We start from the raw sequence: 42,411 nt of genomic DNA, 5'->3' as shown, positions 1-42,411 counted from the left end.
TGTTGTTTTTGAAGGCAGAAAGCAAAACGAAACTGGAGGAATTGGCGATGAGCGAACCGACGATTCGTAAGGCGGTCAATGTGCTTGAGTTTCTAAATCAGGATAAAGAAGCCCGTAAATTGTATGAGATGCGGGAAATGGCATTGAAGGATGAGCTCAACATGATTGAAGGGGCAAGGGAAGAAGGCAAAGTTGAGGTGGCTAGAAAAATGCTTGCCAAAGGAATGGATGTTTCCTTAATCGTTGAATTGACGGGACTTTCTGTAGAAGAAATCGAAAAACTGAAACAGCAGCTTCACTAACGGAAGCTCATAACGAATCACAATTGGCCCTACGTCCAACCAACGGATGTAGGGCCTTTTTGCGTTCTCAAAAAGCCAAAAGGAGTTGTTGTACATGCCTTTCCCGAACGTACCAACCAAGACGTTAGGCGGTCAGGTTTTCTGGAACACCCTGGACAGAAGAAACGGATGGAAGCTGCAGCAAAACATGTTCACCCAACACTTCCGCATCCTCGATCCGGACAACGTGAGGCAGGCTTGGGGACAGGATGAAGGCGAGATGTGGCGTACGTTTCGCATGTTTGCTGGTTCAAGAAATGAGTGAAGTAAGGTAGGTGTTTGATTGTGGGGGCTCGGAAGAGGCAGGCTCTTTCTTTTTTGATTGGCAACTGACTGCAAAACTCTTTAGAAACTCGCTGAAAATCGAGACTAATCATACTCATCTTGATTACCACCCATTCCCAACAAGGAACCTCTCCATTCCCCTCTCACTACAAACTATAAAGAATGCAGTCAGACCCCCGTTCATTCCTCTCAGTAGCCCTTCACCCTGAAAAAACCGAACAAACGTTTCTAACAAGGTTTGAATACTATATTATTAATAGGAATATGACGGAAAGGAGGCTTTGTGCAGGAGTGTCTGAAAAGCGTTCCGGTGGTATAATGGTAGTACAGACAATGAACGGGCAAGGGAGAGTGATGGTGTGACCAAGCGGATGAATCCCATCGTCGATTTTGTGTTCAAGCGAATTTTCGGTACCGAGGAAAACAAAGACCTGCTGTTGTCTTTTCTCAACGCGACGCTAAAACCAGAGGAAGGAAAACAGCTACAGGAGATCACGCTGGTTGACCCGCACATCAACGCGGATCAGGTGGGTGACAAGGCATCCATCCTTGATGTCAGGGGGAAAACGAAGACAGGCGAACAGATCAACATTGAAGTTCAACTACACAACAAGTACGACATGGAGAAACGCTCTCTGTACTACTGGGCGAAGATGTACGAGGGACAGCTGGCAGAAGGTGAACCGTACCGGAATCTAAGAAAGACGGTTACAATCAGCATTGTAGATTTCTCGTACCTACCCTCAAAGAGCTACCACAGCGTTTTTCGTCTGAGGGAAGACAAAGAGAAATTTGTTTTGACGGACAATCTGGAAATCCATTTTCTTGAGTTGCCGAAGCTGGGAGCAGAGCATCAGGAAACCAGCGATTTGCTGGTGAAATGGTTGCTGTTCCTGAAAGCCGAGAGCGAAACGAAACTGGAGGAATTGGCGATGAGTGAACCGACCATTCGCAAGGCAGTCAACGTCCTTGAATTTTTGAGTCAGGATGCCGAAGCTCGCAGATTGTATGAAATGCGGGAGAAAGCATTGAAGGACGAATTGAACATGGTTGAAGGAGCAAAGGAAGAAGGAAGAACTGAAGGGAAGGCTGTCATTGTTCGTAACATGCTTGCAAAAGGTTTGAACGTGGCCGAAATCTCGGAGTTGACCGGACTGACCATAGCTGAAGTAGAAAAACTGAAACAGCAACTGCACTAGCTCCAACTCCATGTTCCGCAAGTAGCGTCAGTACCGAAAGTGCCGACAGAAGGTGACACAACTGCCACCACTGACGCTACACGAGGCTCAAAACGGTGTCGAGGTGGAAAATTGCAAAAGTAGCCAGCCCTACGTCCACCCAACGGATGTTGGGCCTTTTTGCGTTCAAAAAAATCAAAAGGAGTTGTTGTACATGCTTTTTCCGAACCTTCCCACCAAAACAATAGGAGCGAGCTTTTTCTGGGACACCCTGGACTCCAGAAAAGGCACTACCGCATCCTCGACCCATAGAATGTCCGTCAGGCCTGGAGCAACGATGAGGTAGAGATGTGGCATGCTTTTCGGAAGTTCACGTCTGGAAGTAGAGAGTAACCGCCCTGCTCCGATCAAAAGGATGCAGGGCATTTTTCTGTTTCAGGAGGGAGAATGAATGCAACTGATGGAGGAGTTTGAGCTGTCCCTCATAGAAAACGGGATCGCGCCGAAAACGATAGTATCCTACGTGGGTGACGTGAAGGGGTTTTGATTATCCTATAAAGCGAACATACGTTTCTAACAAGATTTGGATACTCTATTATTAATAGGAATATGTTTGAGTGGAGGCTTTGGCCGGAGTGTCTGAAAAGCGTTCCGGTGGTATAATGGTAGTACAGACAATGAACGGGCAAGGGAGAGTGATGGTGTGACCAAGCGGATGAATCCCATCGTCGATTTTGTGTTCAAGCGAATTTTCGGTACCGAGGAAAACAAAGACCTGCTGTTGTCGTTTCTCAACGCGACGCTAAAACCGGAGGAAGGAAAACAGCTAAAGGAAATCACGCTGGTTGACCCGCAACGCGAATCAGGTGGGCGACAAGGCATCCATCTTTGATGTCAGGGGGAAAACGAAGACAGGCGAACAGATCAACATTGAAGTTCAACTACACAACAAGTACGACATGGAGAAACGCTCTCTGTACTACTGGGCGAAGATGTACGAGGGACAGCTGGCAGAAGGTGAACCGTACCGGAATCTAAGAAAGACGGTTACAATCAGCATTGTAGATTTCTCGTACCTACCCTCAAAGAGCTACCACAGCGTTTTTCGTCTGAGGGAAGACAAAGAGAAATTTGTTTTGACGGACAATCTGGAAATCCATTTTCTTGAGTTGCCGAAGCTGGGAGCAGAGCATCAGGAAACCAGTGACCTGCTGGTGAAATGGCTGCTGTTCCTGAAAGCCGAGAGTGAAACGAAACTGGAGGAATTGGCTATGAGTGAACCAACGATTCGTAAGGCAGTCAACGTCCTTGAGTTTTTGAGTCAGGATGCTGAAGCTCGCAGATTGTATGAAATGCGGGAGAAAGCATTGAAGGATGAAGCTAACATGATTCAGGGAGCAAAGCAAGAGAAGGCAATGGAAGTGGCCAAAAATTTGCTGGCGATGGACATGACTGTAGATGTAGTTGCAAAAGCAACAGGTTTGTCGGAAGAGGAAATCGAAAAACTAAAACAGCAACTGCACTAATCATCCCCTCCATGCTCCGCAAGTAGCGTCAGTACCGAAAGTACCGACAGAAGGTGACGGCATCTGGCACCACTGACGCTACACGAGGCGCAAAACGGTGTTGAGGTAAGAATGGCAGAATCAACGAGCCCTACGTCCAACGAACGGATGTAGGGCCTTTTTGCGTTCCAAAAAAGTCACAAGGAGCTGTTGTACATGCTTTTTCCAAATCTACCAACGAAGACATTAGGAGGGAGCTTCTTCTGGGATACCCTGCAATCCAGAAACGGCTGGAAGCTTCAAAAGAACATCATTACCGAGCACTACCGCATTCTTGATCCAGAGAACGTCCGTCAGACATGGGGCAACGATGAGGTGGAAATGTGGCATGCCTTTCAGAAGTTCACTTCTGGAAGTAGAGAGTAACCGCCCTGGGCCAATCAAAAGGCTGCAGGGTATTTTTCTGTTTTCAGGAGGGAGAAGGAATGAACCCGATTGAGGAGTTTGAGCGGTATCTCGTTGAGAATGGGATTGCTGCCAAAACGATTGAATCCTACGTTGGCGACGTGAAAGGGTTTCGACCGTAAGCTGACCACAGAACAAGTCGTCACGCTGCGGAAAGACAGGATCAAGGTGGCCGCTGGCAGCGAGGGAGAGGTGGAAGTCTTTTCAGAGCAGGAGGTGAACCAGCTGCTGTTCTTTGTCCAGGACAGGGTGAACGTCAAATAGGCCCCATCTACCTACTAGGTGGGGCCTATTTGCGTGGTCTTACGGAAGGAAAGACTAGGGACGAGTTAGCGGAAGAGTTTGAGTATGCCAACTACAAATCCCTCGACATGCACATGCGGCGCAGAAACTTTACGTGGGATCGGGACAAGCAAACGTATGTGCCGATCTATAACCGCTTGGAAGAACGGGATCTGGAAATCTCTTTGACCGCATCGTCGAAAGTAGCCACCGTCCTTTCCCTCTTTCAGAAAGAAGGAGCGGATGCCAGAACCATTGCCAAGCGGTTGGGTTTTACCGATCACCGAGAACTAGCTGCTTACATGAAAGGGAAGGGATACGAATGGTCATCAGAGGCAGGAAACTACGTCAAAATGCGTGGACAAGTGCAAGAGGATTTGGAAAATGAGGACTCTTCACTTAGAGCCTTTGATGAAGAAAATAGGGTAGTGGCACAGGCTCAATTACTAGGGGCTACTCCGTCTGTCCCTGTACGGATCGATCAAGCTGTAGTGGGACAGCTAGAACAGTACGTACCACTCTTGGAGATGCTGGAGCGAAACAAGGGCAAGCTGATTGATCTTCTTGTACCCACGGCGGAGGATGGCAAAGTACCTCGCTACACGATTCCGGGCATCTTTGTCACCAAGTCCGTTCACATGACCAACACGCTCGATCAGGAAGTGGAAACCTTGCTGGGACGAAATTGAGGCTTGGTTGTACAGCATAGGGGAACATCTTCGAGGGCATTCAGGGCGAGTAACAAGCTCTGAATGCCCTCTTTGCCCTGAAAAAACGCGTAGAGGGTGAATAGCAGTACATAGGGGATTGAGCCACTGTTTCTATCGCAAAGAGTGCGGAACATGGTTGTTTTTGGAGAAGAAGGTAACGCTGGCACGAGCAGCCGAATTAGCGGGAAAGTCACTGAGCGACTTTATTGATTATCTAAGTGACTGTGGCATTGCCTGGATGGAATATACAGAAGAAGATAGACGATTAGATGATCAAACGATTTCTAGGCTTTTAGCAGAAGAAGGAGAAAAAGATGCGTAAGGTCATTTCTAATTCAAGCCCGATTATTGCCTTGTCAATAATCGGGCATCTTTCGCTTATGAATGAGCTTTTTGATGAGGTCTACCTTCCCGCTGAAGTCTATCGTGAAATTGTAGAGAGTGAGAGTCTTCGGGAGCATGGAAAGCGTGAGTTGCAGGAAGCGGTGGAGCATGGGCGTTTTCAGATCTATCGGGTGCAGAATGAAGAGTTAGTGAGCAAGCTCTACGGACGGGCGAGCAGATCAACATCGAAGTCCAATTGCACAACAAGTACGACATGGAGAAGCGCTCCCTGTACTATTGGGCAAAGATGTACGAGGGACAACTGGCCGAAGGCGAACCATACCGTAACCTCAAAAAGACGGTCACGATCAGCATTGTGGACTTTTCGTACCTTCCCAAAGAGCTACCACAGTGTTTTTCGTCTCAGGGAAGACGCAGAGAAATTCATCTTGACGGACAATCTGGAAATCCATTTTCTTGAGTTGCCGAAGCTTGGATTCGAACATCAGAAAACCAGTGATCTGCTGGTGAAATGGTTGTTGTTTCTGAAGGCCGAGAGTGAAACGAAACTGGAGGAATTGGCGATGAGCGAACCAACGATTCGTAAGGCGATCAATGTATTGGAGTTTTTGAGTCAGGATAAGGAAGCCCGTAAACTGTATGAAATGCGTGAGATGGCGTTGAAGGATGAGCTAAATATGATTGAAGGAGCTAAAGCAGAAGGCCGAACAGAAGGCGAGCGACAAAAGGCAACTGAGGTTGCCAAAAACCTGCTAACGATGGACATGACTGTTGAAGTGGTGGCAAAAGCAACGGGATTATCAACGGAAGAAATCGAAAAACTGAAACAGCAACTTCACTAAACATTAACAGCAGCTTCACAATCAGCCCTGTGTCCAAACAATGGATGCAGGGTCTTTTTGCGTTGCCAAAAATCAAAGGAGTGGTTGTACATGCTTTTACCGAACTTACCCACCAAAACATTAGGAGGGAGCTTCTTCTGGGACACGCTGGACAGGAAAAATGGCTGGCAGCTACAGAAAAACCTCATCACCGAGCACTACCGCATTCTTGATCCAGAGAATGTCCGTAAGCGTCAAATCCCCCCCACCTGTTTCTGGAAACCAGAGTCTGTCACAATGAATCCATCATCATTCAGAAAAGGATGGATTCATTATGGAAGAAACCCTACAGCAAATATGGGCAAAACGAATCGTGTCTTATCAGGAAAGTGGGCAAACGATGAAAACCTGGTGTGCCAAGCAGGGGCTGCCCATCCAGCAGTTAAAATATTGGCTGTACAAAGCTCAAAAACCACAGATCTCGGCACCATCCGCTTCCACGTTTCGCCGTGTGACCGTTACCGCCCCGATATCGGAGCCTAACCCGTTATGGATACAGATTGGTTCTGCCTGTATTTCGGTACGTCCCGGCTTCGAGCCTCAACTACTTCGTGATGTGGTCGCCGCGCTGAGCCCCGAATGCTAAATCTGACGGGAACTTCGCAGGTGTATCTCGCTTGTGGCACGACGGATTTGCGTAAATCGATTGACGGTTTGGCCGCGATCGTCCAGGAACAGTTTTCGCTTGATCCGTTTTCCGCCGCATATTTGTGTTTTGTAACAGGAGGCGGGACAAGCTCAAGATCCTTCAGTGGGATCATGCGGGCTTTTGGCTTTATTATCGGCGTCTCGAACGTGGCACGTTTCAATGGCCCTCCACGGGCCATTCTCCCCTTTGTCTCACGCAACGAGAGTTGCGTTGGTTACTTGATGGTCTGTCCTTATCACAACAGCACGCCCATCCTGGCGTTTCACCTAAAGTGGTCATTTGAGCAAAGTCATCTCTTTGAAGGAATTTCCCCTGGGTTTGTTTGTCGAATGAATCCCCTATGAAAACAAGAACGGAATCCCTCACCTTGGAACAACTCCAGCAGCAAAATGCCAAGCTGGAACAACAGAATGCCGAACTGTCGGCCAAACTCAAGTGGTATGAGGAACAGTGGAGACTTTCGCAGCAGAAGCGTTTCGGCGCTTCTAGTGAGAAAACACATCCCGAACAACTGGAGTTGAACCTGTTTAACGAAGCGGAAGTACTGGCTACACCAATCGGGCAAGAACCCGAGATAGAACAGGTTACTTACGAACGGCGCAAGACTAATGGCAAGCGCAAGGCGGAACTGTCGAATCTACCCGTTGAGACAGTAACGTATCAGCTTCAAGAAGATGAGCAAATCTGCCCATGCTGTGGCGGATCCTTGCACGAGATGACTACGGAGACGCGTAGTGAAATTGCCATGGTACCCGCACAGGTGAAAGTCGTTCAGCATGTGCGGCAGGTATATGCCTGCCGTCACTGCGAACGACATGAGCTGCAAACTCCAATCATCACTGATCCGATGCCAAAGCCCGTGTATCCGGGTAGTTTGGCCTCTCCTTCAGCTTCAGCGATGGCGTATACGATGTGCCAAAAATACGTGGATAGCATGCCACTCTACAGGCAAGAGCAACAGTTTGCCCGTATGGGCTATACGTTGTCGCGGCAAACGATGGCAAATTGGATGATCTATGGTGCAGAGAAATGGCTAACGCTGATTGTGGAGGGAATGAAGGATTATCTGCTCAAACAAGAGGTGCTGCATGCGGATGAGACGACGTTGCAAGTGTTGAAGGAGCCTGGGAAATCGGCAGAAACCACTTCGTATCTGTGGTTGTATCGGACGGGACGTGGAGCACAGCCCGCTGTGATCTACGAGTATCAACGAATGCGTGGTGGCGAGCATCCGCTTACGTTCAAGCGAAGTGTACTTTTTGACTTCCGTAACCCTCGCTGAAGAATATAAAGAATGCAGTCAGCCACCAATTTTCGGTAGCTGGCTTGTCTTGTTTAAGGGAAGATCCGCAAAAATTGATTCTATCAAAGTTTGAAGATTATAATATTAATGAGAATATGACGGAAAGGAGGCTTTGGCTGGAGTGTCTGAAAAGCATTCCGGTGGTATAATAAATATAAAAATATACAATGAACGGGCAAGGGAGAGTGATGGAGTGACAAGACGCATGGATTTGAAAGTGGACTACGCGTTCAAGCTGCTGTTCGGCACGCAGGAAAACGAACCAATCCTGCGAGCGATGCTCAACGCGCTTCTGAAGCTTCCAAAGGACGACCGGATCGCTTCCCTGACCATCCTCAACTCGGAGCTGCTACGGGAGCATGAGACGGACAAAGCGTCCGTCCTCGACATCTACGCCCGGACGGAAAAGGATGAGTACATCAACATCGAGATTCAGGTGGCCGACAAGTACGACATGAAAAAGCGGACGTTGTACTACTGGTCACGGATCTACTCCTCACAGTTGAAAAAGGGTAGTATCTCCTACGGAGAGATGAAGAAGACCATTACCATTAACATCCTGGACTTTGACCTGCTACAGGAAACGGATCGGTACCACTCCACGTTCCGTCTGTACGAGGACGAGGAGAAGTTTTTGCTTACCGACGTGCTGGAAGTCCATTTCGTGGAGATGCCGAAGCTTCTGCGGCTGTGGGAGGAGCAAACCGTCAATCTCGAAGACAACGAAAAAGAGAGATGGCTGCTGATGCTGGAAGCAGACGAACGTGAAGACATTCGCAGAGAATTGGAGGCGATTGCGATGAAAGATCCGTTGATGAAGAAAGCGTTTGATCAGTGGGAAGACCTGAGCCGCGACGACCAGAAGTGGGTAGAGTACGAGAGCAGGAAAAAGGCGATTCACGATGAGCTGTCTGCCGCGAGGGAAGCTGAGATTCGGCAGCAACGTGCCAGAGAGGAAGGTTTAGCGGAAGGCCGAACGGAAGGCGAACGGCAAAAAGCACTGGAAATAGCCAGAGAGATGCTTGCTGAAGGCGACAGTCCCGAACGGGTTGCCAAACTAACTAAACTTCCCTTAGAAGAAATTGAAAAACTGAAACAGCAACTTCACTAAACATTAACAGCAGCTTCACAATCAGCCCTGTGTCCAATCAATGGATGCAGGGTCTTTTTGCATTACCAAAAAACCAAGAGGAGCTGTTGTACATGCTTTTCCCGAACGTACCGACCAAGAGTATGCTGTGACCACCACCAATCCATGAATACTTTTCCATAAAGGGAGAAATAATACAAAAAACTATTATGAAAAACAGAGGAATGGACTATGGCAAATTTAAGCGGCTGGAACAAACAACTTATCTCAGGAGAATGGAGAGAAGGCAGTAGTAAGGATACCTATGAGGACAAAAACCCTTATAATGACGAAACATTGGTAAAAATTCGCTTGGCAAATCTCGACGACATAAACGAATCCTACGATTCAGCAAAAAGGGTCCAAAAAGAGTGGGCGAAAGTAAACCCTTATGAGCGCTCCCGAATCATTGAAAGAGCGGCGGAACTACTCTCACATAGACGTCAAGAGATGATTGAAATTATCACAACGGAAACAGGAAGTACCGTAGTGAAAGCAAATGTGGAAATTGAATTTGCACTTGCCATTATTAAAGAGGCATCAACATTCCCCATTCGTATGTCAGGACAGATCCTACCCTCTATTATTCCTGGAAAAGAGAACCGAATATATCGAATCCCGGCTGGTGTGGTAGGGGTTATTAGCCCGTTTAACTTTCCGTTTTATCTCTCAATGCGTACTGTCGCCCCCGCTCTTGCGACAGGGAACGGAGTAGTACTGAAACCCGATTCCCAAACGATGATTGCAGGAGGTCTCTTTATTGGAAAATTGTTTGAAGAGGCGGGAATTCCCAAGGGTCTTTTAAATGTCGTTGTCTTCAATCCGGGTGAAATTGGGGATGCGTTTGTGGAACACCCGATTCCACGCATTATCTCATTTACTGGTTCTACTGAAGTCGGAAGACATATTGGTGAGCTATGCGGAAAGAATTTAAAGCGGGTCGCTCTTGAATTGGGTGGCAACAACGCCATAATTGTGCTTGCGGATGCAGATATTGAAAAGGCGGCTGGAGCAGCGGCATTTGGGAAATTTATGCACTCAGGACAGATTTGTATGGCAATCAATCGTGTGATCGTAGATGAAAAGGTAATCGAACCCTTCCTGGAGGCGTTTGTTCAAAAAGCGAAAAGGATTCCTTACGGGGACCAGTCAAACCCTGAAACGATTATAGGTCCTCTAATTAACCGAAAGCAGGTAGACCGTATTCTCGCACTGATTGAAAAGAGTAAAGGCGAAGGAGCCAAGGTGGTACTGGGAGGAAGTGTGAACGGAAACGTAATGTGTCCGTTTATTCTTCGAGACGTCACCAATGATATGACAATAGCACAGGAAGAGATATTTGGACCGGTGGCTTCTGTTATATCCGCGAAAGATGAGGAAGATGCCATCCGTATAGCTAATGACAGCCCTTATGGCTTAAGCGGTGCTGTATATGGGGGAAGTCTTGAACATGCCATTGAAGTAGCCAAACGTGTTGAAACAGGCATGATTCACGTCAACGACCAAAGCGTTAATGATGAACCCATTATCGCCTTTGGTGGTGAAAAATCCTCAGGTCTTGGAAGGTACGGGGGAGAGTGGGCACTTGACGAATTCACCACAGTAAAATGGATTTCAGTACAAATTCAAGACAGGGAATATCCCTTTTAATGGTTTGGTGCCTACCACCACCCGAAAAATGTCGAAAGGGTCTACCTCGAAAAGAGGTAGGCTCTTTCATATTTTGTCTGATTTCTCCATGCAACCTGTCACAGAAAAAAGAGCCAAACAGGGCTCCTAAGGCTCGTTTCGCGTTTAGGGAGACATATTTGTACCCCCTAAAATCTTTGGTTTTTCTAAAAAGACAATTACCGGATTCTTTGTAGTGTCAGATCAAACAAGGAATAGATCGAAAAGAAGGTCGGAGAAAGGCTTCTCGAACTACTAATTAGGTAGACGTAAACATCTACGTGTTTGTCTACATTGTTTTCTTCTTATTTGTCAGATACTTATACTGGACAAGTATTCGAAGCAGAAGTAAGTGAATGCAATAGAATGATGACTGATGACTTATGAATCCGCTATTTTCAAACCTCTCTGATAATATTCTTCATGGATAGATGTGGGTACCAAACTTCCGCCGGTAGCCCAAACAACATGGGTTGCCTTCTGTAGCTTGTGCATTAAATCGTGGTGGGTCAAATACTGTTGACCCTCAGGTTTGCTTACCAAGCGGACCGGTCCGGGCATTCCTGCCAGCGCCGATGGTTCAAGTTTTATGGCGTGGCTATCTGTAAGTCTGCTCAACAGTTTATATAACTCCTCATCTTGAACCGTGTAGATACCACTCAGAAGGGATTCGATCATCCTTCCAACGAAGCGGGATGGACGACCAACTGCCAGCCCGTCTGCCTCTGTCTTGTTGTCAATCCCGAAATCTTGAACGGAAACCTGGTCGTGGAGGCCGGTCATAAGTCCAATCAACATACAGGGAGAATGAGTGGGTTCCGCGAAAAAACAGTGAACAGAATCGCCGAATACTAGCTTTAGTCCAAACGCAACACCTCCAGGACCTCCGCCAACCCCGCATGGTAGGTATACAAACAAAGGATGTTCTCTATCTACAGCTATATGTAATGCATCCAGTTGTTTTTTCAACCGATATGCGGCAACAGCGTACCCTAAAAACAAATGTCTGGAATTTTCATCATCAATAAAGTAACAATTTGGATCAGACGCTGCCTGCTTTCTGCCCTCTTCAACCGCCTTGCCATAATCGGATGGGTACTCTACGACTTTTACTCCTTTGCTTTTGAGAAGCTCCTTTTTCCACGCTTTGGCATCCGCAGACATGTGGACCGTCACTTGAAATCCGAGTTTGGCACTTATAATTCCTATACTTAACCCAAGGTTTCCGGTGGAGCCAACAGCGATGGTGTGTCGTGAGAACAGTTCCCTGAACTTGCTGGAGTCAAAGATGGAATAATCGTCTTGGGGTGTAAGTAAATGATGACGTAACGCCAAATCCTCGGCATGTTTCAGAACCTCGTAGATTCCACCACGCGCCTTTATTGATCCAGCAATCGGAAGATGACTGTCGCATTTTAACCACATGCTGCCTGGAATCTCGACCTGGTGGCTCGTCTCCAAATATGTCTGCATTTGTTGGATGGGGACTAGTTGGGATTCTATTAATCCGTTTGTCTCTGTCGTTTCAGGAAATACGAGCTGTAAATAGGGGGCGAAGCGCATCAAGCGAGCTTCAGCATCTTTTACATCTTCTGCGCTTATCGAGCGTACTTGTTTTTCAAAGGACTCATATTTCCCATTTACCCAAAACACTTCTTCTGTTGCTATCAGTTGATGGAGTAACGGATATGTTTCTTTCCATTCGGTCAGTGTCCTGCTGGCAATATGCGTGTTTTCATTCATTGTTTGAAAACCCCCAATAATTTAAAATAGATTTAATTGCGTAAATTCTATTTACTTTTTTGCTCTCATTTTAAAGCAGTTTTATTGAATGTCAATTATTTTAAGGGGAGTGTTTAGATTGGATGAGCTCCACATCGGACGAAAAATCCTTCAATATCGAAAGGAGAAGGGGCTAAATATCCGACAATTGGCCGAAATGGCAGATGTCACTCCCTCCCTTTTGAGTCAGATTGAAAGAGGATTGGCTAATCCATCTATACAGACGTTAAAAATGATTGCTCACGTGCTGGATGTTCAGCTTTTTCATTTCTTTTTAGGCCAAACAAGCACGGAGGAGCTCATCGTCAAATCTGATAAACGGAAAAAAATAATTTTTCCCGAGAATGAGCTTCTCTCTTATGAATTGCTTTCCCCCGACTTAAGCGGTGCCATTGAAATGGCGTTGATGAAGCTGATGCCCGGCTCTCATTCCTCGGAAAGGCCCCTGCAGCATAAGGGAGAAGAGACATCATTCATTCTCGAAGGAAAAGTGCTGTTACATATGAATGGCGAGGTCATTCTGTTAAATCAGGGTGACAGTGTCAGAATTCCATCTCTTGCGAAACACAGGTGGGAGAATCCGTTTCATGATAGGGTTGTTGTTGTTTTTGCTGTATCGCCACCGTCTTTTTAACACGATGATTGGGAACCTGGATAGCATCATTTATCCAGCGTTCTTTTTTATCGGAAGGAAAGATGTTATGTCCTAGACGAAAAGGTCCATTTACGGACGTTGACCTTTACTACCCCAGTGAAATAGTATTTGCTTATAAAAATCAGAAAATTCATCATACTTCAGCTCAAAACTTGTTAAGAAAGAAAGGGCTAAAAATGAAAGTGGCTGTCATAGGATCTTCCGCTATTGTAAATGATGTTATGAATTTGGCAGATGAATTTCCATCCTTGCAAGTGTTTCCAGTCCCTTATGCACATGAACGGGAGACGTTGCCACTCATAACAAACCATGCAGATGGTATGGATATGCTGCTGTTTACCGGCCCCTTGCCTCACCACATTGCGCAAAAGCATTTGGGGACCACTAGACCAATGCTATATGTTCCTTATACGGGAACTTCGTTATACCGAGCCTTATTTGCAGTCATCCATCAGACAAAAGACGCTGACAAAGTCGAACAATTACATCTCAGCATTGATAGTTTGGATAAGGCAGAAATCATGGAGTGTCTGGAAGAACTACAAATCTGTACGGAAGGTTTGTTCAGTCGTCCTTTTCAACTGGGCGAAAGTACAGACGAACTGGTACGTTTCCACTACGAATTATGGAAGCAAAATCGTATTCACGCAGCCATTACATGTATTACCTCCGTATTTTTACAATTGCGTGAATTGGGGGTGAATGTTTTACAGATCACCCCTACCAAAAGCTCCATTCGCAATACATTGCAACGGGTGATCTTAGAAGGAAAGGTAGTGCAGCAGTCATCCAGCCAAATTGCCATTGGGATCGTTGGCTTTTATAACGAAGCCAAACCTTATCGAAAAACATTTTCTGAATATGAGATACAGCGCAAAAAGTTGGCCTTACATAACGTTTTACTTGATTACGGAGAAGAAACACAAGCCCTCGTCGACTGGACTGAAAATAACGAAATTCGATTTGTGACAACGCGCGGAGTTATCGAGCAAAATACAAAGAACTTTAAAGAAGCTGATGTGCTGGACAAAATCGCTCAACAAACATGCTTCACTCCTTCAATGGGGATCGGTTTTGGCAAAACGGCGAACGAGGCCGAAATGAACGCTCATCTGGCTTTGGACAAGGCGAAGCAGAACGGTAGCGGAGTCGGTTACATCATGGAACAGGATGGTACCTTACACGGCCCACTGGGTGATGAATTTCATTTTCCTTATTCCCTGCGAAGTGACGACCCGCAAATATTGGAGTGGGCGAAGAGAGCTGGGGTAAGCGTTGGGACGATGAACAGATTGCTATCATTTCTAAAAAGTAACGGAAAATATCAAATCACTTCATGGGAGCTTGCGCATGGCTTTGGTATCTCCCTGCGTAGCGCGAGGAGAATTCTCAGCAAACTTGAGAACAGTCATTTAGTACAAGTGATAGGAGAGGAACAGCCATTGACGAAGGGAAGACCTCGGCAAGTTTATGCCTTACATGTGAAAACACTCCAATCAGGGAAGGGGCAGCTACGATGAGAATAGTCATTGGGCAGATTTTTCACGAAACCAACACCCTGGCCAATATAAAGACAACAGTGGAAGCATTTCAGAAATGGGAATGGGAACAGGGCGAAAGAATTATCGAGCTTCATGACGGAGTGAGAGATTATTTGGGAGGGATGATCGACAAGGCAAAAGAATTGGGTATTGAGCTACTCCCTACATTTAGTGCATTAGCCTATCCATCTGGGATCATCACCAGCGAAGCTTACCACATGATGAAATCAGAAATGCTCACAAGTATTCAACAAGCGGGTAGCTTTGATGCGATTTGCTTAAATCTTCATGGAGCCGGGGTCGCCGAAGGCATTGACGATTTGGAAGGGGATATTTTAAGAGAGATTAGACAGCTTGTCGGAAAAAACATTCCGATTGTGGCGACTCTCGATTTGCACGCCAATTTGACAACTGCGATGGTAACGGAAGTGGATGCCCTTTTTGGTTGTAATTACTACCCTCACACAGATTGTTTTGAGCGAGGAGCCGAAGCTATGAATACGGTGGCAAGAATCGTGAGAGGCGAGATCAATCCTGTGTTGTCGCTGAAAAAACTGCCGCTGATGATTCCGCCTTCTACCACTTATCAATCACCGGCAAAAGATATTCTAAACAGTTGCAGCGATTGGGAAAAGCAGGAGGATGTGATTGATTGCACCTTTTTCCATGGCTTCTCTCATACAGACAGCCCGCACAGCAGTGTTTCGATCTTGACGATCACCAATCAAAATCCGGCATTAGGGCAACGAATCAATGAGGATGTCGCTAACACGGTTTGGAGTAGGAAAGAAGGCTTTTATCCGGAGTTTCCTTCTCCAGAGGAAGGGATACAAATCGCATTATCGATAAAGGAATACCCAGTCGTGATTAATGAAACATCAGACAATCCGGGAGCCGGGACACCTGGTGATGGTACTCATTTGCTGAGTGCGATATTGGAAGCAAACATTCCGAATAGCTGTTTTGGGTTTATCTATGACCCTGCAGTTGCAGATATCGCTCACAAAGCTAGTGTAGGCTCAAAAATAAAAGTGCAGCTAGGAGGAAAAACCGATAATTTGCATGGAAGCCCGCTCGAGCTGGTAGCATATGTGAAAACCTTGACTGATGGACAATTCGTTCACACCTCCCCTATGTGGCGAGGATTAAAGGTTAGTTTGGGTCCTTCTGCTCGGCTGCAGGTAGGTAATGTTGACATTATTGTTTGTTCGGTTAATGCCCAAACACTTGATGAACAGGTGTTCGTATTGCATGGGATTGATGTGACAACGCAGCGTATTGTGGCTCTGAAATCAAGTCAGCATTTCCGTGCTGTCTTCCAACCAATCGCAAAAAAAATTATAACGGTAGACTCACCTGGATTAAGCACCTCGAAGCTGACCAATCTGCAATACAAAAGAGTGAATCGGCCTATTTATCCGTTGGACTCATTTTAGAAATACCAAATAGGGGGTAGGAATATTGGCTAGCGCTGTTAGAAAGATTTGGGGATATCGGTACTTCGTATTGCTGATCGTCTGGTTATTGTATGTTGTGAATTATTTTGATCGGATTGCGGTTTTAACCTTTCTGCCGTTTATCCAACAAGACCTTAATCTCACACCGGCGGAGGTTGGACAACTTGCTTCCACATTCTTCTTTGCGTACGCGCTCGGTCAAGTCAGTGCGGGATTCTTGGCAGATAAATTCGGTCCGAAGAAAATCATGAATATTGCCATTATCGTGTTTACCGCCATTACGGCACTTACCGGGTTCATTAAAACATTTACTCAATTCTTTATTCTGCGAATCGGTTTGGGAATAGGAGAAGCGCATCATTTTGCTCCAGCTGCGAAAACCATCACCAACTGGTTTCCGCGGGCGGAGCGGGGAAAGGCCATGTCGTGGTTTACGACTTCCAATTTTGTTGCTCCCGCCATCGTTCCATTAGTCATTACGAGTATTTCCGTTTATTGGTTTGGCGGTGATTGGCGACCTGTATTTTTCTTGCTCTGCATACCCGGTATTATCGGTGTTTTGCTGTTGTGGTATTTCATCACAGATACGCCAAAAGAAATGCTGAACAAAGGAAGGTTAAGTAAAGAGGAATATCAGTTAATTGAGGAGCACGAAGAGGAAGCAAGCCCTATCGATACGCCTAAGAAGAAAAACTATGGTCTTTTTCTAAAGGATGTAAACTTCTACATCTACATGGTTATTATGTTCTGTAATATTGGCATATACTGGGGCAGCACAACCTGGTTATCTTCCTTCTTGGTTAAGCAACACGGGCTTGATTTGAAACAAATGGGGTTATTTGCATCGGCGCCTTATATTGTAGCCGCGTTTTCTACTCTTTTTGGCGGATGGCTCATGGATAAATTTGGGCACATGAAACCTGTAGCCCTGATCGCTTACTTAGGTTGCATTCCTGTACTGTGGGCACTCGGTTCGGTCCCAAAAGGGAATACGGTGATGCTGCTTACCTTCCTTCTCCTTACAGGATTTTTCATCAGTTTAAATGCCGGTTGTGTTTATGCCTATGTTCAGAAGAGATATCCGCGAGAGGTTGTGGGCGGAGCTACTGGATTATCCAATGGTTTCGGTCAATTCGGAGCGTTTATTTCTCCACTGGTTGCCGGATATTTGGTACATGTTTCGCCTGACGGTGTACAGGATTTCAGTAAGGTGTTTGCTTTCTTTGCATCATTGGCGGGTATAGCCGCAATCGGCTCATTTCTGCTAAAAGAAAAACCAATGGCATACAATGAAGAGAATAAGCTCATGGAACCAAAGCAAACTACGATTCACAAAGCGTAAAATGCAGACAATTAATAATCAGAAAATTACAAATGATAGAAACGCATGAATAGAAAGGGGAGGTCAAAACAAATGATGAATTACCCACTGACACTTCGTCCGATTTTGGAGCGGGCGGAAAAGTTCTTTCCCAAAAAGGAGATTGTATCCCGCACGTCTGCCGGTATATTCCGATATACCTACGCTGATTTCGTTCGAAGGTCACGCTGTTTGTCCAGCGTGCTGGAGTCACTCGGGGTACATCGAGGAGACCGGGTAGCCACGTTTGCCTGGAACCACCACCGACATTTGGAAGCGTATTTTGCCATTCCCTGCATGGGAGCCGTCCTGCATACCGTTAATATCCGCCTGTCTTTGGAGCATATCGCATATATTATCAATCATGCTGAGGACAAGGTGTTACTTGTCGACGAAGATCTGGTGCCATTAATTGAAAACATCCAGCATCAATTACCTTCAATCCAAGCGTATATCGTGATGACAGACCAACCAGAACTCCCTGCCACAACGCTTCAGCCCGTCTATTCCTACGAGCAATTAATCGAGCAGGGAGACTCCGCCTATGCCTATCCGGATGATCTTGATGAAAACGCGCCGATGGGAATGTGCTATACATCGGCTACAACCGGCAACCCCAAAGGAGTAGTGTACTCCCATCGCGGGATATTCCTGCATAGTATGACATTTGGGCTGGCTGACACGGCTGCGCTCTCGGAAACCGACACGGTCATGCCGATCGTTCCGATGTTTCATGCCAACGCCTGGGGCATACCTTTTACCTCTGTCTGGCTCGGAGCGAAGCAGGTGCTTCCCGGACCGGGGCCCACTCCCAAAATATTGCTGGACCTGATCCAGCAGGAAAAGGTGACACTAGCAGCAGGTGTTCCCACGATCTGGTTTGGCATTTTAAAAGTGTTGGAAGAAGAGCAATATGATGTGTCCAGCTTACGCGCGGCGATATGCGGCGGTTCAGCAGCTCCCCGCGGCATTATTGAAACATTTGAGACCAAATTCGGCATTCCTTTTTTGCATGCCTACGGGATGACGGAAAGCAGTCCACTTGCCACCGTATCTTGTCTAAAGAGCTATCAACGAGAGCTCTCGCAAGGTGAGAAGCTCGATATTCGTTCAAAGCAAGGGATCCTGGTGCCAGGCTTGGAAATGAAAATTATTGGCAAGAGCGGAGATGTTAAATGGGACGGTCAGGAAATGGGAGAACTGCTCCTTCGCGGTCCCTGGATTGCCGGTGAGTACTATAATGATGATCGAACAAAAGAAACGTTTATAGACGGTTGGCTCCATACCGGTGATGTGGCTGTTATTGATGAAGAGGGCTTTGTGAAGCTTGTTGATCGTACCAAAGATTTGGTCAAGAGCGGGGGAGAATGGATTTCAACAGTCGATTTGGAAAACGCCCTGATGGCCCATCCGGCTGTGTTTGAAGCAAGCGTAGTCGGTGTTCCGCACCCCAAATGGGACGAACGACCAATCGCATTTGTCGTACTGAAGGAGGGGGCCAAAGGAAAGGTGGAGAAGGAGGAATTGCTCGCCTTTTTGCAAGCCCAGTTTACCAAGTGGTGGGTCCCTGACGATCTGGTCTTTCTTGCCGAGATCCCCAAGACCTCTGTTGGGAAATTCATGAAACGAATGCTGCGAGAACAAGCAAAAGAACATTATTTCAGCTAAAAAGATTGGCACGATCTATCCTGATGCGGGGCTCCCCCTGTATTCAGGATTTTTTGTTTCAGTGAGAACACCTCTCCGTTGGAAGTGATAATTGTGATTTTTCGTAAGCGTCAAATAACTCAGTGGATAGAAAAAGAGCAGAAACTCGTGTAGACTGAGTTCTGCTCTCTGAGTTTTGCTCTATTTGCAGGCTTCTTGAACATCTGGACTCCATGGAAAATAATCTTCAAGAAATTCCGGGTGTTGCCCGAACTGTACCCCTGGCAATTGGCAGCCTCACTTAGTTTGGATTTGGGCAGAACCTTGCCTCTGGTGGCATCAATCCACGCCCAAAAAGCCTCTAAAACGGGTTTTTCCTGCTTCAGACGCTCTGACTTGCGTTGTTCGCTCGAGAGGTTCTCAAGAGTTTTTTCAATCTCGAAGAGTTTGTTACAGAATGTAATGCCTTGGCCAGGAAGGGTGGATTCCGGGCTCTGTATATCTTTCGGCAGGGCATCTACGAATTTCCTTCGAAGATGCGTCCAACAAAGGCACCTTTTGATACCTGTAATCTTTTTGTACCCCGAATATGCATCTGAGTGAAGATACCCTTTGAATTCCTGAGGGTATTTGCCACTTCTGCCAGGTTGATACTCGAAGATTCGAATGGGATGTTTGCCATGCTGGCCGCTGCTGTATACCCACATATAGGAAGCGGTGGTGTTTTTCCGTCCCTTTTCATTCATCACTTGGACGGTGGTTTCATCAGCATGCAAGTAGTTTTCTTGTAGGAGTTTCTGGTGCATGCGTTCCACTAATGGCACCAACCAGTCGCGAGAGGCAGCTAAAATCCAATTGGCCATAGTAGCACGGCTAAGGTTTAGACCAGTGTTCGCTACTCCTTTTCCTGACGGTAAAGAGGAAGGGCGTTGACAAATTTCTGATACATAACCCATGCTACCGTGGAGGGAGAAGCCATGGAATGCTGGATCACGGGATAAGGCATGGGTGATTTCTCTATGTAGGGTTCCCCGTTTTTACGACAGGTGCGGCACTCAAAGGTTTCACGGTAATAATCGATGGCCCTAACTTTGGCAGGAATGAACTCGATTTCGGTACGGACGAACTCTTCACCGACCGATACAAGAGTAGTGTTGCATGCTTCGCAACAGCGGTCTTCTACATCCAGCGTACAAAGACGTTTATCGTGTGGGATATCCTTTAAAAGTTCCATCCGCTGACCTTTAAATTTCTTTCGTTGGTAACCTTCTACCTGCTTGAGGTCAGGCTCTGGTGCCAGCGGATCCGCTTGGGTTTCTGCTTCATCAAAAAGAGACATCTGCCCCAAAGAAAGGGACGATGTCTTCTCGGTACTTCTGCCGAAGAGCTTGCGCGTCAGATATTCAACCGATTCATGGAGGCGAGCGTTACACCACCAAAACGTATGATGATATCTGACAATACCTCTTGATCGACGGAATCGGTATCGGATGTGGAGGCTGGAATGTTTACCGGAACGATAGGGTTGTTTCCACTAAGCGATGGAAGTGCCTCGCAGGCAGCTTTGCGGATCCTTCTTAACCAATAGTAGTAACTTGTTGGTTTGATGTTATTCTCAGCACACCGCACAGCGACTGTCTGACCACTATTGCGGCATTGACGGACGATCTCCGTCCACTGGTTGAAACGATATTAGCTAGTAACCTCCCTAGTATTCAACTCTAATCCTCCCATTTAAAGTTTTTCAACTTTACTTTAAAAACTTCAATTTAGAGAATTGTCCCACACGTTTAGGGAAGTTTCATCAAAGAGCTACCACAGTGTTTTTCGTCTCAGGGAAGACGCAGAGAAATTCATCTTGACGGACAATCTGGAAATCCATTTTCTTGAGTTGCCGAAGCTTGGATTCGAACATCAGGAAACCAGTGATCTGCTGGTGAAATGGTTGTTGTTCCTGAAAGCCGAGAGTGAAACGAAACTGGAGGAATTGGCGATGAGCGAACCAACGATTCGTAAGGCGATCAATGTATTGGAGTTTTTGAGTCAGGATAAGGAAGCCCGTAAACTGTATGAAATGCGTGAGATGGCGTTGAAGGATGAGCTAAATATGATTGAAGGAGCTAAAGCAGAAGGCCGAACAGAAGGCGAGCGACAAAAGGCTTTAGAAATCGCTAGAGAAATGCTTGCTGAGGGTGACAGTCCAGAGCGTGTCGCCAAGCTGACCAAACTTCCGTTAGAAGGAATAGAGAAACTGAAAAAGCAACCTCACTAAATATAAGCTAATCAGATTGACATATGGCCCTGTGTCCAACCAATGGATGTAGGTTTTTTTTGCGTTACTGGAGGTGTTACAGATGGACGTGATTCAGCAGTTCGAAGAGTATCTTGTGGAGAACGGGATTGTCCCGAAAACGATTGAGTCGTACGTGGGCGACGTGAAAGCATTTTGTGTGCAACTAGAAGGAATGGGTGTAGAGCAGTCGACTGGTCTAAAACGCTTCTACATTTCCAGCTACAAAAATCACCTGATGGAAGGCATGTACGCGGTGGCGACCATCAACAAAAAGATTAACTCCCTACAGGCTTTCAACCTGTTCCTGATCGACCGTAAAATGACCACAGAGCAAGTCGTCACGCTGCGCAAAGACAGGATTAAGGTGGCCACTGGTAGTGAGGGAGAAGTAGATATGGATCAGGGTACAGACATTACTCTGGATCTGACGCTTCCGGGACCCAGTGGATGTCTCCGATCTGGTGGCTTCTGTAGAAGACATTTCTGGCGATGAGAATCCAACAGAAGTACGTATCGATTCAGTAACGAAAACGGATGGAAATGCGTTAACCGGTGGGGAATCAACGGTCAGGGTTCATCTCTCCATCACAGGTACGGTGACAGAGGGAGACTGGGTGGAAATAAAGACGGCCAGTGGAGCCATTTTTGATGGAGCTGGAAATCTGATGGCAGACCATGAAAGCACAGGGGAAAAATCGCTTCATCAACCGCTTGCCTATACGTGGGATGAAGCGACTGATACGATTACCTTGCATGGAATACAAGTGGATAAACGGACTGGAGATACTGGGGTACGGTTGGTTGCCCCAAGTAATGGAGGCCTGGAACGGATTTCACGACAACCCTAGGGACGAGCGAATTTTAGCAGAAGTGCTTAATGAAGAAGATTTTGCGACTCTGATGGATTCTCTCAATAGTCGTTCCAATATTATTCGAGATTGGAATCAAGTTGCTACATCATTGGGCAGAAGTTTTTTTCATCTTTCCCCGAGGGTGGTACATCCAGAATTCTCCGAGAAGATATGGGCAATGGTTAGCGTTAATAATGAGATATCTTATCGTCATCTAAGGAGCTGGGCTGAACTGTGTTTCCCCGAAAAAGATGAGATGGAGAAAAGACTACAGCAGACAAATGATTAGCGATGACATTCCTTGTTTTTCGTAACATCCAGCAGAACAACTCAAATCCGACATGGAAATGGAGAAATGCCATGATTAGGATATTAGAGGAGAAGCGAGTATTTTACGAGCAGTTGTTTGAGGGAGATTATAAATGGATAAAAAAGGAACTATCTCAACATGGGATACGAATTTTGGATGGATTCGTTTCGGGCTATGAATTGGTTAAAGAATTTTACCAAAGCGTATACACGAAATCAAGTGCGAGGCTTGTTCTATGTGGAATGAACCCAGGCAGGTTTGGAGCAGGCAAAACAGGTATACCATTTCTAGACTTCCGTTCCCTCTCCAAAATCATGCCCACAGTCAACAAGCAGGATAGTGAAAGAAGTGCTGGTTTTGTTTTCGATGTTATCGAGAGGTATGGGAAAGAATCCTTTTTTGATGATGTGTACCTGACTAATATTTCGTGGTTTGGATTTGAGAAGGAAGGAAAGAATCATAATTACTATATGCTTTCAGCAGAAATCCAAGAAGTACTTCTGGCGAACTTTGTCGAAGAAATGAACCGTGTTAAGCCCATTGTCATTGTGCCTCTTTCAGAAAAGGTGGAGCAGAGTCTGAAGTACCTAAGACAAAAAGGTCTGTTGCTATACCCTATTGGATCAAGACTTCCTCATCCGGTTAAATGTGCTGAATCGTCTATAGAAAGGTAGATAGATTCCCTACGTCCTTATCGGTGTGGGGAGACGACGAAGAGGAAATGAGGCGTACATTCATCAAATTTGCGGGAATGGGTAGACCCGAAGACTGACATTAGCCTTCGGGATTTTAGCATGTTAAGAGGTGTTTCTAATGGACGTGATTCAGCAGTTCGAAGAGTATCTTGTGGACAACGGGATTGTCCCGAAAACGATTGAGTCGCACGTTGGCGAAGTGAAAGCATTTGGTGTGTTCCTGGAAGGAATGGGTGTAGAGCAGTCGACTGGTCTAAAACACTTCTACATTTCCAGCTACAAAAACCACCTGATGGAAAACAAGTACGCGATGGCAACCATCAACAAAAAGATTGACTCCCTACAGGCTTTCAACCCACTTCGTCCCTATTTGGTGGATCTAATCAAAGCCAACATCCGGTCAGAATGGCAGGCAAACAAGCACAATTTATTAAAAAACATTGTGAGAAATGCAGTAGTATAGTTATTGAGAAAAAGAATCTAAAATATCTCTTTTTCTGCCCCATTCCCATCATCTATACTTGTCTAAAGCAAAACAGACAGAAAAGGAGTGGGGTTATGAATTTGCGCTTAAAAAAAGTAGCAAGGGGAATGCTAGTTGCTGCACTGCTGCTTGGTACCTTCATCCTCTCACCCACAGCATTCGCCGAAGAGAGACAAGAGTCCCTGCCGAAGATCATGTCCAGTGAGACCGGCGAATACATCATCAAACTAAAAAATGCGGCCGGACCCAGAGCGATGACTCACCTCGGTGTCGATAATAGAGAAGTTTCCCTATTAGGGGCAAATAGACAGCATCTCTTAATCAAGCTGCCTGCTAATAGGGATGAGCACGTGCTGGATGGTCTTGCCCAAGACCCTAATATCGAATACATAGAGCCAAACATCCGGATGCGCAAAGCAGCAGAAATCACAGATCCCCGCTTTGAAGAGCAATGGGGCCTGCAAACCATTCAAGCACCGCAAGCCTGGGAAAGTAAAAGTAGCGGAGCAAAGGTAACCGTTGCAGTCATTGACTCTGGCGTTGACTATACACATCCCGATTTGGTGAATCGTGTAGATACCCGAAATGGGTATGATTACGTCAATGGTGACGACGATCCGATGGACGATGAAGGGCACGGAACACATGTCGCCGGTATTATTGCGGCAGAACTGAATCAGGAAGGCATTGCTGGTGTGAGCGGAAAGGCCAACGTGGAGATTCTCCCGCTCAAAGTACTGAATAAGTACGGCGAGGGTACGATGTACGACGTGTCGTTTGCGATCATGGATGCGGCTGATCTGGGAGCAGATGTCATTAACCTCAGCCTCACCGGCGAGAGAAGCAACAGTGAGCCGCGAATGATGGAGGAGGCGATTCGATACGCTTTGAAAAAAGGAGCGGTGGTCGTGGCGGCTGCAGGGAATGATGCAGATCGCGTAGAACGCTACCTGCCAGCTTCCCTTCCAGGTGTGATCGCGGTCAGTGCAGTCGATCAGGAACTGGAGTTGGCGAAATTCTCCAACTACGGTTCTGGAATTACACTTGCAGCACCCGGAGAGGAGATTCTGAGTACTTTTAAAGGCGGTAGGTATGCGTACTCGAGCGGAACCTCTCAAGCTACACCGTTTGTGTCGGGTACCGTGGCACTGTTGAAAGTGAAGGAACCAAAACTCAGTGTAGATCAAATCAAAGAGCGCCTGATAAAAACAGCGGTCGATCTAGGGAAAAAAGGACGCGACAGTCAATATGGATATGGTCTGGTGAACGCCTATCAAGCGCTTCAGTACGAACCACCCGCAGCCAATCTCCGCAGCATTGCTGTCACTCCATCCAAGCTGTCGCTGCGCCCTGCAGGGACACAAGCGTTGAATGTGACAGCTACCTATGACGACCGCTCCCAAGCAAATGTGACGGATGGAGCTGTGTGGAAGTCACAGGACGAAACGGTTGCTAAGGTGGACAAAGGTGAGGTCCATGCCATAGGTTTCGGCAAAACCAAGCTTACAGCTTCCTTTGAGGGCAAGCAAACCACGATTCCCGTAGAGGTAGTTGTAAGCCGATTGGAATCGTCTGAGCGGCGATTGACGATGAAACCAGATGCAGAAACGGACCTGAAGATTTACGCAACCTATGGAGACAAGACACGGGAAGAAGTGACGCCTGCGGATGTCATCTGGAAATCTCGCAATGAGCAAATTGCTACGGTAAAAGAGGGAATCGTCACTGCGCACGATACAGGTAGCACGTCCATTACCGCAAGCTATGGTGGAAAATCTGTCACGATTCAAGTAAGTGTAAAAATGACCAAGCTGGTGGCGGATCCCGCGGAAGTAAGGATGAGACCGTTTGCTAAAACCCCCGTCACTTTGTACGCTTACTATGGAAACGAGCGTGAGGATGTGACGGATGAGGCTGAATGGAAGACAAGTAATGCCAAGCTTGCGGTGGTCGAAGAAGGTATGATTACTACGACTGGGATAGGAACAGCCACCATCACGGGGACCTATCGAGGCAAATCTGTCAGAATCAGAGTGGATACTAGCCTGCGTAAACTGACTGTGTCGGATTCGCGTCTTGAACTGAAGGAAGGCGAGGATGTCTCTCCTGTCGTGACAGCGACATATCCGGATCTTTCTACAGAAGAAGTCATGGAGCAAGTGGAGTGGAGTTCATCCAATGAAAAGGTCGCAGTCGTAGACGAGCAAGGGAAGATTACGGCTATAAAGGAAGGAATGGCTACCATCACCGCAAATTACGGCGGCAAGCGCATTCGTATAACGATAAAGGTAGTTAAATAGAAAGAGTGTATACTGAACGATTGAGGACTTTGCACTAGCAAGTCCTCTTTACGTTTCTGTCAGAGAATTCCTGACATTCCTTGACATTGTCCTTCTGTACAGGTATCCTATCAAATATTCCTTTTATACCCTTGCCACAGCCAGTTTGCTGCTGGATGCACAGGCAGTTGCCATGCCTCGGATACCAAGTTTTCTATGTTGCAAAAGGATGTCACTGTGCTATAGTGAATGACGAGCAGAGTCTATATAGATGAAGAGAAAAGTTGGGAGAGACGATATGTTATCCTTCTTGAAGAAATTAATGGGGAATACACCAACTCCGGAAGAGGTCAGAGAACAAGTCCAAGAGGAGTCGATACTTGCGGCTACCGATACCGAACAGTCACATCAGACCGAACAACAAAAAGCCCCAGAGCAGGACGGAGTCGTCACTTCGCTCTCTCTGCATGAGACGTGGGAGGCAAAGCTCAGTCAACAGGAGAAGTATGCGCTATCCTTTGTAGCACAAGAGCTGCCACCACTTGCCAAAGGGAATATTTCTCTGGCAGGAACGCATCTCGTTCCACATGACGAAGGAATAGAAGTAACAGCATTCATTCGGAACAGCTCAGATCGTCCTGTGCTTTTGGAATCCATGACCCTGGTGGTACTGTTCGGGGATCAGCAGTTGTTTACCCGCCAATCCTTTGATTTATCTGTGATAGGGGAAATTCCTGCTCATGCTGCTCGACCGTGGTCGTTTGTCTTTACTCGGGAGCATTTCTTGCAGGTAAATGTCCTGTTGGATAATTGGAAGGTTGCTTTTGAGCTCGCTCAGAAAAAAATGGTACTGCCCCAGCAGCTGGAACTGGAAGAGTCGTGGATCAAAGCACTCAGTGATCAGCAAAAGCAAGCACTGATTGATTTATCTCAGCGGCTCCCTGCGTTGAAAGAAGGAGAAGTGAATGTCCAGAGTGTGCAGCTCCGCGAGCAGGAGGATGGTGCGTTGCATGCTATTCTGTTGATTCGCAACGGCTCGACACAGCCACTTTCTTTTGAAAAGCTTCCGCTTGCTGTCTATGATGTGACGGGAGATACCGTAGCACGGGGAATGTTCGAACTGAATGGATTGACCGTCAATCCAAGTACAAGCAAGCCATGGTTATTCATTTTCCCTGCAGAGAGTGTATTGAAATCAAATGCTGATTTATCGCGGTGGAAAGCAGCGGTGCCTCAATAAGCAGAGCCCTGGCTGAAGCTGGTTTGATTTGCTCTTGCCTGGAGAAACAGATATGATTATGTAGAAGGTTCGTTCGTGTGCGGACGTGTGAGGAGGTTATCCATGTTTTCCTTTTTTAAGAACTGGTTAAGCAAAGATCACGGGGACTCTCGTTCCATAGAAGATCTAAAAAAAGACATTCAGGAAGAGTCGGCAGTAGATGTCGAAGAATTACGCAATACAGAAGCTGAGTTTGAAGCTGCTGATGAAAAGCCAGCGAGCAGTCCTTCAAACATGATTCGTACAGATTTGTCGCTTCATCCTAACTGGGAGAAGCAGCTCGATTCAGAGAAAAAATACACCTTGCGCTTTTTACAAGCTGAGTTACCTGAAATGCGTCGGGGAATGATCAGTGTAACAGGCTTCAGTATGGTCCCGCAAAAAAATGGGATGACTGTGGCACTGTTTTTCCGCAATGCGACGGATCGTCCGGTTCGCATCAAAAATATTCGCTTGGCTATTTATCTGGATGACAAGCCTTTTGCACGGATGCCCGTTAATCTGGAGGAAATGGGTGCCATCCCGCCACATACGAGCCGTCCATGGGAAGTTCTTTTCCCGGAAGAAACCTATTTGCATGAGAACTACTCCTTCACACGCTGGAAAGTAGTAATGAAAGCTGGGAACAGCACACATGTATGGCCAACTACTCTCGAGCTCGATCCCGAGATGGAGCGCCGCATGACTACGCGCCAAAAGGATCGTCTGGAAGCAATGGTTCACACGCTGCCGCCAATCCCGGTCAACTCCATTGAAATTACCGGTTTTGACATCGGCTGGACGAAAGAGGATCAATTGGTGGTCGCTCTTCTGTTTAGAAATGGGCTGGAAATGGTATACGATCCAGACGAATTACAAATCGCTATTACTGACGAGGATCATGACTTGGTGGCGCAAGGGACATTAAATGCGAGCAAAATCAAGGTCAAGCCGGGTAATAGCCGCCCTTGGTTGATTGTGTTCCCGCCAAGCGCAGTGAAAAAGCGGGACGCCAACCTGCATAGATGGCATGTACATGTTCGAGAATAGCTTGGATTGAAATCCTTTGTATGGGAATGAGGAGGTTGACATATGAGTTGGTTATTGGAAAACTGGTTTGGGTCTAAAGAAAGCCTGGATCAAGTAAAAGAGGAAATTCATGAGAATCTGCACAAGGAATTCTACCTGGGGCTCTCTGGCATTGAAAACCCGGAGCAATCCTCAACGCGAGTTCCAGCCAAGGAATTGTATCTGGTTATGCACGGACCTTGGGACAGCAAGCTGGAGGATAACGAGGCTGAGCTGCTTCAATACGTTCACGATGAATTGCCTGCGGTTGTTCGTGATGAAGTAGGGGTTATTCCATTCTATACGCAAGTGACCGAAGAAGGTTATCTCGTGCTTACGTACATTCGCAATGCAAGTTCACGTGGAGTATTGCTGCAAAGACTGCCTCTGATTCTATTGACACCAGAAGGTGAAGTTGTAGCGAAGAAAATCTTTGATCTGACACCGCTTGGCCCAGTGGGAGAAATGTCCAGCCGTCCTGCCGAGTTCTTGTTCCGCTGGGAAGAATTCGATAAGGTGCCTGAAAAAGAGGTTCCTTTGACACTCGCTTATAAAAAAGTGGTTGTGAAGAAGAACGAAGTTCAAGACACAGAGACTGGTGGATTGACTCCAAAAGAGGTCGATCAATATTCGGCAAAGCTGGCTATGATCGATCCTTTGGGAGAAGGTGAAGTCGACCTTCAAGTGCTGGATGTGCAGGCGAGCGATGAAAGTGGCTTGAAGATTGTCGTTGCTTTCCGCAATGGTCTGGAGAAGCGTCTGGAATTTACCGAGGTTCCAATCATTGTTTCCGATAAATCCGGAGACAGTGTAGCGAAAGTACATTTCACGCTGGAAAACATGAAGGTTGCAGCGAAAAGCAACAAGCTGTGGCTGTTTGAAATCCCGGCATCCTCCCTGTCGAAACCAGTAGTGAACATAGCGGAACTGACAGCTTTCATTCCGAAAGCAAGACAGCAGAAAAAAGCTTCCACTAATGTAACACCGGCATCTGATAATAAGGATCTCCTGCAATAAAAAGTGCCCCCTTTTTGCCGATGGTAAGAAGGGGGTTCTCGTTTGCGCAAGATTCCAAATATTGGATATCCGAGGTTGCACTTCATGGATTTGTTCCGTATGCTTATGAGATAGGCTTTAATACCTGCATTCCTTTGTACTGCGCTTTATTGGCAGGGGAGGGGAAGGACTGTAAAAGTGATGAAAAGATGGGTAGGGGCAATGCTTGCTGTCATCGTGGGGGTCGTCATGATGATGGCAGATATTCAACCAGTTGCAGCTGCGACGGACACAAACGACCCTTACTTTGGGAATCAGATTCACCTGTCACAGATTAAGGCTACAAAAGCCTGGGATACGGTAAAGAGCAACACCTCCATAACCATAGCCGTGCTCGATACTGGAGCTGATTACCGACATCCCGATTTGAAGGATAATTTGCTGCCTGGTATTAACCTGGTCAACCCAGGGAAATCGGCGCAGGATGACAATGGACATGGAACAGAGGTCACAGGGGTTTTAGCCGCAGAAGGAAATAACGGCATTGGAGTATCCGGTGTTCTCTGGAAAGCAAGGATTTTGCCCATTAAGGTTCTGGACAAGAATGCCGTGGCGGATTTGGACCTGGTGGCAAAAGGCATTCATGCGGCTTTGGACAGAGGAGCCAAAGTGATTCTGATGTCCGTCAGTAGTATGTCCTACTCTCCGGCGTTGACGAATGCAGTGAATCGGGCGGAGGCAAACGGAGCTGTACTGGTGGCTGCCAGTGGCAACGAGGGAGATCGTGTTGCCTATCCGGCTGCTTATCCAACTGTTATTGCGGTCGGTGGGGTAAAGGCGAACAATGAGCCGATCATAGAATCGAACTCCGGTCCTGAACTGAACTTGATGGCAACTGGACTGAATGTCTATACAACCAAGCTGGGTGGAAAGTACGGTGGCTTCAGCGGCACCTCGGCAGCTGCTCCACAAGTAGCTGGTGCAGCCGCGCTGGTTCTAGAACGGCACCCCAAGCTTCGGCCGATCGATGTCCGACAGTTGCTGTACCAGACGGCGACTGACCTGGGAACACCAGGGTGGGACAAGCGGACAGGATATGGCCTGCTCGATATTCAAAAGGCTGTTCGCTCGCCTATGTCGATGGACTTCTTAGAACCCAATAACACGCAATCGCAGGCAAAGGCATTTCCGATTGAGTCGCAGATTAGAGGCAATTTAGGCCCAAACGATACGGTTGACTGGTATTGGATGGATATTCCTTACGATGGGAAGGTAACCTTCAAAGCAAATGTTTCGGTTGGACTCGCTTCACCGATGGCGGCAACCTTTTATTCCGACAAGCGTTCACCCGTGACCCATTACATAGGGAATGGCGACACCCTGACTGTACCGGTGAAAGCAGGAAGAATGTCAATCAAGCTGGTCCGAAATGGTGGGGTTTCTGCTTTTACGTATGTCCTGACCAGCAAGTTTTCCATCAATCCGGATCGTTACGAACCGAATAATACGATGGAAACAGCGAGGCCGCTAGTAGGCAATCAGATCAGTGTCACCGGAAATTTCCATGAGGAGCGGGACCAAGACTGGTTTTCCTATTATGTGCGCGAATACGGCTCGATGGATGTTACCGTGACACCAGATACCAAGCGGATGGATTTGGTATTAAACATCGGGAAGCAGGAGGGGACGCAAACGAAGTGGGACCCTGCCTACGACAGCGGAGATCGGGATGACCCGACTGAGCGGGTACAGAAAGAGGTTTCCCCTGGAAAGTACTTCATACGAGTAAGTGAGTATGAACAGAACGCGGTAAATGCTGAGTATACGCTGGATTTGAATTTTACTCCGGTGAAAAAAGATCCAAATGAACCGAATGATACGTATCGGCAGGCTTCTCCGTTGGAGGGCGGGTATTTGATGACTGGCACGTTCCCGACGGCTACGGATACAGACTGGTTTCAATTTACCGTCAATAAGGAATCTTATGTCAGCATTCGCGCTCCATTTGTTCCGGTTCCAAGCGGGATGAGGATCGCGCTCTATAGCAATAGCAACCTGGATTACGCGATTGCGACGACAAACATGGTGGCTCAGCTGTCAGATCAAGGCAAAGAAGTGTTGGGCGTACGTTTGCAACCAGGGAAGTACTATATTCGTCTAAATAGTGCGACGTCGTTCAAATATGATTTGTACCGCCTGACTGTCAATCAGCAGGAACTGATCGCAGGCTATCGCGATATTTCTACGCACTGGGCACGCAATGAAATTGTCCGCTTGAGCAGCAAGGGAGTCGTCAAGGGCTTTGATGATGCGACATTCAAGCCCGATCAGGCTGTGACAAGAGCACAGTTTGCCACGATGCTGATCCAGGCCATGAAGGCGAATCGCATGCAGGTAGGCACTTATTCAGGAAAAACGACATTTACGGACCTGTCGAGAAGTCACTGGGCTTATAATAATATGGGACTAGCTTATCAATTGGGAATCATTAAAGGGTATCCCAATCGGCAGATGAAGCCCGATCAAGCGATTTCGCGTGCGGAGATGGCAGCGATGGTGGCCAGAGCGCACAATGTTCTCTGGTATCCGCGAAGTGTTTCCAGCTACCGAGACGTGCCTACGAGCCACTGGGCTTCACCAGCGATCGAGGCCCTCACCACTAGAGAGTGGTTGCGCGGATACGGCAGCCTGTTTAAACCTACAGGGATTGCCACACGTGCCGAGGTTGTCGTGCTGATCTCCAAGTCTTACAAACTATAGAGATGAAATTGGGGAGGAACAACGATGAAGAAGTTTACAAAAGGATTGATAGCGGTAATGGTTGGGGGAATGGCGTTGTTCACATCCCAGGCGATGGCTGATGGAGTGAGCGGTGTACCGGGTTCAGTTGATGATCCAGTGGTGACCAAAAGCTACGTGGACAAAGCGATTCAGGCATTGGGTGGAAGCGCAGGTGGCAGCAGCCTGACTGTCGTAGAGCTGTATCCAGGAAGCACGTTGTACGGCTTTGAAGGGACTGAATTTATCGTTCGGACCGGACAAGTTCAGGCCGTAGCGGGAAATAATGGCGACGGTTTAACAGACTTGACTGCTGGGGCCGATTTGCGCGCAGGAGCCAGTGTTGGCCACAATCATCTTCTCCTGATTGCAAGGTCCGACAACCGTGGCTTGCGTCTGGCTCCACAATACGATGGGGTCGCTCACATCATGGTTCGGGGCAAGTACGAACTGCGTTAAGTTGTCTATTGACACCACTGGAAAAAACAATTATTCTAGAATCCGTAATGGATACTCTTATCCAGAGCAGGCGGAGGGACTGGCCCTATGAAGCCCGGCAACCGACTAGAGCGGTGCTAACCAGCAGAACGGACATCTGTTCTGGCCGATAAGAGGATGAAGGAAGCATAAAGCGCGCAAACCTTTTCCTCCCTATATGGTGGAAAAGGTTTTTTTTGCCTGCATTTACGTCGATAAAATCCTGACTCGGCTACCACACTATTTGTATGAGGTCAAAGGAGGTTTTTTCTCATGGCTTTGCAAAAAGGTCGTCGTCTGTTCACATCTGAATCCGTAACTGAAGGACATCCGGATAAAATATGTGACCAAATTTCCGATTCCATTCTTGACGCAATCCTGTCAAAAGATCCGAATGCTCGTGTTGCTTGCGAGACATCCGTAACAACAGGTCTGGTACTCGTAGCGGGTGAGATTACCACCAACACTTACGTGGACATTCAAAAACTGGTTCGTGAAACGATTCGCGAAATCGGTTATGATCGCGCTAAGTTCGGCTTCGATGCAGATACTTGCGGTGTTATCACAGCGATCGGTGAACAATCTGCTGACATTGCGCTTGGAGTAGACCAAGCTCTGGAAGCGCGTGAAGGTAAAATGACCGATGAGCAGATCGAGGCAATTGGTGCTGGTGACCAAGGTTTGATGTTTGGCTTTGCTTGCAATGAAACGCCAGAGCTGATGCCTTTGCCAATCAGCATGGCTCACCAACTGGCTCGCCGTTTGACAGAAGTGCGTAAAGACGGCACACTGTCCTATCTGCGTCCTGATGGTAAAACGCAAGTAACGGTTGAATACGATGGCGACAAGCCTGTTCGTATCGACACCATCGTTATTTCTACGCAGCACGCACCAGAAACTACCCTGGAGCAAATTCAAAAGGACCTGACTGAACTGGTGATCAAGCCTGTAGTTCCTGCTGAATTGCTGGACGCAGAAACCAAGTACTTCATCAACCCGACAGGCCGTTTCGTAATCGGAGGACCTCAAGGGGATGCTGGATTGACTGGACGCAAAATCATCGTAGATACGTACGGCGGTTATGCACGTCACGGCGGTGGCGCGTTCTCCGGTAAAGATCCAACCAAAGTAGACCGTTCCGGTGCTTATGCAGCGCGCTATGTAGCCAAAAACATCGTGGCTGCTGGCTTGGCTGACAAGTGCGAGGTGCAGGTAGCTTACGCTATTGGTGTAGCACAACCTGTTTCTATCGCAGTTGATACGTTTGGAACAGGAACCATTTCGGAAGAAGATCTGGTTAAGCTGGTTCGCAAGCATTTTGACCTGCGCCCTGCAGGAATCATCAAACAGCTGGATCTGCGTCGTCCTATCTACAAACAGACAGCGGCTTACGGTCACTTCGGTCGCAACGACCTGAATGTTCCTTGGGAGCTCACAGACAAAGCAGATGCATTGAAACAAGACGCTAGCCAATTGGCAAAATAATAAACGTAAAAAAGAGCCTAGTCGCGATACTGGGCTCTTTTTCTGTGAAAAATGTCTAACGGCAATGACCGTTTATTGTATAATCTTCCACCTTTATTGGATAGCAGTGCATAAAGGAATTTTTCAGTGTCTGTCGAATTTCTTTAGAGTAGAAGAAGAGGAGGAGGGGGTACTCTTGCCGAAGAAAAGGCTCTTCCTTCTCATGTTCGTGATCTTTCTGCTCATGTTCGTCATTGTCGGATTGCTCTTAGGGCAACGCCTGGTAAAAAATAATACTCTCGAAGTGCAACCTTTTCCTCAGGTGAACACGTCAATAAGCACAAGTGAACCAATAGTTGCTGAGTCGAACGTCACAACGGTAGAAGAAACAGCTGTTCCGCGCAAACAGTGGTACCGCGATCAGGTTGTCGTTTTGTCTTATCATCACGTAGCAGAGCAATCGAATCAACCCTATGCTCTGTCTCCTGATCAATTTGCTCAGCACATGTCTTTTTTACACAAAAATGATTTGCATCCGATAACATTAACAGAGTTTGTGCAATTCATGAATACGGGGAGTCTGCCGACTGCCAATGCCGTACTGATTACCTTTGACGATGGATACGAGAGCTATTACACAGAAGCATTTCCGATCATGCGTACATACAACTATCCATCCGTCAATTTTGCTATTGCGGGCCGTGTGAGAGATGTAGCAGAAAGAAAGCGGGAAAATATGACGACACCCCTTTCCCGACAACAGGTAAAGGAACTGGTCGCAACGGGGCTAGCCGATTTTGGCTCCCACACCTACAGCTTACATGGAGAAAAAGAGCGAAATGAATGGGGAGAGATGGGGCCTGTGACCGCCCCCGTCTATTTGGAAGATTTGCAACGCCTGGAAAAGGAGAAAGAATATCGAGATCGGCTCTATGTGGATTTTAGCATGTCGAGGATCGGTTTGAGTGATTGGTTGGGACGTCCTGTTGAGGTACTCTCCTTGCCATATGGCTACACCAACCCCGTCGTTCTGGAGACAGCGAAGCAGGCCGGTTACCGATTTGTCTTTAATTCTACTCCGGGTGTGGTAACGAGTCAGACAGATCCTTTTGCAATTACTCGATTTGACGTCGGGACACGCAATATGGACCTGGAGAAGCTCCATCAACTTTTCACGAATGCGAAAAACACGTTTGAAGGAGAGCAGTCATGAACAAAGCAATCGACATCAGCGTGCTCGATGGAGTCATCAAACGAACAATTGAAACAGTGGAAACGAGTAAAAGCCAAATTTTTGATATAGCAGAGAATGCCAGACAGCAAGGAAATTCGATGAAGCTGGATCTTCACGAGCTGCGTCAGGAAATCTCAAAGGTGATTCAAAAGGTGGATGCACTGGAGCTTGCCTATCGCAAATCCCGTAATCGACTTGTTTTGGTGAGCCGCAATTTTCATATGTACACCGAGGAAGATATTCGGATTGCCTATGAAGAAGCGAGTCGAATCCAGGTGGATCTTTCTATTTTCCGTGAACGGGAAAACAACCTGAAGCGCAGGCGAAACGATTTGGAGCGACAGCTGCGCACGTTGGAGGAGACCATCGTACGCGCAGAAAAGCTTGTCTCCCAAATGGGGGTTGTGCTGGGGTATCTGACTGGTGATTTAAGTAAAATCGGCGAGGCGCTGGAATCGGCCAAGCAGCATCAGTTGATGAATTTGAAGGTCATTCAGGCACAAGAGGAAGAACGCAAGCGGGTAGCGCGTGAAATCCATGATGGACCAGCGCAGTCGATGGCAAATGTCGTACTTCGCTCCGAAATCGTAGAACGCATGCTGAAGAACGAGCGCATCCTCGAAGCGCAGATGGAACTGCATGAGTTAAAAGAAATGGTTCGAATGAGTTTATCAGATGTGAGACGAATTATTTTTGATCTTCGTCCGATGGCATTGGATGATTTGGGGCTGGTTCCGACCTTGCAAAAATATATCAGAACGTGCGAGGAACGCATTGAAACCACGATTGATCTGGTCGTATTTGGTGTGGAGCCGCCGCTGCGAAGCTCGGTGAAGGCCGCTATATTTCGATTGGTGCAGGAATGTTTGAACAATGTGGAAAAGCATGCCAATGCGAATACAGTACAGGTCAAACTGGAATTTTTGCAGGAATCTTTGCGTTTAGTCGTGAAGGACGATGGCATCGGTTTTGATTTGAATGAACGGATGGCTACAGGTGGCTCCTTTGGGCTTTTGGGAATGAATGAGCGAACACAGCTCTTGGAAGGAGAAATTGAAGTACAGTCAGCTCCTGGAGAGGGTACGAAGGTATTGTTCCAGATTCCACTCAAAATATGAACGAGCGACATAAATAATCTGAATAGGGGGAAGAACCATGGAAAAGAGACAGCAAGAGCTCCGGATCGTAATTGTAGACGACCATCAATTGTTTCGCGAAGGCGTAAAGCGTATTTTGGAGATGGAGAACGATTTTAAGGTGGTCGGCGAGGGAGCTGACGGTGGAGACGCTTCTAAGCTGGCGGAAGAATACAAGCCTGACGTGCTGCTGATGGATATCAACATGCCGAATATCAATGGTGTCTCTGCAACTGAAAGTGTGATTTCCGCCAGTCCAGATACACGTGTAATCATGCTTTCCATTCACGATGATGAGGGCTATGTTTACCGAACGCTTCGTTCAGGTGCATCGGGTTATCTTTTGAAGGAAATGGGAACATCTGACCTGGTGGATGCCGTAAGGGTTGTCGCAAGTGGCGGGGCATACATACATCCCAAGGTAACGGGAAAACTGATTGAAGAGTTTAGACGGCTGAGTGAGCAAGAAGGGGCATCAGAACGCAGCTATGCCACTGATGATACCCATACGGTAGATCCGAGTATCATCGAATCCTTGACGCGCCGTGAACGCGAAGTCTTGCAGCTGATGGCAGAAGGAAAGAGCAACAGAGCGATTGGCGAGTTTTTGTTTATCAGTGAAAAGACGGTTAAGAATCACGTGAGCAGTATCTTGCAAAAATTAAACGTACAAGACCGTACGCAAGCAGTAGTTAATTCCATTAAAAACGGCTGGGTTAAATTGTAATTTGCAGTCCTTGTAGTCCCCTGTCCAAGCCATCTGGCATACCTTGTAAGGTAGAGGAGGTATGACCGTGATGGCAGATATGGTGGTATGGCTGTTAGCGACGTTCGGCTGCTCCTCTTTGTTGGTGATGCTGCTCGAGCGGATGACTGACAGGATGGGCAGCGCGGCTGAGTTCCCTGATGAGCATTATCGATTGCTGCTCCGTGATTCGGAGCAGGTGCTGGAGGGTGTCATTCGTCGCTTGCTGTTCCGTTCTTATTGGAGCGGCAAGTCGATACGAATTACCCTGCAGGATGAAGGATCTGTGGATGATACCAAGAAAATGGCTGCCTTGTATGAACGTTATCCGTATTGCTGGTCCACAGACGGTCATCATGGACTGGCGCAGACCAAGGCGATTATCATTGACTTGAGGCAAGAGAAGGCAGGAGCTTAGCCATCTGGAGATGGGTGAGCTTTGCGAAATGGAAAAGAGCCGGTGTGCTCTTTTTTTGTTTTCGAAAGGTTGCGAGCGAATAGCGAATAAATAGCGAATAAATAGCGAATAAATAACGAGGAAATAACATTGAATAGCGAATGTCCAGAAGTGAGAAAGGGGGGCAGTTTTGTGTATCAACCACGATTCAAATATAACGATAGGATCGTAAAATCCTTAATGTCTATTGAAAAATATAAAAATACAGTTGAAATGCTTCCTCTCCCAAAAGACATTGAAAAAGAATTGCGTAAAGAAGCAAAACTAAAAATGACTCATTATTCGACCAGAATTGAAGGGAATCCCTTGGGCTTGGAAGAAGTTTCTGAGGCCATTATGAAAAATCGTGATCGGCAAGGGTTAAAGGCAGAACAAGAGGTGCGGAATTATTGGAATGCGCTATCCTTTTTAAGTACTTCGAGAAGGCTGAAGATTCCTATCAGTGAAGATTTTATAAAGCGATTGCATTCTATCATTGAAATCAGGGGCTCAGGAAGAAGAACGGAAGAAAGTGAATATAGGGGTCCTACGAGACCTGGGGTGTTATTTGCAGTTTATGACAGTGTGACAGGACAACCTGAATATATTCCGCCAGAAGCAAATGATGTACCACAACTAATGAAATCATTTGTTGCTTGGGTTAATAGTGATGATGCCAGAGATTTGCCTGCACCTATTCGAGCGGGGATCGCAGCTTACCAACTCTTAACGATTCATCCGTTTTATGATGGAAATGGACGAACAGCACGGGCTCTCGCTACATATATCCTTAGTATCGAAGGCTATGATTTGAAGGGATTTAATTCGATGGAAGAGTACTATGTGTCAGATCTCCAAGGTTATTACACAAAATTACAAATGAATCTCCCTGTGTTGTATTACGATGGAAGAAACAACCCGCCTGATTTGGCGCCTTGGCTCGAGTACTTCGTCTTGATCATGGAAAAAGCCTCTCAGAAAGTAGCTCGTATTGCTCAAAATAAGTATAAACAGCATATCGACCCAAGAGTGAATAAATTAGAGCCGCGTGAATTGATTGTCGTAAAACTATTATTGACCAAGAATGGCGAGATCACTCCAAAGGAAATTGCGGGCGAGTTTAATGTTGTTACCAGAACAATAACAGAATGGGCAAAGGAATGGATAAGAAAAGGGATAATTGAACCTGCTAGTGGAACAGAAAGAATACGTACATACAAGATAGGCAGGGCATACAGTGACCTAACTTTAAGTGATCACGGTTATGTAGAAACGGATCAATAAGACCGCATCAATTAAGCCGTTTTAAGTAAAGAGCGAATGAATAATGAAGTAGGGACCTATTTTGAAGCGGGTCCCCTTTTTATTTGCACTTCCCGCTGTCTTTTTGCAAACTGTGGACAAGGATGCAGAACGGGGGGAGTTCATGTGCGAGAGTACTTGTTGTATGTGAAAGTCGGGCGGGAGCCGATCAAGGCCTACGTGACACCTTGCTTTCAAGTAGACCAGCACTTCTGGCAGGAGAAGGAGGGAAGCCAACTCTATGTGATCGGCCGCACGCCCTCGCTAGCGATGGCCTTCTCCTTGCGTGAACGGTTACATCAGTATTTGCAGGAAAGGCAGGCCAGCACTGTCAATGAGCAGGCATTGGCTGGGATGAGACAGATCGCGCTTACCGGTGTTCGCGAGTCTAACGCTCTGTACGGCGACACCTTCTCAGATGATCAGGGTAAGTCGTCGAGCGAGTGGTTTGAATGGCGGGAAGGAATTGCCGAACAGGAGGACGGCAGCAGCCCATTATCGATGCGAGGAGACGTTGAACTGGTAAAAGAGGTGCTGGCAGGCAGAGCCCTGCTGTGGGAGGAGCTGGAGAGGCTGCTGCAGACGCATGGAATAGCAGTGCCGGATCTGCCGCAGCTCTTGCAGCGGTTGGTGCTGTCGGGAGACGCGCAGTGGCTTCCAGGGGTGCGTTTGCAAGTCAGGAAAAGCTGGCTGCGCCACTCCCTGGAGCTGGGGTGCACGAGATGCGGCAGCGGCAAGGAGAAAATCGAATTGACAACCTGTCACACTTGCGGACAAGGCTGCGCGTACTGCACGGAGTGTCTCGGCATGGGGCGGAGCAAGTGCTGTACGCCTTTTCTATGTGTGCCAGCCAAAAGAGCTCCCTCCTCTCATACAGGTCATGCAGGGCGCCTGGCATGGTCTGGACGCTACTCCCGGGATCAGGAGGTAGCGGCGGACCGAGCGCGCCAGTTTGTGCTCAATCACTGGGGGAGAAACGCGGAGTTCCTGATCTGGGCAGTCTGTGGGGCAGGAAAGACGGAGCTTCTATTCCCTTCCGTCGTCGCGGCATTGGAACAGGGGGAAAGGGTGCTGATCGCCACCCCGCGAAAGGACGTAGTATTGGAGTTGGCTCCACGGATTCAGCGTGTTTTTCCAGAAGCACGTGTCATTGCCGTGCATGGTTCAAGCAAGGAAAAGTGGGAGGATTGCGATATCGCGATCGCCACAACTCACCAGGTCATGCGTTTTTACCAACGTTTTTTTCTGGTAGTGCTGGACGAGGTAGACGCGTTTCCCTATCATCAGAATCCAGTCCTGTATCGAGCGGTGGCCCGCGCCGTTAAGACAGGCGGGAAAATCCTCTATCTGAGCGCAACGCCACCGCGCTATCTGCAAAAGAAGCTCGTAACCAAGCAGAAATCACTTCTTGGCCGATCGTCTTTCGCCCCGTTTTCTCCAAGTCATGTCCTGTTGCCTGGACGCTATCATGGTCATGCGCTGCCTGTTCCACAGATTTGTACGGTATCGGGATTGGACAAGCGGCTCGCGGCTGGCAGAGTGATCACGCCTCTTCACGATATGTTGAAAACATCACTGGATGCCGGGCGTCAGGTGTTTGTATTCGTGCCGCGCATTGAAGAGGTGCCGCGTATGCTGGGCTATCTGCAGGTCATGTTGCCTGATTATCGGGAAGGGATGGCAGGCGTTCATGCTTCGGACCCTGCCCGCGAGGAAAAAGTAATGGCGTTTCGTGAAAAAGCGGTCAAGCTGATGGTGACGACGACGATTCTTGAGCGGGGCGTGACGATTCCGGGGAGTGATGTGGCGGTGGTAGGGGCACAGGCCCCTGTCTTTGATGAAGCTTCTCTGGTGCAAATCGCCGGGCGTGTCGGTCGCTCCCCCGATGATCCGCAGGGTACAGTCCTTTTTGTGCAAAGCTATCGGGCATCCGCTCCTCAGGCAGCCGTGCACCAAATCACGCAGATGAATCAGCTTGCCAAGCTGCTGCGTGACAGGAGGGAAATGGCATGAGCCAACGGGGCTGTGTCAGATGCGGTTTACGAGTCGCTGCCCGGAATCAGCGGGAGGCGGTTGTGCGGAGCTGGGCAGTCCGATTGTCTGGAAGAACAAGCTACGCTCATATGTATCGCCTGGTGGATCAGCTCCCTCTATGTGCTGGTTGTCTTGAGGAAATGCCGGTGATTGGGGAGCAAATCTGTGAACAATGCGGGCGGAGCTGGGAGCATCAGGTGCAGCAGAATCTGCTGGAGAGTGGGGAGCTGCGATGCAGAGACTGCCGAGCAATAGGCGAAGATGCCCTTGTAGGAAACCGGGGGCTGCTACTCTATGACGAGTGGGGAAAGGATCTGCTTGGCTTTTATAAATACCGCGGAGATGAGCGATTGGCTGACTTTTTCGGCAAACTGCTGACGCTTGCTATCTATCGCTATTTTCGTTCTGGACAATTTGATTATCTGGTGGCGGTTCCCTTGCACGCAAAACGCTTGAGCGAGCGTGGCTTCAACCAAATGGAAAGAGTAGCGGGACGACTCAGTCGAGCCATTGGTGTGCCAGTGCAGGATGCTTTGACACGTACGAAAGAGACGGCCAAGCTCAGTCAGCAGACAGGACGTGAAGTGCGCATTCATAGCATGCAGGATGCTTTTGCCTGGAAGGGAGAAGCTGCCCACCCCAAAAAGCCATCCCGAATCCTCTTGCTTGATGACATCTATACCACGGGCTCCACGCTTCGGGCCTGTGCGCAAGCCATTCATCATGTTGAAACTGTAAAATCATATATTTGGTCCTTGACAATTTACCGATAATACAGATAGAAACAAATGGCAATTTGCGTTATGATGGGACTAGATACTTGATTGCGAAAATTGAAGAGGGCAAGGGGGAAACATATGTCTTTGGGCAGTTTATCGAATTGTTCGCGTTGTGATGCCTTGTTTGTAAGGGTGGCTCGTGACATTTGCCCCAAATGTTATCAGGAAGTAGAGAAAGAATACGAGATCTGCGCCAAGTTTTTGCGCAAACGGGAAAATCGCGGTTCCAATATTCACCAAGTCAGCGACGCAACTGGTGTCAGCGTAAAGCAAATTACGAAATTCATCAAAGAAGGACGTATCTCTGTTGATGGAAACCCGGAGTTGGGCTATCCATGCGAGAGTTGCGGGTTTCTGATTCGCAAGGGAAATATCTGTGAATCCTGCATGCGCGGACTGAAGCATGACATCACCCAGGACCTCGCTGTCGAAAAACGTCTGGAAGAACAAGAAAAAACGCAGGAAATGGTCGCAGCCTATCGAAGAAAGCAGAATCGAGACGAATGAATACTCCCTCCACCTGTAGAGGTGGGGGTTTCTTGGTGTGCCACGCATGGCGATTAACTAGGTGGTGAAAGTCCACTGTGGGGGTTTGTAGTTACCAACCAC

General features: G+C 47.4%; 37 protein-coding genes, 5 pseudogenes and 1 riboswitch. Of the genes and pseudogenes, 39 read left to right on the top strand and 3 right to left on the bottom strand.

The window, feature by feature from the left end; translation table 11 throughout:
• The 14 genes and pseudogenes from JZI27_RS19710 to JZI27_RS19650 form a co-directional block, all read left to right on the top strand.
• Positions 1-302 (top strand): Rpn family recombination-promoting nuclease/putative transposase (locus JZI27_RS19710; RefSeq protein WP_280208853.1); only part of this gene is annotated, 302 nt, incomplete at its 5' end.
• 94 nt (positions 303-396) lie between these two features.
• Positions 397-606, top strand: a complete 210-nt coding sequence (locus JZI27_RS19705; protein WP_122907368.1) for a hypothetical protein — start codon at positions 397-399, stop codon at positions 604-606.
• A gap of 379 nt (positions 607-985) precedes the next feature.
• On the top strand, positions 986-1,825 hold the full coding sequence (locus JZI27_RS19700; RefSeq protein ID WP_280208851.1) for an Rpn family recombination-promoting nuclease/putative transposase: 840 nt from the start codon (positions 986-988) through the stop codon (positions 1,823-1,825).
• 682 nt (positions 1,826-2,507) lie between these two features.
• A pseudogene (locus JZI27_RS19695) lies at positions 2,508-3,330 on the top strand (Rpn family recombination-promoting nuclease/putative transposase).
• Positions 3,331-3,525: 195 nt separating this feature from the next.
• A complete protein-coding gene (locus JZI27_RS19690) occupies positions 3,526-3,735 on the top strand; it encodes a hypothetical protein (protein WP_122907366.1) in 210 nt (69 codons plus the stop codon).
• 59 nt (positions 3,736-3,794) lie between these two features.
• A pseudogene (locus JZI27_RS25105) lies at positions 3,795-4,032 on the top strand (hypothetical protein); the annotation flags it as partial.
• A 35-nt stretch (positions 4,033-4,067) separates the two neighbouring features.
• The gene (locus JZI27_RS19685) at positions 4,068-4,745 is read left to right on the top strand and encodes a hypothetical protein (protein ID WP_280208849.1); all 678 of its coding nucleotides are present in this window, start codon (positions 4,068-4,070) and stop codon (positions 4,743-4,745) included.
• Positions 4,746-4,902: 157 nt separating this feature from the next.
• Entirely contained in the window at positions 4,903-5,088 is a 186-nt protein-coding gene (locus tag JZI27_RS19680) for a UPF0175 family protein (protein ID WP_251243869.1), read from the top strand.
• Positions 5,081-5,953 (top strand): Rpn family recombination-promoting nuclease/putative transposase, encoded by an 873-nt coding sequence (locus tag JZI27_RS25100; protein WP_481752831.1) that lies wholly within the window; start codon positions 5,081-5,083, stop codon positions 5,951-5,953. The genes JZI27_RS19680 and JZI27_RS25100 overlap by 8 nt, the downstream gene beginning before the upstream one ends.
• A gap of 313 nt (positions 5,954-6,266) precedes the next feature.
• Positions 6,267-6,578, top strand: coding sequence for an IS66 family insertion sequence element accessory protein TnpA (tnpA, locus tag JZI27_RS25095; protein WP_481752830.1), 312 nt, complete (start codon positions 6,267-6,269; stop codon positions 6,576-6,578).
• Positions 6,579-6,702: 124 nt separating this feature from the next.
• Positions 6,703-6,924, top strand: a complete 222-nt coding sequence (tnpB, locus tag JZI27_RS25090; RefSeq protein WP_481752829.1) for an IS66 family insertion sequence element accessory protein TnpB — start codon at positions 6,703-6,705, stop codon at positions 6,922-6,924.
• A 57-nt stretch (positions 6,925-6,981) separates the two neighbouring features.
• Positions 6,982-7,884: pseudogene (tnpC, locus tag JZI27_RS19660) on the top strand (IS66 family transposase); the annotation flags it as partial.
• 253 nt (positions 7,885-8,137) lie between these two features.
• Entirely contained in the window at positions 8,138-9,055 is a 918-nt protein-coding gene (locus JZI27_RS19655) for an Rpn family recombination-promoting nuclease/putative transposase (protein ID WP_280208845.1), read from the top strand.
• Positions 9,056-9,265: 210 nt separating this feature from the next.
• The gene (locus tag JZI27_RS19650; protein WP_280208843.1) at positions 9,266-10,723 is read left to right on the top strand and encodes an aldehyde dehydrogenase family protein; all 1,458 of its coding nucleotides are present in this window, start codon (positions 9,266-9,268) and stop codon (positions 10,721-10,723) included.
• Between the two features lie 399 nt (positions 10,724-11,122).
• On the opposite strand, the gene JZI27_RS19645 is transcribed toward JZI27_RS19650, so the two are convergent.
• Positions 11,123-12,484, bottom strand: a complete 1,362-nt coding sequence (locus JZI27_RS19645; protein ID WP_280208842.1) for a D-serine ammonia-lyase — start codon at positions 12,482-12,484, stop codon at positions 11,123-11,125.
• Between the two features lie 118 nt (positions 12,485-12,602).
• Between JZI27_RS19645 and JZI27_RS19640 the strand changes: the two genes are divergently transcribed.
• From JZI27_RS19640 to JZI27_RS19620, 5 genes are all read left to right on the top strand, one after another.
• Positions 12,603-13,157, top strand: coding sequence for a helix-turn-helix domain-containing protein (locus tag JZI27_RS19640; protein ID WP_280208841.1), 555 nt, complete (start codon positions 12,603-12,605; stop codon positions 13,155-13,157).
• 197 nt (positions 13,158-13,354) lie between these two features.
• Positions 13,355-14,698 carry a helix-turn-helix domain-containing protein gene (locus JZI27_RS19635; RefSeq protein WP_280208840.1) on the top strand — a complete coding sequence of 448 codons (1,344 nt, stop codon included), beginning with the start codon at positions 13,355-13,357 and terminating at the stop codon, positions 14,696-14,698.
• On the top strand, positions 14,695-16,155 hold the full coding sequence (locus JZI27_RS19630) for a M81 family metallopeptidase (protein ID WP_280208839.1): 1,461 nt from the start codon (positions 14,695-14,697) through the stop codon (positions 16,153-16,155). Before JZI27_RS19635 ends, JZI27_RS19630 begins: the two co-directional genes overlap by 4 nt.
• Positions 16,156-16,180: 25 nt before the next feature.
• The gene (locus JZI27_RS19625; RefSeq protein ID WP_280208837.1) at positions 16,181-17,518 is read left to right on the top strand and encodes an MFS transporter; all 1,338 of its coding nucleotides are present in this window, start codon (positions 16,181-16,183) and stop codon (positions 17,516-17,518) included.
• Positions 17,519-17,590: 72 nt separating this feature from the next.
• Entirely contained in the window at positions 17,591-19,204 is a 1,614-nt protein-coding gene (locus JZI27_RS19620; protein WP_280208836.1) for a long-chain fatty acid--CoA ligase, read from the top strand.
• Between the two features lie 180 nt (positions 19,205-19,384).
• Here the strand turns inward: JZI27_RS19620 and tnpC (JZI27_RS19615) are convergent.
• Positions 19,385-20,645 (bottom strand): annotated as a pseudogene (gene tnpC, locus JZI27_RS19615) (IS66 family transposase).
• A pseudogene (tnpA, locus tag JZI27_RS25085) lies at positions 20,579-20,854 on the bottom strand (IS66 family insertion sequence element accessory protein TnpA); the annotation flags it as partial. The pseudogenes tnpC (JZI27_RS19615) and tnpA (JZI27_RS25085), both read right to left, overlap by 67 nt.
• A gap of 106 nt (positions 20,855-20,960) precedes the next feature.
• Between tnpA (JZI27_RS25085) and JZI27_RS19610 the strand changes: the two are divergent.
• The 20 genes from JZI27_RS19610 to JZI27_RS19515 all read left to right on the top strand — a co-directional run bounded on the left by JZI27_RS19610 (position 20,961) and on the right by JZI27_RS19515 (position 42,309).
• Positions 20,961-21,455, top strand: a complete 495-nt coding sequence (locus JZI27_RS19610) for an Rpn family recombination-promoting nuclease/putative transposase (protein ID WP_280208835.1) — start codon at positions 20,961-20,963, stop codon at positions 21,453-21,455.
• Between the two features lie 82 nt (positions 21,456-21,537).
• On the top strand, positions 21,538-21,969 hold the full coding sequence (locus tag JZI27_RS19605; protein WP_280208834.1) for a site-specific integrase: 432 nt from the start codon (positions 21,538-21,540) through the stop codon (positions 21,967-21,969).
• Positions 21,938-22,324 carry a hypothetical protein gene (locus tag JZI27_RS19600; RefSeq protein WP_280208833.1) on the top strand — a complete coding sequence of 129 codons (387 nt, stop codon included), beginning with the start codon at positions 21,938-21,940 and terminating at the stop codon, positions 22,322-22,324. Before JZI27_RS19605 ends, JZI27_RS19600 begins: the two co-directional genes overlap by 32 nt.
• Positions 22,325-22,687: 363 nt before the next feature.
• Positions 22,688-23,311, top strand: coding sequence for a uracil-DNA glycosylase family protein (locus JZI27_RS19595; RefSeq protein WP_280208832.1), 624 nt, complete (start codon positions 22,688-22,690; stop codon positions 23,309-23,311).
• Positions 23,312-23,450: 139 nt separating this feature from the next.
• Complete coding sequence (locus tag JZI27_RS19590; protein WP_280208831.1) at positions 23,451-23,795, top strand: site-specific integrase; 345 nt, start codon at positions 23,451-23,453, stop codon at positions 23,793-23,795.
• A gap of 95 nt (positions 23,796-23,890) precedes the next feature.
• Positions 23,891-26,116, top strand: coding sequence for a S8 family serine peptidase (locus JZI27_RS19585; protein WP_280208829.1), 2,226 nt, complete (start codon positions 23,891-23,893; stop codon positions 26,114-26,116).
• 277 nt (positions 26,117-26,393) lie between these two features.
• A complete protein-coding gene (locus tag JZI27_RS19580; protein ID WP_251243875.1) occupies positions 26,394-27,335 on the top strand; it encodes an accessory Sec system S-layer assembly protein in 942 nt (313 codons plus the stop codon).
• A gap of 102 nt (positions 27,336-27,437) precedes the next feature.
• Positions 27,438-28,403 (top strand): SLAP domain-containing protein, encoded by a 966-nt coding sequence (locus tag JZI27_RS19575; RefSeq protein ID WP_280208827.1) that lies wholly within the window; start codon positions 27,438-27,440, stop codon positions 28,401-28,403.
• Positions 28,404-28,445: 42 nt separating this feature from the next.
• A complete protein-coding gene (locus tag JZI27_RS19570; RefSeq protein ID WP_251243877.1) occupies positions 28,446-29,438 on the top strand; it encodes an SLAP domain-containing protein in 993 nt (330 codons plus the stop codon).
• Between the two features lie 180 nt (positions 29,439-29,618).
• Positions 29,619-32,177 carry a S8 family serine peptidase gene (locus tag JZI27_RS19565; protein ID WP_280208855.1) on the top strand — a complete coding sequence of 853 codons (2,559 nt, stop codon included), beginning with the start codon at positions 29,619-29,621 and terminating at the stop codon, positions 32,175-32,177.
• Positions 32,178-32,201: 24 nt separating this feature from the next.
• A complete protein-coding gene (locus JZI27_RS19560) occupies positions 32,202-32,654 on the top strand; it encodes a hypothetical protein (RefSeq protein ID WP_280208825.1) in 453 nt (150 codons plus the stop codon).
• Positions 32,655-32,708: 54 nt separating this feature from the next.
• Positions 32,709-32,809, top strand: a riboswitch (SAM riboswitch).
• A 136-nt stretch (positions 32,810-32,945) separates the two neighbouring features.
• Positions 32,946-34,157 (top strand): methionine adenosyltransferase, encoded by a 1,212-nt coding sequence (metK, locus tag JZI27_RS19555; RefSeq protein ID WP_122907136.1) that lies wholly within the window; start codon positions 32,946-32,948, stop codon positions 34,155-34,157.
• A gap of 175 nt (positions 34,158-34,332) precedes the next feature.
• Complete coding sequence (locus JZI27_RS19550; RefSeq protein ID WP_280208823.1) at positions 34,333-35,349, top strand: polysaccharide deacetylase family protein; 1,017 nt, start codon at positions 34,333-34,335, stop codon at positions 35,347-35,349.
• Positions 35,346-36,488: a sensor histidine kinase gene (locus tag JZI27_RS19545; protein WP_280208821.1), complete on the top strand. Its 1,143-nt coding sequence runs from the start codon at positions 35,346-35,348 to the stop codon at positions 36,486-36,488. Before JZI27_RS19550 ends, JZI27_RS19545 begins: the two co-directional genes overlap by 4 nt.
• A 37-nt stretch (positions 36,489-36,525) precedes the next feature.
• Positions 36,526-37,233, top strand: a complete 708-nt coding sequence (locus tag JZI27_RS19540) for a response regulator (protein ID WP_280208819.1) — start codon at positions 36,526-36,528, stop codon at positions 37,231-37,233.
• A 70-nt stretch (positions 37,234-37,303) separates the two neighbouring features.
• Positions 37,304-37,669: a glycosyltransferase family 2 protein gene (locus JZI27_RS19535; protein WP_280208818.1), complete on the top strand. Its 366-nt coding sequence runs from the start codon at positions 37,304-37,306 to the stop codon at positions 37,667-37,669.
• A 171-nt stretch (positions 37,670-37,840) separates the two neighbouring features.
• Positions 37,841-38,971 carry a Fic family protein gene (locus JZI27_RS19530; RefSeq protein WP_280208817.1) on the top strand — a complete coding sequence of 377 codons (1,131 nt, stop codon included), beginning with the start codon at positions 37,841-37,843 and terminating at the stop codon, positions 38,969-38,971.
• 144 nt (positions 38,972-39,115) lie between these two features.
• Entirely contained in the window at positions 39,116-41,002 is a 1,887-nt protein-coding gene (locus tag JZI27_RS19525; protein ID WP_280208816.1) for an ATP-dependent helicase ComFA, read from the top strand.
• Complete coding sequence (locus tag JZI27_RS19520) at positions 40,999-41,796, top strand: ComF family protein (RefSeq protein ID WP_280208813.1); 798 nt, start codon at positions 40,999-41,001, stop codon at positions 41,794-41,796. Before JZI27_RS19525 ends, JZI27_RS19520 begins: the two co-directional genes overlap by 4 nt.
• A gap of 84 nt (positions 41,797-41,880) precedes the next feature.
• Positions 41,881-42,309: a TIGR03826 family flagellar region protein gene (locus JZI27_RS19515; protein ID WP_280208812.1), complete on the top strand. Its 429-nt coding sequence runs from the start codon at positions 41,881-41,883 to the stop codon at positions 42,307-42,309.
• The last annotated feature ends 102 nt before the right edge of the window (positions 42,310-42,411 follow it).

Source organism: Brevibacillus sp. AY1 (assembly GCF_029870785.1).
Lineage (GTDB): Bacteria > Bacillota > Bacilli > Brevibacillales > Brevibacillaceae > Brevibacillus > Brevibacillus invocatus.
Note: the sequence above shows the minus strand (reverse complement) of the source record. Positions and strands in the feature narration are given on the sequence as shown.

Excerpts from the sequence above, each read along its gene's own strand:
- JZI27_RS19705 (WP_122907368.1), top strand. The coding sequence starts at position 397 with ATGCCTTTCCCGAACGTACCAACCAAGACGTTAGGCGGTCAGGTTTTC.
- JZI27_RS19690 (WP_122907366.1), top strand. The coding sequence starts at position 3,526 with ATGCTTTTTCCAAATCTACCAACGAAGACATTAGGAGGGAGCTTCTTC.
- JZI27_RS25100 (WP_481752831.1), top strand. The coding sequence starts at position 5,081 with ATGCGTAAGGTCATTTCTAATTCAAGCCCGATTATTGCCTTGTCAATA.
- tnpA (WP_481752830.1), top strand. The coding sequence starts at position 6,267 with ATGGAAGAAACCCTACAGCAAATATGGGCAAAACGAATCGTGTCTTAT.
- JZI27_RS19650 (WP_280208843.1), top strand. The coding sequence starts at position 9,266 with ATGGCAAATTTAAGCGGCTGGAACAAACAACTTATCTCAGGAGAATGG.
- JZI27_RS19645 (WP_280208842.1), bottom strand. The coding sequence starts at position 12,484 with ATGAATGAAAACACGCATATTGCCAGCAGGACACTGACCGAATGGAAA.
- JZI27_RS19635 (WP_280208840.1), top strand. The coding sequence starts at position 13,355 with ATGAAAGTGGCTGTCATAGGATCTTCCGCTATTGTAAATGATGTTATG.
- JZI27_RS19630 (WP_280208839.1), top strand. The coding sequence starts at position 14,695 with ATGAGAATAGTCATTGGGCAGATTTTTCACGAAACCAACACCCTGGCC.
- JZI27_RS19620 (WP_280208836.1), top strand. The coding sequence starts at position 17,591 with ATGATGAATTACCCACTGACACTTCGTCCGATTTTGGAGCGGGCGGAA.
- JZI27_RS19605 (WP_280208834.1), top strand. The coding sequence starts at position 21,538 with ATGGACGTGATTCAGCAGTTCGAAGAGTATCTTGTGGAGAACGGGATT.
- JZI27_RS19595 (WP_280208832.1), top strand. The coding sequence starts at position 22,688 with ATGATTAGGATATTAGAGGAGAAGCGAGTATTTTACGAGCAGTTGTTT.
- JZI27_RS19590 (WP_280208831.1), top strand. The coding sequence starts at position 23,451 with ATGGACGTGATTCAGCAGTTCGAAGAGTATCTTGTGGACAACGGGATT.
- JZI27_RS19585 (WP_280208829.1), top strand. The coding sequence starts at position 23,891 with ATGAATTTGCGCTTAAAAAAAGTAGCAAGGGGAATGCTAGTTGCTGCA.
- JZI27_RS19580 (WP_251243875.1), top strand. The coding sequence starts at position 26,394 with ATGTTATCCTTCTTGAAGAAATTAATGGGGAATACACCAACTCCGGAA.
- JZI27_RS19575 (WP_280208827.1), top strand. The coding sequence starts at position 27,438 with ATGTTTTCCTTTTTTAAGAACTGGTTAAGCAAAGATCACGGGGACTCT.
- JZI27_RS19570 (WP_251243877.1), top strand. The coding sequence starts at position 28,446 with ATGAGTTGGTTATTGGAAAACTGGTTTGGGTCTAAAGAAAGCCTGGAT.
- JZI27_RS19565 (WP_280208855.1), top strand. The coding sequence starts at position 29,619 with ATGAAAAGATGGGTAGGGGCAATGCTTGCTGTCATCGTGGGGGTCGTC.
- JZI27_RS19560 (WP_280208825.1), top strand. The coding sequence starts at position 32,202 with ATGAAGAAGTTTACAAAAGGATTGATAGCGGTAATGGTTGGGGGAATG.
- metK (WP_122907136.1), top strand. The coding sequence starts at position 32,946 with ATGGCTTTGCAAAAAGGTCGTCGTCTGTTCACATCTGAATCCGTAACT.
- JZI27_RS19545 (WP_280208821.1), top strand. The coding sequence starts at position 35,346 with ATGAACAAAGCAATCGACATCAGCGTGCTCGATGGAGTCATCAAACGA.
- JZI27_RS19540 (WP_280208819.1), top strand. The coding sequence starts at position 36,526 with ATGGAAAAGAGACAGCAAGAGCTCCGGATCGTAATTGTAGACGACCAT.
- JZI27_RS19535 (WP_280208818.1), top strand. The coding sequence starts at position 37,304 with ATGGCAGATATGGTGGTATGGCTGTTAGCGACGTTCGGCTGCTCCTCT.
- JZI27_RS19520 (WP_280208813.1), top strand. The coding sequence starts at position 40,999 with ATGAGCCAACGGGGCTGTGTCAGATGCGGTTTACGAGTCGCTGCCCGG.
- JZI27_RS19515 (WP_280208812.1), top strand. The coding sequence starts at position 41,881 with ATGTCTTTGGGCAGTTTATCGAATTGTTCGCGTTGTGATGCCTTGTTT.